Annotated in this window: 54 protein-coding genes (2 of these 54 cut by a window edge); 27 read left to right on the top strand and 27 right to left on the bottom strand. The window is 62.9% G+C overall.

Annotation, left to right across the window (positions count from 1 at the left end):
- The 3 genes in view from FEZ59_RS06515 to FEZ59_RS06505 are tightly spaced (at most 11 nt apart) and all read right to left on the bottom strand, a layout consistent with a single transcriptional unit that may run on beyond the window.
- Positions 1-732, bottom strand: partial view of a DUF5926 family protein gene (locus tag FEZ59_RS06515; protein ID WP_021342421.1) — the 5' portion only. The gene continues 183 nt to the left of window position 1, outside the view; only the first 732 of its 915 coding nucleotides appear in the window; it begins with the start codon at positions 730-732; its stop codon lies beyond the left edge, outside the window.
- Positions 733-743: 11 nt separating this feature from the next.
- Positions 744-1,508, bottom strand: a complete 765-nt coding sequence (locus FEZ59_RS06510) for a glycerophosphodiester phosphodiesterase (protein ID WP_019746370.1) — start codon at positions 1,506-1,508, stop codon at positions 744-746.
- Positions 1,505-2,464 (bottom strand): DUF4328 domain-containing protein, encoded by a 960-nt coding sequence (locus tag FEZ59_RS06505; protein WP_172932440.1) that lies wholly within the window; start codon positions 2,462-2,464, stop codon positions 1,505-1,507. The genes FEZ59_RS06510 and FEZ59_RS06505 overlap by 4 nt, the downstream gene beginning before the upstream one ends.
- A gap of 415 nt (positions 2,465-2,879) precedes the next feature.
- On the opposite strand from FEZ59_RS06505, the gene FEZ59_RS06500 reads away from it, so the two are divergent.
- Positions 2,880-4,661 carry a hypothetical protein gene (locus FEZ59_RS06500; protein ID WP_097388058.1) on the top strand — a complete coding sequence of 594 codons (1,782 nt, stop codon included), beginning with the start codon at positions 2,880-2,882 and terminating at the stop codon, positions 4,659-4,661.
- A gap of 16 nt (positions 4,662-4,677) precedes the next feature.
- Positions 4,678-5,607 carry an LLM class F420-dependent oxidoreductase gene (locus FEZ59_RS06495; protein ID WP_020905735.1) on the top strand — a complete coding sequence of 310 codons (930 nt, stop codon included), beginning with the start codon at positions 4,678-4,680 and terminating at the stop codon, positions 5,605-5,607.
- Positions 5,608-5,622: 15 nt separating this feature from the next.
- Here FEZ59_RS06495 and FEZ59_RS06490 read toward each other — a convergent pair whose 3' ends face one another.
- From FEZ59_RS06490 to FEZ59_RS06480, 3 genes are all read right to left on the bottom strand, one after another.
- Complete coding sequence (locus FEZ59_RS06490) at positions 5,623-6,120, bottom strand: hypothetical protein (RefSeq protein ID WP_225989429.1); 498 nt, start codon at positions 6,118-6,120, stop codon at positions 5,623-5,625.
- Between the two features lie 210 nt (positions 6,121-6,330).
- The gene (gene msrA / locus FEZ59_RS06485; RefSeq protein WP_020905733.1) at positions 6,331-7,044 is read right to left on the bottom strand and encodes a peptide-methionine (S)-S-oxide reductase MsrA; all 714 of its coding nucleotides are present in this window, start codon (positions 7,042-7,044) and stop codon (positions 6,331-6,333) included.
- Positions 6,983-8,161, bottom strand: coding sequence for an acyltransferase (locus tag FEZ59_RS06480; protein WP_021332697.1), 1,179 nt, complete (start codon positions 8,159-8,161; stop codon positions 6,983-6,985). Before FEZ59_RS06480 ends, msrA begins: the two co-directional genes overlap by 62 nt.
- Before the next feature lie 260 nt (positions 8,162-8,421).
- On the opposite strand from FEZ59_RS06480, the gene FEZ59_RS06475 reads away from it, so the two are divergent.
- Positions 8,422-9,045: a superoxide dismutase gene (locus FEZ59_RS06475; protein WP_003944189.1), complete on the top strand. Its 624-nt coding sequence runs from the start codon at positions 8,422-8,424 to the stop codon at positions 9,043-9,045.
- On the opposite strand, the gene FEZ59_RS06470 is transcribed toward FEZ59_RS06475, so the two are convergent.
- The 4 genes from FEZ59_RS06470 to FEZ59_RS06455 form a co-directional block, all read right to left on the bottom strand.
- Entirely contained in the window at positions 9,046-10,392 is a 1,347-nt protein-coding gene (locus FEZ59_RS06470) for a hypothetical protein (RefSeq protein ID WP_172932439.1), read from the bottom strand.
- 44 nt (positions 10,393-10,436) lie between these two features.
- Positions 10,437-11,585 carry an AI-2E family transporter gene (locus FEZ59_RS06465; RefSeq protein ID WP_020905730.1) on the bottom strand — a complete coding sequence of 383 codons (1,149 nt, stop codon included), beginning with the start codon at positions 11,583-11,585 and terminating at the stop codon, positions 10,437-10,439.
- Positions 11,575-12,147 (bottom strand): HdeD family acid-resistance protein, encoded by a 573-nt coding sequence (locus tag FEZ59_RS06460; protein ID WP_019746361.1) that lies wholly within the window; start codon positions 12,145-12,147, stop codon positions 11,575-11,577. The genes FEZ59_RS06465 and FEZ59_RS06460 overlap by 11 nt, the downstream gene beginning before the upstream one ends.
- Before the next feature lie 156 nt (positions 12,148-12,303).
- The gene (locus FEZ59_RS06455; protein WP_021332695.1) at positions 12,304-13,653 is read right to left on the bottom strand and encodes a DUF1254 domain-containing protein; all 1,350 of its coding nucleotides are present in this window, start codon (positions 13,651-13,653) and stop codon (positions 12,304-12,306) included.
- A gap of 165 nt (positions 13,654-13,818) precedes the next feature.
- Here FEZ59_RS06455 and FEZ59_RS06450 point away from each other — a divergent pair, with 165 nt between their 5' ends.
- Both FEZ59_RS06450 and FEZ59_RS06445 read left to right on the top strand, forming a co-directional pair.
- Positions 13,819-14,346, top strand: coding sequence for a hypothetical protein (locus tag FEZ59_RS06450; RefSeq protein WP_019746359.1), 528 nt, complete (start codon positions 13,819-13,821; stop codon positions 14,344-14,346).
- 292 nt (positions 14,347-14,638) lie between these two features.
- Positions 14,639-15,352, top strand: coding sequence for a TMEM165/GDT1 family protein (locus tag FEZ59_RS06445; protein ID WP_019746358.1), 714 nt, complete (start codon positions 14,639-14,641; stop codon positions 15,350-15,352).
- Positions 15,353-15,355: 3 nt separating this feature from the next.
- Here the strand turns inward: FEZ59_RS06445 and FEZ59_RS06440 are convergent, their stop codons facing one another.
- The gene (locus FEZ59_RS06440; protein WP_172932438.1) at positions 15,356-16,375 is read right to left on the bottom strand and encodes an Lrp/AsnC family transcriptional regulator; all 1,020 of its coding nucleotides are present in this window, start codon (positions 16,373-16,375) and stop codon (positions 15,356-15,358) included.
- 99 nt (positions 16,376-16,474) lie between these two features.
- On the opposite strand from FEZ59_RS06440, the gene FEZ59_RS06435 reads away from it, so the two are divergent.
- Genes FEZ59_RS06435 through FEZ59_RS06425 form a run of 3 tightly spaced genes read left to right on the top strand, consistent with a single transcriptional unit; the run spans position 16,475 to position 20,458 of the window.
- Positions 16,475-17,683, top strand: coding sequence for an MFS transporter (locus tag FEZ59_RS06435; protein ID WP_020968083.1), 1,209 nt, complete (start codon positions 16,475-16,477; stop codon positions 17,681-17,683).
- Positions 17,684-17,710: 27 nt separating this feature from the next.
- Complete coding sequence (locus FEZ59_RS06430) at positions 17,711-18,973, top strand: amidohydrolase (protein WP_172932437.1); 1,263 nt, start codon at positions 17,711-17,713, stop codon at positions 18,971-18,973.
- Between the two features lie 33 nt (positions 18,974-19,006).
- On the top strand, positions 19,007-20,458 hold the full coding sequence (locus tag FEZ59_RS06425) for an amidase (RefSeq protein ID WP_133728270.1): 1,452 nt from the start codon (positions 19,007-19,009) through the stop codon (positions 20,456-20,458).
- Between the two features lie 12 nt (positions 20,459-20,470).
- On the opposite strand, the gene FEZ59_RS06420 is transcribed toward FEZ59_RS06425, so the two are convergent.
- Positions 20,471-21,484, bottom strand: a complete 1,014-nt coding sequence (locus FEZ59_RS06420; protein ID WP_019746353.1) for an ABC transporter substrate-binding protein — start codon at positions 21,482-21,484, stop codon at positions 20,471-20,473.
- 152 nt (positions 21,485-21,636) lie between these two features.
- Here FEZ59_RS06420 and FEZ59_RS06415 point away from each other — a divergent pair, with 152 nt between their 5' ends.
- From FEZ59_RS06415 to FEZ59_RS06390, 6 genes are all read left to right on the top strand, one after another.
- A complete protein-coding gene (locus FEZ59_RS06415) occupies positions 21,637-22,527 on the top strand; it encodes an AraC family transcriptional regulator (protein WP_346343221.1) in 891 nt (296 codons plus the stop codon).
- A gap of 53 nt (positions 22,528-22,580) precedes the next feature.
- The gene (locus tag FEZ59_RS06410; protein WP_172932435.1) at positions 22,581-23,552 is read left to right on the top strand and encodes an ABC transporter substrate-binding protein; all 972 of its coding nucleotides are present in this window, start codon (positions 22,581-22,583) and stop codon (positions 23,550-23,552) included.
- A 54-nt stretch (positions 23,553-23,606) separates the two neighbouring features.
- On the top strand, positions 23,607-24,329 hold the full coding sequence (locus tag FEZ59_RS06405; RefSeq protein WP_019746349.1) for a GntR family transcriptional regulator: 723 nt from the start codon (positions 23,607-23,609) through the stop codon (positions 24,327-24,329).
- Entirely contained in the window at positions 24,326-24,976 is a 651-nt protein-coding gene (locus FEZ59_RS06400) for a sterol desaturase family protein (RefSeq protein ID WP_172932434.1), read from the top strand. The genes FEZ59_RS06405 and FEZ59_RS06400 overlap by 4 nt, the downstream gene beginning before the upstream one ends.
- A gap of 144 nt (positions 24,977-25,120) precedes the next feature.
- Positions 25,121-25,279: a hypothetical protein gene (locus tag FEZ59_RS06395; protein WP_020905720.1), complete on the top strand. Its 159-nt coding sequence runs from the start codon at positions 25,121-25,123 to the stop codon at positions 25,277-25,279.
- Positions 25,280-25,369: 90 nt separating this feature from the next.
- Positions 25,370-26,782 carry an amidase gene (locus FEZ59_RS06390; protein WP_172932433.1) on the top strand — a complete coding sequence of 471 codons (1,413 nt, stop codon included), beginning with the start codon at positions 25,370-25,372 and terminating at the stop codon, positions 26,780-26,782.
- A 19-nt stretch (positions 26,783-26,801) separates the two neighbouring features.
- On the opposite strand, the gene FEZ59_RS06385 is transcribed toward FEZ59_RS06390, so the two are convergent.
- Genes FEZ59_RS06385 through FEZ59_RS06365 form a run of 5 tightly spaced genes read right to left on the bottom strand, consistent with a single transcriptional unit; the run spans position 26,802 to position 32,460 of the window.
- The gene (locus tag FEZ59_RS06385; protein WP_069146693.1) at positions 26,802-29,000 is read right to left on the bottom strand and encodes an acyl-CoA dehydrogenase; all 2,199 of its coding nucleotides are present in this window, start codon (positions 28,998-29,000) and stop codon (positions 26,802-26,804) included.
- A 4-nt stretch (positions 29,001-29,004) separates the two neighbouring features.
- Entirely contained in the window at positions 29,005-29,871 is an 867-nt protein-coding gene (locus FEZ59_RS06380; protein ID WP_007735961.1) for an SDR family oxidoreductase, read from the bottom strand.
- A 41-nt stretch (positions 29,872-29,912) separates the two neighbouring features.
- A complete protein-coding gene (locus tag FEZ59_RS06375) occupies positions 29,913-30,788 on the bottom strand; it encodes a MaoC/PaaZ C-terminal domain-containing protein (RefSeq protein WP_021342394.1) in 876 nt (291 codons plus the stop codon).
- Positions 30,789-30,795: 7 nt separating this feature from the next.
- Entirely contained in the window at positions 30,796-31,227 is a 432-nt protein-coding gene (locus FEZ59_RS06370) for an SRPBCC family protein (protein ID WP_003944139.1), read from the bottom strand.
- A gap of 42 nt (positions 31,228-31,269) precedes the next feature.
- The gene (locus tag FEZ59_RS06365) at positions 31,270-32,460 is read right to left on the bottom strand and encodes a lipid-transfer protein (RefSeq protein ID WP_007735955.1); all 1,191 of its coding nucleotides are present in this window, start codon (positions 32,458-32,460) and stop codon (positions 31,270-31,272) included.
- A gap of 102 nt (positions 32,461-32,562) precedes the next feature.
- Here FEZ59_RS06365 and FEZ59_RS06360 point away from each other — a divergent pair, with 102 nt between their 5' ends.
- The gene (locus tag FEZ59_RS06360) at positions 32,563-33,246 is read left to right on the top strand and encodes a TetR/AcrR family transcriptional regulator (RefSeq protein ID WP_172932432.1); all 684 of its coding nucleotides are present in this window, start codon (positions 32,563-32,565) and stop codon (positions 33,244-33,246) included.
- The gene (locus tag FEZ59_RS06355; protein WP_021342391.1) at positions 33,243-33,794 is read left to right on the top strand and encodes a GNAT family N-acetyltransferase; all 552 of its coding nucleotides are present in this window, start codon (positions 33,243-33,245) and stop codon (positions 33,792-33,794) included. The genes FEZ59_RS06360 and FEZ59_RS06355 overlap by 4 nt, the downstream gene beginning before the upstream one ends.
- Here the strand turns inward: FEZ59_RS06355 and FEZ59_RS06350 are convergent.
- Genes FEZ59_RS06350 through FEZ59_RS06340 form a run of 3 tightly spaced genes read right to left on the bottom strand, consistent with a single transcriptional unit; the run spans position 33,772 to position 36,498 of the window.
- Entirely contained in the window at positions 33,772-35,229 is a 1,458-nt protein-coding gene (locus tag FEZ59_RS06350) for an HNH endonuclease signature motif containing protein (protein ID WP_172932431.1), read from the bottom strand. The two genes, FEZ59_RS06355 and FEZ59_RS06350, sit on opposite strands and share 23 nt — an antisense overlap.
- Before the next feature lie 35 nt (positions 35,230-35,264).
- Positions 35,265-35,915 carry a DUF6308 family protein gene (locus FEZ59_RS06345; RefSeq protein WP_020968069.1) on the bottom strand — a complete coding sequence of 217 codons (651 nt, stop codon included), beginning with the start codon at positions 35,913-35,915 and terminating at the stop codon, positions 35,265-35,267.
- Positions 35,908-36,498: a hypothetical protein gene (locus FEZ59_RS06340; protein WP_020968068.1), complete on the bottom strand. Its 591-nt coding sequence runs from the start codon at positions 36,496-36,498 to the stop codon at positions 35,908-35,910. The genes FEZ59_RS06345 and FEZ59_RS06340 overlap by 8 nt, the downstream gene beginning before the upstream one ends.
- 158 nt (positions 36,499-36,656) lie before the next feature.
- Here FEZ59_RS06340 and FEZ59_RS06335 point away from each other — a divergent pair, with 158 nt between their 5' ends.
- Positions 36,657-37,424: an SDR family NAD(P)-dependent oxidoreductase gene (locus FEZ59_RS06335; RefSeq protein ID WP_020905712.1), complete on the top strand. Its 768-nt coding sequence runs from the start codon at positions 36,657-36,659 to the stop codon at positions 37,422-37,424.
- 56 nt (positions 37,425-37,480) lie between these two features.
- On the opposite strand, the gene FEZ59_RS06330 is transcribed toward FEZ59_RS06335, so the two are convergent.
- Positions 37,481-39,808, bottom strand: coding sequence for an EAL domain-containing protein (locus FEZ59_RS06330; protein WP_172932430.1), 2,328 nt, complete (start codon positions 39,806-39,808; stop codon positions 37,481-37,483).
- 138 nt (positions 39,809-39,946) lie between these two features.
- Complete coding sequence (locus tag FEZ59_RS06325; protein ID WP_172932538.1) at positions 39,947-41,503, bottom strand: TM0106 family RecB-like putative nuclease; 1,557 nt, start codon at positions 41,501-41,503, stop codon at positions 39,947-39,949.
- A 124-nt stretch (positions 41,504-41,627) separates the two neighbouring features.
- On the opposite strand from FEZ59_RS06325, the gene FEZ59_RS06320 reads away from it, so the two are divergent.
- The 8 genes from FEZ59_RS06320 to cysC all read left to right on the top strand — a co-directional run bounded on the left by FEZ59_RS06320 (position 41,628) and on the right by cysC (position 48,719).
- Positions 41,628-42,281 carry a DUF6474 family protein gene (locus FEZ59_RS06320; RefSeq protein WP_003944178.1) on the top strand — a complete coding sequence of 218 codons (654 nt, stop codon included), beginning with the start codon at positions 41,628-41,630 and terminating at the stop codon, positions 42,279-42,281.
- Between the two features lie 14 nt (positions 42,282-42,295).
- On the top strand, positions 42,296-42,811 hold the full coding sequence (locus tag FEZ59_RS06315) for a hypothetical protein (RefSeq protein ID WP_003944165.1): 516 nt from the start codon (positions 42,296-42,298) through the stop codon (positions 42,809-42,811).
- A 52-nt stretch (positions 42,812-42,863) separates the two neighbouring features.
- Positions 42,864-43,532, top strand: a complete 669-nt coding sequence (locus tag FEZ59_RS06310; RefSeq protein ID WP_153213353.1) for a YcnI family protein — start codon at positions 42,864-42,866, stop codon at positions 43,530-43,532.
- Positions 43,532-44,050: a copper resistance CopC family protein gene (locus tag FEZ59_RS06305; protein WP_020905707.1), complete on the top strand. Its 519-nt coding sequence runs from the start codon at positions 43,532-43,534 to the stop codon at positions 44,048-44,050. Before FEZ59_RS06310 ends, FEZ59_RS06305 begins: the two co-directional genes overlap by 1 nt.
- Before the next feature lie 4 nt (positions 44,051-44,054).
- Positions 44,055-44,996, top strand: a complete 942-nt coding sequence (locus FEZ59_RS06300) for a CopD family protein (RefSeq protein ID WP_069146704.1) — start codon at positions 44,055-44,057, stop codon at positions 44,994-44,996.
- 122 nt (positions 44,997-45,118) lie between these two features.
- Complete coding sequence (locus tag FEZ59_RS06295) at positions 45,119-45,928, top strand: Stf0 family sulfotransferase (protein WP_172932429.1); 810 nt, start codon at positions 45,119-45,121, stop codon at positions 45,926-45,928.
- On the top strand, positions 45,925-46,839 hold the full coding sequence (gene cysD / locus FEZ59_RS06290; protein ID WP_019746328.1) for a sulfate adenylyltransferase subunit CysD: 915 nt from the start codon (positions 45,925-45,927) through the stop codon (positions 46,837-46,839). The genes FEZ59_RS06295 and cysD overlap by 4 nt, the downstream gene beginning before the upstream one ends.
- A complete protein-coding gene (gene cysC, locus FEZ59_RS06285) occupies positions 46,839-48,719 on the top strand; it encodes an adenylyl-sulfate kinase (RefSeq protein WP_020968064.1) in 1,881 nt (626 codons plus the stop codon). The genes cysD and cysC overlap by 1 nt, the downstream gene beginning before the upstream one ends.
- On the opposite strand, the gene FEZ59_RS06280 is transcribed toward cysC, so the two are convergent.
- The 4 genes from FEZ59_RS06280 to FEZ59_RS06265 are packed head-to-tail and all read right to left on the bottom strand — an operon-like array spanning position 48,716 to position 55,695.
- Positions 48,716-50,086 carry a sulfatase gene (locus FEZ59_RS06280; RefSeq protein WP_020905704.1) on the bottom strand — a complete coding sequence of 457 codons (1,371 nt, stop codon included), beginning with the start codon at positions 50,084-50,086 and terminating at the stop codon, positions 48,716-48,718. The genes cysC and FEZ59_RS06280 overlap by 4 nt on opposite strands.
- Positions 50,087-50,142: 56 nt before the next feature.
- Entirely contained in the window at positions 50,143-53,340 is a 3,198-nt protein-coding gene (locus FEZ59_RS06275) for a carboxyl transferase domain-containing protein (RefSeq protein WP_172932428.1), read from the bottom strand.
- The gene (locus FEZ59_RS06270) at positions 53,337-55,034 is read right to left on the bottom strand and encodes an AMP-binding protein (RefSeq protein WP_020905702.1); all 1,698 of its coding nucleotides are present in this window, start codon (positions 55,032-55,034) and stop codon (positions 53,337-53,339) included. Before FEZ59_RS06270 ends, FEZ59_RS06275 begins: the two co-directional genes overlap by 4 nt.
- A 25-nt stretch (positions 55,035-55,059) precedes the next feature.
- On the bottom strand, positions 55,060-55,695 hold the full coding sequence (locus tag FEZ59_RS06265) for a TetR/AcrR family transcriptional regulator (RefSeq protein ID WP_019746323.1): 636 nt from the start codon (positions 55,693-55,695) through the stop codon (positions 55,060-55,062).
- A 1-nt stretch (position 55,696) separates the two neighbouring features.
- Here FEZ59_RS06265 and FEZ59_RS06260 point away from each other — a divergent pair, with 1 nt between their 5' ends.
- Entirely contained in the window at positions 55,697-55,876 is a 180-nt protein-coding gene (locus FEZ59_RS06260; protein WP_060938715.1) for a hypothetical protein, read from the top strand.
- A gap of 1 nt (position 55,877) precedes the next feature.
- Here the strand turns inward: FEZ59_RS06260 and FEZ59_RS06255 are convergent, their stop codons facing one another.
- Positions 55,878-56,465, bottom strand: a complete 588-nt coding sequence (locus FEZ59_RS06255; RefSeq protein WP_019746321.1) for a DinB family protein — start codon at positions 56,463-56,465, stop codon at positions 55,878-55,880.
- Between the two features lie 18 nt (positions 56,466-56,483).
- On the opposite strand from FEZ59_RS06255, the gene FEZ59_RS06250 reads away from it, so the two are divergent.
- Positions 56,484-57,281: the 5' portion of a hypothetical protein gene (locus FEZ59_RS06250; RefSeq protein ID WP_046377698.1), read on the top strand. The gene runs 450 nt beyond the window's last position; 798 of the gene's 1,248 nt are visible here — the first part of the coding sequence; the start codon lies at positions 56,484-56,486; the stop codon falls past the right edge of the window.

Below are 57,281 nucleotides of genomic sequence, written 5' to 3'. Positions count from 1 at the left end.
GCGGAACGAGCCTGCGTAGCGCGAGCCCTCACCCAGGTGCAGTCCACCGGTCGCGTGCACGCGCGCCAACGCGAGCATCAGGTCGTCTTCGCTCTCGGGGCGGACCCAACGCAGGTGCGCCTTCTCGCCGGCGTCGACCCACCACGCGGCAACGAGGCCGTCTCCTTCGAGGCGCGCAGAGGGCATGATCGCCGAGTTGGCGTGCTGCACGGTGGCGGCAACCTCAGGATCGGTTTCGACGCCTTCCGGAATCCACCAGTTGAAGTTCTGGTGCACGGTGATGTCGAGCAGAGCCGAGGGATCGACAACCTCGGTGACGGCGGGTGTCTCGGAATCGGGGTTCGCGGCAGAAAGCGCGTCGCCGGGGGCCGCGTCCTTGATCCAGTTCACCGAAGCGGCGAGGTCTGCGCCGAGGTCGGCAGAGTGCGCTTGAACCTGGACACCGACAAATCCGGTGGCCGTCTCGCCCTCGTCGCGGACGAGGGCGGCAACAGCGCCGGGGAGGACCGTCGCCAACGTGACGGGTCGGTCGGAGCCGATGACCGGCAACGGAGCCGTGGCGGACGGAACGAATTCGCGCAGCGCGACCAGATCGCACTCGGCGGCAAGGCCCTCGAACGGGCGGTTCACTGCGCCGGCAGCGGCTTCACGCTCTGCTTGGCGCGCCGCCAGCTTCTCTGCGCGTGCGCTGCCCTGCTTCGGTCCACTGTTTCTTTTGCTCTTCTTGGCCACGAGGGCAAAATCTACACGCTGCCCAGCCATTGCTTCGTGCGCCCGGGATGGTTGGTGGCCACCCAACTGACCCCGAGCTCACGACACAGGTCCACATCCGCCTTGTCGTCGACGGTCCAGCAGTACGTCGCGCGACCCGCAGCGGCAGCCCGATCGACCAGATCCGGATGTTCGCGCAGCGCCTTGATCGACGGCCCGATGGCCGTGGCGCCGACAGCCGTCGACGCACCACCGCCGAGGTATCGCGACGCGTCACCGAGCAGGACCGTCGGCAGCAGCGGTGCCGAACGGCGCACTCGCCAGACCGCAGTAGCCGAGAAAGACATGACCACAGCGCGAGAGTGATCGGCCGACGGCGGTGACGCGATCCCGAAGCGGTGCAGTTCCGCGAGAAGTTTTGCTTCGACCAGGCCGCCGAACCGCACTGGGTGTTTGGTTTCGATGAACAGCTTCACCGGGCGCGCGAAATCCAGGGCGAGGGTGATGAGGTCGGAGAGAGTCAGCAGTTCGGCCGGTTCGCTCGTCGACCCGTAGTCCAGAGCGTTCAGCGAATCGAGCGTCATCTCGCTGACGATCCCCGTGCCGCTGGAGGTGCGGTCGACCTTGCGGTCGTGAACGCAGACCAGGTGCCCGTCGCGGGTGAGGCGGACGTCGCATTCGAGCCCGTCGGCACCCTCCTCGAGGGCCAGTTCGTAGGCGGCGAGGGTGTGCTCCGGCCGCGCAGCCGACGCACCTCGGTGCGCAACGACGAGTGGACCTCGACGATCTGGGCTCACAGGGCAGCGGTCTCCTTCTCGTCCAACACCGTCTTCTCTTCCAACACCGAGCGCGGCACTGGCACCCATCGAGTTTCCGATTCGGGTTCGCCGCGCCAACCCCTGCGCTCGATCCGTCGGATCACGACGAGCGTCAACGCCGCGGTGACGGCTGCGACCAATGCGATGAAGGCGTTCAGCAGAACCCCGTCGGCCATTGCCTGAATCCCCGGGCGTGATCGCCAGTACGCGTTGACCACCAGCAGCAGAGCGCTGAATCCCCAGAAGCCCCACCAGATCTTCACCAGCAGAGTTCCGCGCGGATCGCGGCGGACCAACTCGAAGAGATAAACCGCCGGCATCACGAGGTTGAGGATCGGCACAGCGCAGCCGACGACAACTTCCGACGCTGTGCGCGGATCGGATTCCCCGGCACCTGCGAAGTGTTCATGACGCCGACGAAGCAGCCAGCACACACCGGCGACAGCCGCGAAGACCGAGATCAGCAGTCCACCCAACTGAGTGAAGTACACGGCGGCGTCGGAGACCGTGAGAAGCCACTGCGGGATCAGCGTGGTGCGGTTACGCACCAGGATCGCGTATCTGCCCAGTTCGGCGAACACAGCGAGTCCGTAGAGGATTGTCGCGAGTGTCAGCAACGGCCCGACTCGGTCGGCCATCCGGTCCGCTCGCGAGGGCGGCACCGGTGAGGTGTCGACGACGTCCTGCAGTCCCCACTGCGGGACGGCGTCGTAGCGCGGGGTGGTGAGGCTACGACGCACTGGTGCGTCCCCCACGCCGCGTGGGTCGGACGGTGAGCGCGCGATCCAGCGGAAGCCTCGACGGTTGGGTGGTTGGTAGATCTCGGTGCGGGTGGGGATCAGCAGGACGCCGCTGCAGCGCGGGCACCACTGCGTTGGGCCGCCGACGACAGGCCAGCGTGCGGCGCACCGGGCGCAGACCTGAACGACACTCACAACTTCGATTCTGTCACGCCGTATCGGTAACGGCAGCAAATGGATTCACTCCCGATTTGTGATCGAACCTCCACCCCGTTCACCTGCATTGTTCGAATAATGTGACCTCCGCCACTTAAAAACTCGAGTTATCCACAGTTTCCACAGGTTCATCCACAGTTCTGGATGAATGAATCGGGCTTTATCCACAGGTCACGGGCAAGACCCTGAGAATTTGCTGACAGGTGTTAGCGAACGATGCACAGGCTCGAGGATGAATTTGACACCGCAGGTCAGTGAACTTTTGGGCGTCGGCGTCATTTATCCCGGCAAAGTTCACAATCCATTCAGAAATTGCTCCCGAAAAGACAGAAAAGACCGTTATCCCTTTTTTGCGGGAAGTCGGTTTTTGACACACCTGGAAGCATGACCGTCGATGACTTCTCCACAGCCCGAGCCAACTCTGACGTTCACCCCGAAACGGGTCGCGCAGCTCGCGTTCGTGTTGATCGGATGTCAGCTCGTCATTCGCGCCTGGGTTGCCGCGAGCAATTACTTCTACTGGGACGACCTCATCCTGATGGGCCGCGGAGGACGCTTCCCTCTCTTCTCGAGCGAACTCCTGCTCTACGACCACGACGGTCACTTCATGCCCGCGGCCTTCTTCTTCACCGGGTTGATCACCCGCATCGCGCCGTACAACTGGGCGCTGTCGGCAACGCTGCTCGTCATCGGCCAGGCCGCAGCGTCGTTGGCGCTTCTGCGCACTCTTCGGTTGGCCCTTGGTTGGCGACCGGCGCTGTTGATTCCGCTGATCCTGTATCTCTTCGTCCCGCTGACCCTTCCGTCGTTCTCGTGGTGGGCGGCCGCACTCAACGCCTTGCCGCTTCAGATCGCGCTTGCCTGGGCGTGTGGGGACGCGATCAAGCTGTACCGCACCGGGCATGTGCGCTACGTGTTCTCGGGCACCGCGGTTTTTGTCGTCTCTCTGCTGTTCTTCGAGAAGGCAGTGCTCGTTCCGTTCGTGGCACTCGCTTTTCTGGTGCTGTACTTGCGCACACAAGGTGAAGGAACGCCGATACGAAGTGCGGTCACGAAGTGCCGACGCCTGTGGACGGCCTGCGCCGCCGTGCTCGCGATCTGGATTCCGGTGTATCTGACAACTGTCGAATCTCCGATCACCGGCAACGGCCGTTCCATGTCCACCGAACTGCTGCATCACGGCACGTCTTTGGGGATGCTTCCCACCCTTCTCGGCGGCCCCTGGCGCTGGGAGCGGTGGATCCCCAGCCCCGCCTGGGCCGATCCGCCGACGGTCTTGGTGGCCGCGGCCTGGGCCGCGCTGCTGACGACGGTCGTGATGACCGTGCGTGCCCGACGCGGCGCTGCCTGGATCTGGGTCGCCGCGGCGCTGTACTTCCTGGCCTCTGTCGTGGCGATGACCGCTACCCGATCCGACGCCGACACCACGTACGAGTTGGCGCAGACCTTGCGTTACTTCACGGATTCGGCGACGGTGTTCGCCCTCGCCGCCGCTCTGATTCTCGCTGCACCTCGGCGGCGTCCGGCCCGGATACCCGTCGCAGTCGCCGCCGGCCTGTCGGCGCTCTTCGTGGTCAGTTCGCTCGTCTCGACCGTCACGTTCGTCGACATCTGGCGCGAGAACCCGACTCGCGACTACCTCGCCAACGCGCGAATGTCGTTGTCACAGAATGAGGATGCTCCACTGCTCGAGCAACCCGTCGCGATCGAAGTGCTCCTTCCCGTCGCCTTTCCGAACAATTTGGCAAGCAATGTTCTCGCGCCACTGCCTGATCGCCCCGAATTTTCTTCCAGCACTCCGATTCTGCGCACCATCGACGACAGCGGACGGATTGTCGATGCCGAAGTGACCTGGACGAGAAGGATTCCCGAAGGAGCGGCACCGAACTGCGGCACCCGTGCCGAAGGCCCGACCGAACTCCCCCTCGACGGCCCCCTGGCCGGCTGGGAATGGACGGTGCAGCTCAATTACCTCGCGAGCACCGACGGAACGATCGATGTCGCGTTGGAGTCCGGCGACGCAGTATCGGTACCCGTGACGCAGGGTTTGCACTCGGCATTCGTGCGCCTGGTCGGCCACGGAAACAGTGTGAAGATCACGCCGACAACGCCGGGACTGACGCTGTGTTTCGGCGCCGGACAAGTCGGTGCCGTCGTCCCGACCTCCGCAAAATAGTGGCAGAGTAGAAGTCATGGAGCTGCGTATATTCACCGAACCCCAGCAGGGCGCTACCTACGAACAACTACTGACTGTTGCCCAGACCGCCGAAAAACTCGGCTACGGCGCATTTTTCCGCTCGGACCACTATCTCGCCATGAATTCCGACGGCCTTCCCGGACCCACCGACGCGTGGATCACGCTCGCCGGAATCGCCCGCGAAACATCCACCATCCGCCTCGGCACTCTGGTGACGTCGGCTACGTTCCGTCACGCCGGACCGCTGGCCATCTCGGTCGCACAGGTCGATCAGATGAGTGGTGGCCGCGTAGACCTCGGCATCGGTGCCGGCTGGTACGAGGAAGAGCACCAGGCGTACGGCATCCCGTTCCCGGCGCTCAAGGATCGCTTCGAACTGCTCGAGGAAACTCTCGACGTAGTGACCGGCCTGTGGCGTACGCCGGTCGGCGACACGTTCGACTACGACGGTAAGCACGTGCAGATCAAGAACTCTCCCGCGCTTCCCAAACCGCACCAGGTCGACGGTCCGCCGATCCTGATCGGTGGCACGGGCAAGAAGAAGACTCCGGCGCTCGCCGCTCGGTTCGCGAACGAGTTCAACATCCCGTTCAAGTCCCTCGCGGAAACGAAGGACATCTTTGCGCGGGTTCGTCAGGCTTGCATCGACATCGAGCGCGATCCGAACGAATTGGTGTACTCCAACGCTCTCGTCCTGTGCTGCGGCCGCGACGAGGCGGAGATCAAGAAGCGCGCCGAAGCGATCGGACGCGACGTGGACGAGCTACGTGAGAACGGTCTGGCCGGAACACCTTCGGAGCTGGTCGACAAGATCGGCACTTTCGCCGAGGCCGGTTCACAGCGCGTGTACCTGCAGACTCTCGATCTGGCCGATCTGGATCATCTCGAACTCGTCGCAAGCGAGGTCATGCCCCAACTGCAGTGAGGAAAGGTCCGGGATCTACAGCGCGTTCGCGTCGAGGAACGCGCGTAGGTCTCGGTCCCACTGGGCCGAGCGGGAACGATCGAGAAAGACCCGCACCAGCATGAACGCGATGACCAATAGGGACATCACGCTGAACCAGGTGAAAACCCCGGTCACCACGGCTGCGACGTCGGCAGCACTCTGTGTGATCGGAGCTACGGTCTTGTCGCCGTGATCGTTGACGTAGATGGGGACCTCGGTGCCGACGGGCGTCGCCGAGTCGACAGTGACATCACCCGTGTGAACCTCACCGTTCCAGTTCCATTGCGCGCTGGCCATTTCGGTGGTCGGTGCAATGTAATCGGCTGTCGAGGGGGTGGTCTGCGTCGAGTCTGCAGTCGTCGTCGCCGAAATGCTGTGTAGTTCGGCGGATTGTTTGGCGATCAGTGCGTTCTGGCTCGAAGCCGTCGCAGCCCCTGCCCATACCGCGAGAGGCAGCAGAAGAATCGCGAAAATGATCAGACCGAAGGACATGAATCCTTCGATCCGATCACTGCGGCGAACCATCGGATCGTGGCCTACATGAATGGTGCGTCGGAGCAGCGACGCAGTTCCTCGCGTACTACCTGACATTATTAGCTCAGTTCTCTCGACGACACACTCTTACATCGAGATTCCCTTTGTTTCGATCTAGTTGCAAGTGTTAACGAGCTGAATCACATGTGTCCTCCAACACCTGTCCAGTTATTCGCTCGGCGGAAGGATGTCCGTCTGCGCCGGAACCTGATCCTGACGGAGCAATCCGACCGGGCAACTGACGCCGGTGGCATGCACCGGGCAGTAGCCGCCGGGGTTCTTCGCCAAATACTGCTGGTGGTAATCCTCCGCGTAGAAGAAGTCGCGCAGCGGACCGATTTCGGTGGTGATCGCGCCGTATCCGGCTTCGGCAAGTCGTTCACCGAAAGCGACGGCCGACGCATGAGCGATTTCTTCCTGCTCGGCGGACGTCGTGAAGATCGCCGAACGGTACTGCGAGCCCTGGTCGTTACCTTGACGCATCCCCTGCGTCGGATCGTGGTTCTCCCAGAAGTGCGCCAGGATCTGCTCGTAGGAGATCACTGCGGGATCGAAGACCACCAGCACCACTTCGGTGTGACCCGTACGTCCGGAGCACGTCTCTTCGTACGTCGGGTTGGGAGTGAAGCCTCCCGCATAACCCGCAGCGGTTGTGTACACACCCGGAAGCTGCCAGAACTCCTTCTCGGCGCCCCAGAAACAACCCATCCCGACGACGACGGTCTGCAGTTCGGCCGGAAACGGCGGCGTCAACGGATGCCCGTTGACGTAGTGCGCGGTAGGTACCGGCATTTTCTGCTCTCGCCCGGGCAGGGCGTCCTCAGGCGCGATCAGCGTGGATTTTGCGGACGCTCGTCCCAGAATGTCGTCGTACCAGCTCATGCTTCGATGCTACGCGCGAGCGGCTGTTTCGCCACGCCGTGACCGCGCGGGCGCCGGGCAGCTCCACCCACCGGTAGCCGATTTCTGCTACCGCGGCCGTTGCCAGAAGGAACAGCGCGAACGCCAGCGTCGGTCCGACGTACAAAACGGTGTTCTCGACAACGCGGTACAGGATCAGGGTGTGCACGAGATAGATGATGTAACTGCGCGTCGAGAGCCATTTCACGACCGACCAGCGCGTCGGGACACCGTCGTAGCGGCCGATGAGAACTACCGCTGCGGCGACTACCGAAATGGTCCACAGGTAGTGCTCGCCGGCCCAGTAGACGCGGAACTGGGTCGCCACGATGATGACGTGCATCTGAACGAGGACGGCAACGATCAGCCAGCGGCCGGGAGCGAGCTTCGCCCACGCGAGGTACATGATCTGACCGAGGAAGACAGCCGGCAGCGTCGCGGCGATCTTGGACAGCATCGGCACGGTGTACGGCAACGGCGCGTAGACGTTGTAGAGCAGCACCAGTGAGCACAGTGCTCCGCCGGCGAGCGGCATGACGATTGGACGCAGACGCAGTATCGGTCGAGCCGCGACGCAGGCGAGATAGAAGAGGAATTGGACGGTGAGCGTCCAGGTCACTCCGAGAACCGCTACCTCGGGCTTGAGAAAGAATCCGCCGAGAAAAAAGCTCATCAACGCTTCGGTATCGGAAAGACCTTCCTGACCGCTGAACATTCCGTTGATTCCGAGGCGGACCAGAAGAATGGCAATCGCGGTTGCCACCCAGAATGCGGGCAGCAGGCGGCTGAATCGGTTGGTCAAGAACTTTCCGGGGCCGTCACGAATCGCGGACCGCGTCACCAGAGCGCCGGTCAGCATCATGAATACCGCGACCCCGACAAAAGAGAGGTGCTGGTTGAGTTCGGCAGGCTCGATCAGAACGCCGTAAACGACGTCGATCACCCACCAACCCGAGCCGAGATCGTCGATGACGTAAAAAGAGATGTGGGAGTAGATCACGGCGGCAACCGCCAGTGCTCGCAGCAGGTCAGCGCCCGGAAGATTCACCCGAGGCGCGGCCGCCTCTGGTGATTCCGGGAGGAAAACTGGTGCGGGCATCGCGCAAGTTTAAGGTTCCGTTCACCTTTACGACGAATTTGCGCATATTAGCTTACCCTTAGATCCGACTAAGTTCGGTTAACCAAACTTTATTCTTTGGTGATTACTACCTGAGCCGGACTGTTGCGGACGGTGTACGAATGTTATTGGGTGGAAACCCGAAGAATGATTTGCACATACGCGAGTGACGTCACGCCGTGACCGGTGATCGACGCACTCTAAAGCACCAGGGCTCACCAGCCCGCAAAGAAGGGACCCTCGTGTCTGTTTACACGCTGCCGGAACTCCCCTACGACTACGCAGCCCTCGAGCCGCACATCTCGGGCAAGATCATGGAGCTGCATCACGACAAGCACCACGCGGCTTACGTTGCCGGCGCCAACGCTGCACTCGAGAAGCTGGCCGAGGCTCGTGAGAACGACACCATCGCAGCGCAGGCCAACCTGCTCGAGAAGAACCTGGCGTTCCACCTCGGTGGCCACACCAACCACACCGTTTTCTGGAACAACCTCAGCGCTGACGGTGGCGACAAGCCCGAAGGCGAGCTCGCCGCAGCGATCGACGACAACTTCGGTTCGTTCGATCTCTTCCGCGCTCACTTCTCCGCGAACGCCAACGCCATCCAGGGCTCCGGCTGGTCCATCCTCGCGTGGGACTCGATCGGACAGCGTCTGATCATCGTCCAGCTCTACGATCAGCAGGGCAACATCTCCATCGGCCTCACGCCGCTGCTGCTCCTCGACATGTGGGAGCACGCTTTCTACCTCGACTACCAGAACGTCAAGGGCGACTACGTCAAGGCATTCTGGAACATCGTCAACTGGAACGACGTTTCGGCCCGCTTCGACCGTGCACGTACCCAGACCGCAGGTCTGATCGTCTAGTCACAGCTCTTCTTGCGAACGGCGGCGCCTCACCAGGGGCGCCGCCGTTCGCGTCAGCAGAGCGCCACCGAGCAGGACCGTCGTGGCTCCGAAGACCAATGCCAGTGTGCGAGTTCCGGAGTCACCGCTGCTCGCGCTGGTCTGATTCACGGCCACCGGATCCGACAGCACCGAGGTCAACTGAACCTGCTGCGGAGTGGTCATCGCCGGAATACCGGATTTTGCGCCGTCGAGGCCCGTGACCAATGACTTGGCGATCCCTTGCAGCGTCGCGAATCCCTGGGTGATCTGATCGGTCACGTCGCCGAGCATCTGCGGTGCCTGATCGGCGATGGGGATGAGTCCGTCGTTCAATTGTCCGGCAGCACTGCTGAGTTGATCGCTCGCGCCTTGCAGCTGCCCGACCGCGGTGCGGACTAGATCACCGAGCTCCGTATCGGGTCCGACCGAGCCGCCCAACAGCGCCGGAACGGTGCCCAATTGCGCATTCAGCGCACCGAGATCCGAACTCACACCGGCCAGTTGCGCTGTCACGTCGGGCGGGATCGGAAGGCCGTTCAACGCAGTTTGCAACGTGTCGATCCGTGTCTTCAATTCCGCGGTCGACGACGACGCCTCCCCCAGCGTCAGGCCCAGTGAGTCAGCGCGCGTGGCCAGCTCTTCCGCCGACCCCGACGCCTGATCGACCACGCCGGATACCTGGTCCGCCACGCTCATCAACTCCAACGCTCCCGAGCGTGCGGTCTCGAGATACGGCAGCAGAGTGCCTGCGCCTGCCTTCACCTGATCGATGGACTTTCCGGCCTCGTTGGTGCCGGCGACCAGAATCTGTGCGGTGGTGAGGTTTTGATCGATCGAGCGCCGCGCGGCCGAAGTCTGAGCCAGCAAACCCTTGATTCCGTCCGCGCCGACCTGCGCCGATACGGCCCGGGTCAACTCGGCGGACTTCTCCGAGTCCGAGCCATTCACCGCCAGTTCGACACTGGCTTGGCGGGGATCAGTGCCGAACATCGACGCGACGGTTTCGCTGAAGTCTTCCGGCACCGTCAACGTCGCGAAGTAGTTCCCGCCGGGATTGTCGACCACCTGGAAGTCGAAGTCTTCGTTCTTGCCCAACGTGTCCACCAGGGTGTCGCCGGCCCGAAGTTCCTTGCCGTCGAGCGTGGTTCCCGCGTCGGCGTTCACGATCGCGACGGTGTTCGAGGAATCGGCACCGCCCGCGAAGATCACGAACCCGATCCCCGCCACCGCAGCCGCGACAATCGCGGCCACACCACCCACTGCCAGCCGTCGACCGAGGCGTGACGGCTGGCGGTGGGAGTTCTCGGTGGTGTTCTCGGCGCTCATGGGCGAGACGATAAAGCAACAACTTGTAGAAACACTGAGAAGTTCTAGGTGGGCGCCGGGGTCGGTTTCGCTTCTTCTTTCGGGTCTTCATCCGGTTCGGTTCGAGGACCACTGATCAGGATGTCCGCCCAGCGTGTGGCCGGGTCGATGTCAAGCAGGACGGCCTTCACCAGCAACGAGAGCGGAATCGCCAGCAATGCTCCGAGTGCTCCGAGAACCCACGCCCAGAAGACAAGCGAGAGGAAGGTCATCGTCACCGACAGCCCGACGGCGTCGCCGACGAACTTGGGTTGGATGATGGACTGGATCACGAAGTTGATGACGGAGTAGACGACGATCACCCACAGCATCAGCCACGGCCCGCCCTGAAGGAGTCCCAGGAGCGCCGGTGGGATGACGCCGATGACAAACCCGATGTTGGGGATGTAGTTGGTGATGAAGGACAGCAGCGCCCACAGGACGGGCAGCTGAATGCCCATCAGCCACAGCGCACCACCGTCGAGTACCGCCACGATGAGGCCGAAGACCGTCGAGACGACCAGATATTTGCGAGTTCCGGCGGCAAAGGTGGAGAGCGCGTAGGAGATTTCGGGACGTTGCTCGGACAGCACATTCAACCGTGAGCGGATACTCATGCCGTCGAAAGCCATGAACAGCAACAGCGCGAGGATGAACACCAGATCCGACAGAATGCCGAGCAGACCTTCCAGCCCGCTTTCGAGTACGCCCACGACCTTCGTGAGATCGATACTGCTGAGTGTGCTTTGGATCTGTTCGGTGCTGACTCCGAAGTCGGCCAACTTGTCGCGGCCCTCGTTGAGGAGGTTGGTCATCTCCTCGGAGTATTGAGGCAGGATTGTCGCCAACTGGGCCGTCGACACGATCAACGACGCCGCCAACCCGAGCAGAATCAGGTACACGGTGACCAGTGAGCCGAGCATCCCGACCCACTTGGGCCACCCTCGGCGCTGTGACCAATCCTGAATGGGCTGAACGGCAATCGTCAGCACGAGGGCCAGGAATACCGGTCCGAGGATGCCGCCGAACACCTTCATTCCGCCGACGGCAACCACGGTGGCCGCGAGACCGAGCAGGACGATCAGACCGCGCGGGATCGACCAGTTCGCACTACCGGAAAGCGTGGGGATCGGAGCGGGAGCCGCGGCGGCCGGCTTGCCCTTCTTAGAGAACACCGGCTTCCTTTGCCCGGCTTCTGATCTGGAATGCGCCCACGATCATGAAGAGGCCGAACAAGATTGCGTACCAACCCAACAACCAGATGAGGCTGATGATGCCTTCGCCTGGTGCGATCAGAAGGATGATGCCGAAGATGACCGCGAGCACCGACGCGGCGAGCAGCCATCCCCAACTGGATCCGGGCAGCGCTTTCATCTTGAAGGCGCCGACAATTCCGAAGATTCCGAACATGATGGCGTAGAAGGCAATTATGTACAGAAGTACCAGCGCCGTGATGCCTGGCCAGACCAGCGCGACGATACCGGCTCCCACCGAAACGACGCCGGTGAACACCCACCATCCCCACGAACTCAGGTGTTCGCGGTCCCGGATGGCTCGAACGAGCGTGATCAAGCCGTCGACAATGGAGTAGATACCGAACAGGAAAACCAAGGCCACCACGGTAATTCCCGGCCACACGAGCGCAATGATTCCGAAGATCACGCCGAAGATTCCGCGGATCAGGATCATCCACCAGATCTCTTTGCCGTACTGCACGAACGGGTTCTGCGTGACCATCAGTAGCCTCCGAAGCAAGCGGGTGTCTCTGACCGATTCAACAGCTCTTCAAACAGGGCAATACCGACAGATCGTATGGCTATCGTGACCTTTCCGCCCATCGAAACGCGCGGCTGATACCGAGTTGTGCTCTTCGGGTACGAAGCGAGGGGACTTTCAGCCTGCTTCCCGAATGCTTGCTTCCCGAATACCGGGCGCGGTCCACGATCCCGACAGCACTGCAGCCTTCGGCCAGTACAGGCGCAGAAAGACGTTGAAGTCACCGGACGGAGCCGGCAACCAGTTCCGCTCCTTCTCGCCACCAGGCGACTCGTGCTGGAGATAGATGTCCAACGAGCCGTCGTCGGCGAACACCAGATCACTTCGATCGCCGATGGCATATCGATCGATCGGGTTGTCCACGAAGTACTGCCGCTCGTTCATCATCGTGAGCGACCAGAATCCCTCGACCGGCGGGAGCTCGTCCTTCTCGAAATGAAGTACGTACTTCTTCTCACCGGTCAGAGGCTTACCGTCGACGTCCGTCGTAGCGTGCGGGTACACGGCATCTGCGTCGAGGTTGGCCCCGAAACCGAGCCAGACGATCAGAGCCCGCTGAGCGTAATGAGTCCCGTAATGCCCCAAGCCGCGGTGCATCGTCCAGCCGTTCTTCGGATTGCCTTCCGCCTCCTTGGCGATCTCGCTCAGCACGTCCATTCCGGTCCGCGCAGCTCGGTCGAGGGCATCACGCACCTCTTGCGGGCGCGACTTCCAGGGCAGCGACGAGCCGATTCCGATGTCGGACAGCTGTTTCATCATCTCGGTATCCTCCGGACGCGGAGGATTGTCGTCGAGAAGTGCGTCGAGCGTGGTGAAGAAGGTCTCGCCGTCCATTGCGGCCACCTGGTCCACCGGCGGTGTGCGCGTGTCGACAGCAGAGTTCACCGGAACTTCTCCGGGCGTGTAGTCCTGCGGATCACCTGTCCACTCCGACAGTGGTGTGAGTCGCGTCCGGTCCTGCAGGCTGTGCACTTCGGCCAGGTCTGTTCCCCCTGACGTCGCGTAGCGGGCGACTATCCAATTCATCGCCGTCGGCGACCGCAGCAGCGTCAAACCCTTGGGCACGTTGCCTTTCCAATTCGGTCCGGCCACCAGGTACGGTCCCCCGGTGCGTCCTACCGTCCGAGATCCCGGCACCGTGAAGACGTCGCTCCACGCGTCGAGGATGGGGACCAGCCAGTACCGGGTGCCGAAGTCCGGCAGCGAGAGCACCTGCGGTTCCGTCGAGACGTCCAGCCACCCCGACGAGTAAAGAGTGTCCGCGTTCGGCGAGACGACATCGGTGAAGCTCGCGTCGGGCGTCGTACGCGCATAAGCGAACTGGTTGAGCGGGGCTTTCATCGCCACCGGGGTCGGCGTCGCCGTCATGACGTCACGCGATACCGCCGCAATCAACAGGGGATACCCGAAGATCCACGCCTGCGTTGCCAGGTCTTCGAGCCGAGAACGGTTCTTCGACAGAGTCATGCCTGCGCATACCACCGCTCTCACCAGCGCAAACCTGGCTGGCACTCTCCCTGTCTTGTGTGCCAGTACCGAATAGGTGCATATTTCGATTACCCAACGAGGTGTGCCGGACCGACGCATGCGCGTCAGACCGAGATTTGCCCCAGCACCGAGGGAGGAACAGAAATGAACAGAAACGAAGCAATAGGCATTTCTCCGTTCCAAGCCGCTGGGTCTTTGCAGGGTTTCGTCATTTCCGGCCGTTGGCCGGACACCACCCAGGAGTGGGCGCAGCTTCTCGCCCTGGCTGTCCGAGTGGCCTCGATGCCGGGATTGTTGCCGACGACGACGGTCTTCGGAGTGCGTGAGGACGTTCCCGAGGATCCGCAACCCGGCACCGTCGGTCTGGTGGTTGCCGAAGGTCCGGTGCTCGGCGATTTTGCACTGACACCCGGCCGTTTCTCCGACCATCAGCCGCCGGCACTGATCATGCTGCACCCGCCGTCGGAAACTACCCCCAGCCTGCCGGAATGCGAGGGAAGCGCGTCGGGGTGCGTACTACTGCCAGGACTTCCCTACCTGGGCTTGGAGCATCGTGCGGCCTGGGTGGAGGCAGAGCCGGACGGCACGGTCGTCTCCATGATCAGCCGCGTCGGCATCGATTTGATCAGCGATCCCGACACCGCTGTTTTGGCCATGCTCCTCGCTTCGTGACGGCCGCGGTAAGCGATAAGTTCGGACTCCCAAACTTGCTGTGCGCTTTGCCAATTCGAGCCGACCGCGCTAACGTGGGTAGCAACGAAGGGGAGTAGCCCCCAATCGCCTGTGTCGACATACTGGTTCGACGCGCTCCGCCTGGTGTGGATCGCGAAGCACCCGGCCTGGCGAACCGAAGGTCCTGTGGCCTCGGTGGGCGAGACCTTCGGCCGGACAAGCGCACTATGCGCCTGCCCAGGCCGGAGGCTCGCATTTTTCCTCCGACCTACACCGACCGGAGGAGTAAACCTTGCTTGCCGCAATACTTTTGAGTTTCGGCGTCATTTTCGTCGCGGAACTCGGCGACAAGTCGCAACTGATGGCAATGACGTTTGCCTTGCGATATCGCTGGTGGGTCGTTCTCGGCGGAATCACCGTCGCCACCACCCTTGTTCACCTTGTCTCGGTCGCCGTCGGCCACTACCTGGGCGTCGCACTCCCCACCGCGGCAATTTCCATCGTCGGCGGGATCGCGTTCCTGATCTTCGGCCTCTGGACCCTGCGCGGTGACGATCTCACCGACGACGAGCAGAACAAAGCCGGTCGCGTCACGCGATCCGCCTTCATCGCCGTCGCGTCGGCCTTCTTCCTGGCAGAACTCGGCGACAAGACCATGCTCGCCACCATCACCCTTGCGACAGACAACGACTGGATCGGCGTCTGGATCGGGTCGACGGTAGGCATGGTGGCGGCCGACGCTCTCGCCATCATCGTCGGCTCGGTACTGGGCAAGCACCTCCCGGACGGATTCATCAAGATCGGCGCCGCGGTGCTGTTCTTCGTCTTCGGTGTCTGGCTGCTGCTCGAGGGCATCTTCCCCGACTCGTCGGCCGGCATCATCGGCGGTGGCGTTGTCCTGGCAGTGTCCGTACTGGGTGCGCTGGCGCGGATGATCTGGAAGCGCTCCCGTGCGACCGACTCCGATACACACCTCGTCGACGACAATCGGACGCCGATCGACTGACGCTCAACGAATAACGTCGTCGGCGCCCCAAATTGCGACCGGGACATGACCTTCCGCCACTCCGCTCGGTCCGAGTAGCTGCCCGAACCGCTTCATCGGGTACAGCGAGACACGTCGATCGAGGATCCGCACACTACCGATTCGGCGGAGTCGATCCTCGACGACAAGACTCTGCGCGAGGCTGCTCAGCCACACGCTGATCAACATGTTCGCTGTTCCGGTGGTCGCCACCAACAATCTGATCTCCGGCCAACTCGACACAAGATTGCCGAGTTCGTCGGTGGAACCGTCCACAGCGACATCGAAGATCACTTCGAACGGTGAACCGACAGCCTGTTGCGAGACATCGCAGCGGAAAATCAACTGTTGCGAGGCAGTCAGCTGGGCCAAGCGCCGTCGAATCGCAGTCTCGTTCGTTCCACAAATCGCGGCGAGACGCGCATAGCTGGCACGTCCGTCACGGCCGAGCGCCTCCAACAGGGCACCGTCGGACTCACGGAACACTGTCGGATCTGCCGGCGCCGCAGCGGTTGCCAGCTGAGCGCGACCTGCTTGCCCCAGAGCGCCCGGCTCCCAACTGAAGCCGTCTCGGTACACCTTCACCCCGACCCGGCTTCTGATCGACAAGATTCCAGGATCGGCAGCAAGGTGCTCACACACCAAGGCGTCCAAACTCTTCTGGTCGGCGGCCACAACTCCGACGAAGTACTCGTACTCACCTTCCGTCCTGGCCAACAGATAAGCGCAGGCCAGCTCACGTAACCGCTCCCCCACGTCGGCAACCGCATCCTGAGTGGTCCTGATCAGGAGATAGCCGAATATGTGGGTTCGACCGATTGCGACCGCGTTGACCCACGAATGACCGTTCGAGACGAGTCGACGCCACCGGCGGGCGATCGTCGTCGAATCCATGTCGAGTACCGACGACAACTGCGTCCACGACGCGCGGGGGTTGAGTTGGAGTGCATTGATGATCTCCAGATCAGATTCCGCGATCACAAATGCGTCGGATTCCGGCTTCATCTGCCAAGTATTGCTGGATTACTGCATTCTGGCCGGTGATCCCTGCCGGTTTGCCAAAGATATGTGAATCACTTCACAGGTTCACCACTTGGAGGCCCAGTGCTTCGCTCCACCAAAGTCACGGTCGCGCTGCTGTTCGTCGCCTACGCGATCGACTACATAGATCGGCTGGCGATCAACCTCGCCCTCCCTTTGCTCGGTGAGGAGTTCGATCTCGACTACTCCCAGCGTGGATTGATCATCTCCACGTTCTTCATTGCATACACACTGGCCCAACTGCCTGGTGGACTGCTCGCCGATCGATACGGCGCAGTCCGGATGGCTCTGATCGGGTTGGTGGCGTGGAGTGTCTTCACCGGCCTCACTGCCCTTGCGTGGTCGTTCGGGACGCTTCTGGTTGTTCGCTTTCTCTTCGGTCTCGCACAGGGCGTGTTTCCGGCAGCCGCAGTAAAGCTGGTTGCCGAACGCAGCATCCCGGAGCAACGTGCCACCGCAACCGGATGGATGAACAGTTCCAACGCCGTCGGTACGCTTCTTGCCATTGTCGTTGCGGCAGCGCTTCTCCCGTTGATCGGCTGGCGTGGGATGTTTCTGGCCGTCGCGGCGCTCGGCGTACTCTCGCTCGTCAGCATCAAGTTGTGGCTCCCGCCCGCACTTCCGGCGGAGATCGACCACGGTCCGGATTCCTCCTGGGACAACATGCGCACCGTACTTCGCTCCCGCGCGATGTGGCTCTTCGCCTTGATGTTCTTCGGCTACGACTTCGTGATCTGGGGGATGTCGTCCTGGGTTCCGTCCTACCTCCATGACGAACGTGGAATCGCCCTCTCGAGTGCGAGCCTCCTTCTCATCCCGGCAACCGTGGTGGCCGCCGTGACCACCGTCATCGGCGGCCGAATCTCGGATCGACTGGCAGGCAACAGCCGCATCGTCGTAGTGCCGTCCATGCTCGCGTGCATCGTGATGCTCGTTTCAGTTCCTTTCGCCTCCAACACGGCCTTGTTCGTCGTTCTCGTCACCCTCGGATCTGCCGCTGCCTCTTTCGCTTTCATGCCGTGTTTTGCACTCCCACTTCGTAGCCTGCCTTCTTCGGTGGTCGGAGCCGCCTCGTCGATGATCATTTTCGGCGGCATGGTCGCCGGGATTGTCGCGCCGCTGGTGTTCGGATTCATCGTGGACCATCTCTCCTGGTCAGCGGCGTTCGTATCGCTCGCGCTCGGGCCCGTCGTGGCGATCATCGCGGTAATGGCAGCGCCGCAGACCCGAGAAAAGATGCTGAACCTGGTGCAACTGAAAACCGCCAACTGATCATCACCAACCGAAAGAAGATCGACCATGAATCAACTGCTTTCGAATCTTGAATTCGGAGACCCGTCGCGGTTGCGAACCGTCGAGCCGCACTGGTTCGATCTGTACCGGGACCTGCACGCACACCCCGAGTTGTCCGGCAACGAAACTCGCACTGCCGCAATTGTTGCCGAAGAGCTTCGGCGGATCGGCGGCTGGGACGTCACGATCGGAGTCGGCGGCACGGGTGTCGTCGGTGTTCTCCAAGGGAGCAGCGGGCCGGTGATCCTGCTACGCGCCGACATGGACGCGTTGCCGGTCGCAGAAGACACCGGGTTGTCATACGCCTCCAAGACGGATGGCGTCATGCATGCGTGTGGCCACGACGTCCACGTAACCGCGCTACTTGCCACGTGCGCAGCACTTTCCGCGGATCCGACGTCGATCACCGGCACTGTTGTCGCGGTCTTCCAGCCTGCCGAGGAGACCGGGTCCGGCGCTCGTGCGATGGTCGACGACGGAATCTTCGACCGTTTCCCGCGACCGGACCTCTGCCTGGGACAACACGTGGGTCCGACTCCGGCTGGGATGCTGGTCATCAAACCCGACATCTTGATGGCAGCATCCGACACGATTCGAGTGGTTTTTCACGGCCATGGTGGACATGCGTCCTCGCCGTACGCGTGCATCGACCCCTTGTTGATGGCAGCATCTTTCGCGCTGCGCATTCAAAGTCTGGTCGCTCATGAAGCGGCAACCCCGACAGCACCGGTGCTCACGGTGGGAGCATTGCACGCCGGCACAGCTGCGAACATCATTGCCGACGACGCCGAACTACTACTCAGTCTGCGAACTTTCAGCGCATCGTCGCGAGAACACATGCTCGAATCTGTAGGCCGGATCGCTCGCGCAGAAGCGGACGGAGCAGGCGCCACCGAAGCGCCGGACGTTCATGCGTACAACGGCTTTCCGGCCACGGTCAACACTCCGGACGCAACGTCCACGGTGATGACCGACCTACGCCGGGCCGGATTGGGAATGCACACCCTGCCGCAACCACTTTCAGGCAGCGAGGACTTCGGAGTCTTCGGCACTGCTGCCCAATGCCCCTCCGTATTCTGGCATTTCGGCGGGACGGCGCTTCGGAGTTTCGACGAAAGAGCTCTCGCCGCACTCGCCGAGGGACGGATTCCTCCCGGCACACCCTCGAATCACTCACCGCGCTTCGCGCCGGATCCGGCCGCGGCACTACCCGAAGGTGTCACGGCTATGACTGCGGCCGCACTGGGCGCCCTTGCGCGAAGCGCGTGATTCCTACACATACTTCTCCAGGGAGATAACGCCATGTCAGACGACCTGCATTACCTCAGCGCCACCGAAGCTATTGCACACTTTCGCACGCGAGAATTGTCTCCGGTCGAGCTGCTACAAGCAGTCGTCGACCGAACCCAGAAGTTCGAACCTCACATCAATGCCTTCACCGAAGAGATGTTCGAGGAGGCACTGACCGGCGCTCGGGAAGCTGAGAGCCGATATCTCGGCCACGGACCCGATCCGCGGCCGCTCGAGGGAATTCCGGTAGCTGCCAAGGAAAAACACGCTATTGCCGGAAAGTCTCTGACCGAAGGTTCGCTGGCGGCGCGCGGAAACATCGCCCGCGAGAACGCACCGGTGATCGATCGAGTTCTGGCAGCAGGCGGCTTGATTCACGCACGCACCACGACGCCGGAGTTCTGTGTTGCGGCGTTCACGCACTCTCCACTATGGGGCGTGACTCGCAATCCCTGGAATCTCGATTACAGCCCCGGCGGGTCATCCGGAGGTGCGGGCGCTGCACTCGCTGCCGGAACTACCACTCTGGCAACAGCATCCGATATCGGTGGGTCGACGCGGGGCCCGGCAGGCTTCACCGGCACCGTCGGACTCAAAGCGTCGTACGGCCGCATTCCCGGGGTCGCCCCGCTGTCCATGGATTCCTACCGTGGCGACGGTCCGATGGCCCGAACTGTCGACGACGCAATTCTTTTGGCCAACGTTCTGATCGGGCCGGATCCGCGTGACCATTCTTCCCTGAGGCCGGCGATCACGCTGCCACACGAGTACCCGACGGTCGAGGGAATGCGCATTGCCCTGTGCCTGCGGCTCGGTGACTTCCCCATCGAGCCTGACATCGAGGCGAACACCCGGGCTCTCGCACAGTCGTTGGTCGATGCCGGCGCGATCGTCGAGGAGATCGAGTTGCCGTGGACTCGTGATTCGATGGCAGCAGCGGTGAAAGTCCATTTCGGAACGATCATGGGTGCATCCGTCGCGGAAGTTGCTCGCGTCCACGGTGATCTTCTTGCCGACTACACGCTCGACAACGTCGCGCTCACGTCGAAGGGCGCTGCGGAAATGTCATTTCTGGACGGCCTTCGCAAAGAAACCCAGATGCAACGAGAGCTCGCCGAGGCGATGGCTCCATTCGATGCGCTGATCTGCCCGACTTCGGGCACCATCGCCTTCCCGGCAGGCGAGTCTTTGCTCGACGGCCTCACGGTTGCGGGCCAGCACGTGAACACCACCGCCGAAGCACTTCTCACGTTGCCGTTCAACGTCGCCAATCGGTGCCCCGTACTAGCGGTGCCCAGTGGACACGCACACAACGGCGTTCCCACGGGCGTCCAGATCGTCGGCCATACGTACGACGAACCGACCGTGTTCCGGATCGGCAAAGCACTGGAGAAGATCCGCCCGTGGGCATACACCGACCAGCATCAACCGAGGCTGGATGTGGTGACGCCGGCTTCCTCTTGATCGCTGAGGAGATCAGAGCTTGGCTCTGATCTCCTCAGCAATCGGCTGGAACTGCTCGAGGAACGTCAGGGCCCAACCGAACGACGCGACGCCCTCGTAGTCGAACGAGTACACCTGATCGTTCTTGACGGCGCGCAGACGCTGGAAGATGGTGTCGTTCGCCAACTTCTCGTTGATGGGGCCCTTGCCACTGTTGGTGATGATGACGTCGGCTTCGTCGAGTAGCTCCAACTGCTCCTTCGGGAACCACTCGTTGCTGCCGGCAGGAATTGCGAGTGAGCGGTCGTTGAACTGGAACCCGGCCTCGCTGATGACCGTCGTCTGATACTTGGTCGGCGAGTACAGCGAGAAACCACTCTCCTCGAAGTACGTGGTGTAGACGACCTTCACCTTGCTCAACACGTCAGCGTTGTCGCTGCGGAACTTCGCGATCCGCGCCTCGTATCGGTCTGCCAACTCTTGAACCTTCGCACTCTGGTTGAGTGCGTCCGCGACCCCGAGGGCGCGCTCCTTCCACGCGTACTGGCCGTCTTCGGCAAAAACTGCGGTCGGTGCAATCGACCGGATCTGCTCGTAAAGATCCGGGTTGTTCTCCGAAAGGAGGTTGGTCATCACGATCAAGTCGGGAGACAAAGCCGCTATCGCCTCGGCGTTGGGCTCGTACCAGCGTCCCACCTTCGGAAGAGACCGCAGGGCAGACGCATACGGTTCCGGGACACCGTCGGCGTTCTCGTAGTCCACCGGCAATCCGACGGGCGTGAATCCGGCGTCGAACATCGCGGGGCCCGTGTAGTAATCGGCGCTGACCACTCGCTGCGGGTTGGTGGGAACCTCCACCTGCCCCAGGGCCGTGTTGATGGTGCGCATCGAGCCCTCGGCCGATTCACTGGAGCTGGTTCCACAGGCCGTGAGCAATCCGATCCCCGCCAAGGCACCCGCCCCGAGGAAACCGCGTCGGGTAAGTGCTGCGGTGATGCGAGCGAACTCGGCATCGGTATCAGCGGTAGGCAAGAGAAGTGATGTCATGGGTTTCCTGACGGTATCCGAATTAGGGCTACCTAAAATTACTCTCACCTGCACTGTTACGGTGAAGCGTCATGGCCAACCACTGTTTCGATCGAGCCATCGATACGCGCACCCCCTCGGTCGACGGCCGGAAGCCGGTACGTTCTTGGTTCGTGACGCCTTCGCGACAGGACTTCCCCGGCATCATGTTGTGGGGAGCGCCGACCCTGGAACCGTCGACGTGGAACGAGCCGGTGTCCACCCCGAACCGGATCGTCGCGGAGCCGTGGTCCGTCAGCACCATCCGGTTCAAGAGCACGGCAACTGGCGTCTGGGATTTCCATACCCACCGCGAACATGAACTGCTGTGGTCGGCAGGTGGGACCGTCACCCTCGAAGCGTCCGAACACCTCTGGATGGTTCCGCCGATGCTCGGCATCTGGATTCCTGCCGGCACTGCGCACCGCGTCCGCTCCGACGACGGCGCCGTCATCTTCGCGACGTACCTGACGCCGGATCGAATCGACACCGATTGGGACTCGATAGTCGGCATACCCATGACCGGTGCACTTCGGGAGGTGTTGTTACACAACGAGAACAACGCCATGCCCGACCTGAAGCGACTACGGCTACAGCAGGTGGCAATCGACCTCATCCATCCCGTTCAGGCCGCGAGTCTCGACATTCCGTTGCCGAGAACGCCTGACCTTCTTTCGATTGCCCAGCAGATCATCGCCGATCCGGCGGACGACCGCACCACTTCCGAATGGGCTCGCACCATCGGCGTGAGTGGTCGGACCTTGATGCGCCGCTTCCAGGCCGACACCGGCACGACGCTCACTCAATGGCGAATTCTGGTGCGCGTCCGCGTTGCATTGATCGAGATTGCCGCAGGCAAACCTGTCGTCGCCGTGGCCCGCGGCCTCGGGTATGCCAACCCTGGAACGTTCATCGACCTGTTCAGGCAGGTCATCGGCCACACCCCCGCCGCGTACTTCCGCTCGTTCTCACCTGTCATGAAACCGCATCAGAATGGCACCAAACCCGCACGGGTGACACGTTAGCGTTGTTAGGCAAGGCAAACCATGTTGCCCGAACACGTTGGAGAACACCACAGATGCACCACCGCCGCCGTTTTGCCAGGTCTATCGCGCTCGCGGTCGGCGCGATCCTGATCGGCACGCTCGCCTCGTGCAACTCGTCCGACGACCAGCCCTCGCCTTCGGCCGAGACCATCGACTACAGCTTCGCGGGGTACTCCGCCCAGATACCTGCCGACCCGCAGCGAGTGGTTGTCATCGACTCCCGGACGTCCCTCGAGTTCGCACTTCTCGCCGATTACCCGATCGTCGCCCTCGATTACGACGAGTCGAGCCATCTCGCATCCAAGGTCCCTGCCGATGCGGGGCATTTGGGCGGCAATCTCAGTAAGGAGGACGTGCTGAGCTACAACCCGGACCTGATCCTCATCTCCGTCGGCTGGTACGAGAGCTACAAGTCACAGAACCTCACTTTCGAGGACATCGCACCGGTTCTGGTGATCCAGGACGGCAGCTCGCCCGACAAGGAGACCGAATCACTCGGCGGGCCTCTGGGATTCATGGGCGAGCAACTGGCACTACTGGGCAAGACCGCCGCCGCCTCGGCAGCACAGGCGCGGTACGAAGCCGCTCTCGCCACTGCCCGCGACGACGTCGGTTCCGTCGCGCAGACCAAGACGATCGCCTTCGTATCGCTGATCGAGGACAAGTTCTTCGTGTTCAACACCCCGAACAACCTGACCGTCGACGTAGCGTCGTCACTCGGTTACACGATCTTGTCCAACGACGCGATCACCGCCGCTCAGTCGGCCGCGATCGGCGGCTACAGCGCCGAATTCGGTTGGGAGAATGCGGATGTGCTCGCCGACGCCGATGTCGTCGTCGCCCAGAATCTCGACTCCTGGCCGGGCAACCCGGCGTGGGATCGTGTTCCAGCCGTGGCCGCCGGCAATGTTGCACCGCTCGACTACGACGACAAGGTGGGATTCGCACTCACCTACACGGACTTCCTGAACAAGTTGGCGGACACCACTCGCAACCTGCAGTGACGCTAACTGGTCATACCACTTGACCTCTCACCAGTTAGAGTTTACGGTCGGTACATGTTCCAACCCGTTGCACGTACCTCCGCTTCCGGCGCAGTGTTCGACCAGATTTCAGTGAAAGTACTGGCCGGAGAGTTGGCCGCGGGTGAGGCGCTACCCAGCGAGCGCAAGCTCGCCGAGGCATTCGGTGTCTCGCGGCCCGCAGTCCGCGAGGCAATTCAGAAGCTCGCCCAGGCCGGGCTCGTCGAGGTCCGCCAGGGCGAGTCCACGTCCGTGCGAGATTTTCGACGCCAGGCCGGACCCGAACTTCTCCCCCAGTTGTTGGTTCGAGACGGCGTCCCCGACCTGACCGTGGTGCGCAGCGTCCTGGAAACTCGCGAGTTGATGGGACCGCAGATCGCGGTGCTGGCCGCCCGTCGCATCTCCGCGGAATCTGCCCGAGAACTCGACACGGCCGTGGATCAACTAGGCGCCACCGAAGATCCGGTAGAGCTGCAAGACCGCGCTCTGGCGTTCTGGGACGTCGTCGTCGACAGCGCGGATTCCATTGCCTTCCGTTTGATCTTCAACAGCCTGCGCGCTGCATACGAACCGGCCATGACTGCACTTGCCTCCGTCATGGTCGCCGAAGTCGGCCAGACCGACCTGTATCGAAAACTGGCCTCCGCCATCACTTCACACGACGAGTCAACTGCCGAGGCGTCAGCCGCACAGCTCCTTCACACCGGTACGACGGCAATCGGCGATGCTCTCACCTTCCTGGAAGGACTGAAACCATGAGCAAGCCTCTCACTCTGGCCGACGCAGCACGGACGTTCCGCAAGTCACCGACGCCGTGGATGATCGGCACCATGTTGGTGGTCGCCGCGGCAGCGCGCTTCACGCTGGGCAACTGGCAGATCACCGACGCCCTTGTTCCGCTCGTGATGCTTGCCGCATTTCCCTTCGTGGAGTGGATTATTCACGTCTTCGTTCTCCACTGGAAGCCGCGGACCATTGCCGGCGTCACCCTCGATTCACGCCTGGCGCGCAGCCATCGGGAGCACCATTTCGCCCCGCGAACCGTCTCACTCATCTTCATTCCGTGGCAGACGCTCCTGATCGTGATTCCCGTCCTGACTGCCGTCGCACTCCTGGCGTTTCCCCGCGTCGAACTCGGTCTGACCTTCCTGACCTGCATTTCCGTACTCGGCCTCGGCTACGAGTGGACTCATTTCCTCATCCACAGTGACTACAAGCCGAAAACTGCTCTCTACCGGTCGGTTTGGCGCAACCATCGCAACCATCACTTCAAGAACGAGCACTACTGGTTCACCGTCACCACCGCGGGAACGGCCGATCGCGTACTGGGCACGTACCCCGATCCAAAATCCGTCGAGACGTCCCCGACAGCCAAGAATCTGCACGGCACCGCGTCGAAGCTGTGAAGAAACGCCGATTCCTGGCCCCTAGCTGGCAATGAACTTGAACTTGACTGTGTATCAGTGATTTTCGTTGAAACCCACCCGAACCGTGCTTAGTGTCGATGGAGTCAGAAGTTCGAAAAACGCTGTAACCGAAGGACACAACACATGTTCAACGATGTATTCAACAACGTCATCCACCCGATGGTCACGAACTTCCAGCAGTTGGGTCCCCAGCAGTTCATTCCTCAGCAGTTCATCCCTCAGGGCCTGTTCCAGCAGGCACCGCAGGCAGCAGAGCAGGCTGTGACGATCTTCGGTAGCTGATACCGCAATCCACAGATAGCGCCACTCAGGGGTCGTCCGTCCAATATGCTGGACGGACGACCTGAGTGCCTCCGCCTGACAAGGATCCCCATGAGCCCCAACACCCCCGTCCACGCATTCACCGATGACGCCCTGGGCGATCTCGACGCCACCGGCGTCGCCGCCCGGATCGAATCAGGCGAGGTGACCGCACGGGAAGTCATGGAGGCGTCGATCGCGCGCGCCGAGGCAGTGCAGGGGCAATTGAACGGTTTGGCCTGCACAGACTTCGATCGCGCCCTTGCCAGGAGCAACCGGCCGGCCGCGGGCATCTTCGCCGGCGTCCCCACCGCGATCAAGGACAACACCGACAGCGCCGGCCTTCCCACCCAGCAGGGCAGCACCGCCTTCACAGCAGTCCCCGCCAAGGCTGACAGCGATTTCGCGAATCAGTTCCTCTCCACCGGGGCCATTTCGATCGGCAAGACCCGACTGCCCGAGTTCGGATTCAGTGCGTCCACCGAGTACATGACGGAAGAACCCGTGCACAACCCGTGGAACCCGGCCTACTCGTCGGGCGCTTCCTCGGGTGGCGCTGCTGCACTGGTTGCTGCCGGAGTCCTCCCGATCGCGCACGCCAACGACGGTGGTGGATCGATTCGCATTCCCGCCGCTGCCTGCGGACTGGTCGGACTCAAACCCACTCGCGGCCGTACCATCGCCGATCCGGCCGACAAGTCGATGCCGATCCGGCTGATCTCTCAGGGCGCCGTCACCCGCACGGTTCGCGACACCGCACGATGGATGTCAGCGGCCGAAAGTTACTACCGCAATCCACGACTCGCACCGGTTCGCCTGATCGAAGGACCCAGCTCAACCCGCCTGCGCGTCGGCGTGATCACCGATTCCGTGACGGTCACCAAGACCGACGACGAGACACGCAAGTCCGTCGAAGCTACGGCTGAACTCCTTGCCGGCCTTGGCCATCACGTCGAGGACGCGGCATTGCCCGTCGGACCGGAATTCATCGACGACTTCAGCATCTACTGGGGCTTTTTGTCGTTTGCCATCTCCACCGGTGGCAAACAGATGCTCGGGCCCGACTTCGACAAGTCCGGCACCGACAATCTCACGAAGGGCCTCTACACGCTGTACCGGAAGAACCTGGTGAAGACGCCGCGCGTGCTCTACCGCCTGCGACGGCTCCAGCAGCAGTACAGCGCCATGTTCTTGAAGTACGACGTCGTGCTCTCGCCGGCCCTGGGGCACACCACCCCCGAACTCGGATACCTCTCTCCCGCTCAGCCTTTCGAGGAACTCTTCGACAAGTTGATCGCGTACACATCGTTCACGCCGCTGAACAACATCTCCGGTGGTCCCGCGATTTCGCTACCGATGCACCAGACCAGCAACGGTTTGCCGTTGGCTTCGCATTTCTCCGCCGATCTCGGCGACGAGCGCACGCTCCTCGAATTGGCCTTCGAACTGGAAGAGGCTCAGCCCTGGAGAAGAATCCAGGACTGAGCCTCACCGGTCAATACCCTCAGTCTCGCGGCAATCCGAGCATGCGCTCACCGATCACGTTGAGTTGCACCTCGGTTGTGCCGCCGTAAATGGTGGTGGCACGGCCCGAAATGAGCTGCTCCATCGCCTTGTCGCTTGGCTGACCTGGGATGCTGACCGCTCCGGCAGCACCCAGTTCGGCGACGACGAACTCGGCGATCGACTGGCTGATCTTCATCGCCAACAGCTTGCCGACGCTCGACGTCGTACTCACGTCGATTCCCGAAAGTTGCTTGAGCACAACGCGGGAGCCGATGAGGTCGATCGCCTGACTCTCGGCCACCAGCTCGCCGACGCGGTAGCGCCCGATCGGGCTCAGGTCTGCCGACTTCGCGAACTTCAGCAGATCGGAGTCCGAGGCGTACGCCTCCATCTTCTGGCTCAGGGCGACGCGCTCGCCGGCCAGCGTCGTACGTGCGACGTTCCAGCCGTCGTTGACCTCGCCGACCACGTTCTCGTCGGGGATGAACACGTCGTCGAGGAACACCTCGTTGAACAACGCCGAACCCGTCATCTCACGCAGCGGGCGGACGGTGATGCCCGGTGTCGACATATCGAGCACGAAGTAGGTGATGCCCTGATGCTTCGGCTTGGTGGCGTCCGTACGGGCGATCAGCATTGCCCAGTCGGAGAACTGCGCAACCGTGGTCCAGATCTTCTGACCGGTGATCTTCCAACCGCCGTCGACCTTTTCGGCCTTCGTGGACAATGACGCGAGGTCGGAACCAGCACCGGGCTCACTGAAGAGCTGGCACCACACCAGCTCACCCTGCAGGGTCGGTATTGCCAATTCCTGCTTCTGCTTGTCCGAACCATGCGCTACGACGGCCTGCACGGCCCAGGTGCCCATCAGGAGCTGCGGCATCGAGATACCCGCAGCCTTGATCTCCTGGGAGATGACGATCTGCTCTAGCGGAGCGGCGCTGCGCCCGTACGGCTTCGGCAGGTGAGGCTGAACCCAGCCGCCGTCGCCGAGTGCGATCAGCTGGTCGTCCTCGTCGAGATCGACCAACTGGGCAAGCTCAGCCGCAATGTCTCCGCGGATCTCCTCTGCCTCGGGCGGCAGTTCGAGAACCGAAGCCCGGCTGACACCGTCAAGTGCCTGCTGCGCAACACGATTGGCGCGATCCTCGCGAGTACCGAGAATGCCGCGGATCGAGAGCGCGCGACGGTAGTACAGGTGGGCGTCGTGCTCCCACGTGAATCCGATGCCGCCGTGGACCTGCACACAATCCTGCGCTACCTGCACTGCGGCGTCCGGCACGATGACTGCGGCGATATCGGCGGCAAAATCTGCCGTGTCGTCGCCCTTGTCCAATGCGCTTGCCGCATCCCACACAACGGCGCGTGCCTGCTCGAGCGCAATGCCCATCTGCGCACACTTGTGCTTGACACCCTGGAACTGGCCGATGGGTCGCCCGAACTGCACGCGTGTCTTGGCGTACTCCGACGCAGTGGAAACACACCAGGACATGACGCCGACGTCTTCGGCGCCGAGAACGACTGCGGCAATGGACCGTACCCGCGCCTCGGTGAGACCGTCGAGTATCCGTTCGGCGCTGATCTGAACATTGTCAGCTTCGATCCGCGCACTGCCGCGCAGCACGTCGATGCTGTCCTGCACGGTGATCGCGACTGCGCTGCTCTCGAGCACCGCGTAGCGGACACCCTCGGGCAACTGGATCGGGACCAGCAGCACGTCGGCATGTTCACCACCGAGCACACCGTCGAGTGCGCCCGTGATCTTGTATCCGCCGTCCGACGACTCGGCCGTCAACGGTGCACCCAAGGCGACTGCTGCTGTACGACTTCCGTCGATCAGGCCCGGCAGGAACTCGGGTCCCGCCTTGGAATCAGCGGCGCCGAGAACGGCGCTTGCCAATACCGTCGGAACAAACGGGCCGGGAGAGACAGTGCGGCCCAATGCTTCCAGTGCCACCGCCAAGGTCAGCAGACCGGCGCCGTGACCACCTTGTTCTTCCGGAACCGCGAGCCCGAGAAGGTCTTGCCCGACCAGTGCCGTCCAGAACTCGGGGAACTTGTCCTCGGTCCTCGACTCCACCGCCGCGCGCACCTGCTCGGTGGTGATGGTGCGCTCGGCGAATGACCGCACCGAATCTGCGAGTGCGGTGTGCTCCTCACTCAGCCCGAGGCCGAGTTCGTATGCGTTGCGTGCCATGCGCTTACAGACGTTCTGCGAGGTCGGCGGTGGTCCAGGGACCCTCGCTCTCGATGGTGTTCACACCGTGCCAGCCGGCGAGTTCCGTGATGGCCCCACCCTGAACGGCATACACCTTGCCGGTCAGCTTGCAATCCGCTGCCGCTAGATAGGCCACCAGCGGGGAGATGTTGGACGGCGCAAACGCGTCGAACTCACCCTCGGGGACCTCGGCGGCGAACAACGCGCCCATACCGGGTGTCGCCAGCGTCAGTCGAGTACGCGCGATCGGCGCAATTGCGTTGACGCGCACACCGTATCGATCGAGCTCGTCTGCGGCCACCAGAGTCAGGGCTGCGATGCCCGCCTTGGCGGCGCCGTAGTTGCCCTGGCCCGCGTTGGGCATGAAGGTACCCGAAGCCGAAGCGGTGTTGATGACCGAAGCGTTGACGGTCTCGCCTGCCTTGCTCTGGTCCTTCCAGTACGCGGCAGCGTGGTGCAGCGTCGCTGCGTGACCCTTGAGGTGCACGGCAATGACTGCATCCCACTGGCTCTCGTCCATGCCGGCAATGAAGGCGTCACGGAGAATGCCCGCGTTGTTGACCAGTACGTCGAGTCGGCCGAACTCGCTGACGGCCTGCTTGACGAGGCCCTCGGCGCCGTCCCAGGTGGCGATGTTGTCGGTGTTGGCAACGGCCTTACCGCCTGCAGCGACGATCTCGTCGACTACCTGCTGCGCCGGGCCGGCATCTGCGCCCGATCCGTCGTTTGCGCCGCCGAGATCGTTGACCACGACGCTCGCACCCTCACGAGCGAAGAGCAGCGCATGCTCACGGCCGATGCCGCGTCCTGCTCCGGTGATGATCGCTACGCGACCGTCGAGACTTCCCATCAGTTCAGATTCCCATCAGTTCAGTTGTCGGACATGAAGACTCATTTGTCGGCGATGACCGCGAGGCCGTCCTTGATGACGAGGTCACCGACCGCGCTGGTTTCGTACGAGTACGACGTGGCTCCGTCTGCCGAACCCGACTTGTGGAACACCGTCTCGATGTCCTGTGTCGGGAGTACGGGTTTCGCGAATCGCACTGCGAGACGGCGCAACCGCTCGGTCTCGCCGCCTGCCAGTTCGGTCAGGGCTCCCCACGACGTGAACGCCATCGTGCACAGTCCGTGGTTGATGATTCCGGGGAGACCGGACATCCGAGCGATCTCCTCGTCGAGGTGAATCGGCATCGGATCGCCGGAAGCCGGTGAGTACCGGAATGTCTGGTCCTCGTCGATGTGCTGGTTCACCACCGCTGCGGGACTACCAGCGCGAAGAGCGTCGTCGAATCGGTGTTCGGGAGCCTTCTCGCCAAGTCCGGGGCCCGCGTCGACCTTGCGGAAGAAGGCCGTCATCCACTGCTCGTTGACCAATTCACCCTTGTCGGTTTTGGTTTCGACGTAGATGACGACGGTGGATCCGTTGTCTCGGCCCTCGAATCCGATGGGCTTGGCACGAGCGACAAGGTGGTCACCGGGGTAGATCGGACGGTGGAACAGGAAGTCCTGCTCACCGTGAACGAGCTTCATCAGCAGTTCGACCGGCGCCACCGACAGCGCAGCGGGTGCCATCGACATGAAGACGGGTACCACCGCGAAGACCGGTGGAGCGATCTCGCCCTTCAGGTGTCGCTCGATGGGATCGTTGGTGGCAGCGGCGTATTCAGCGATGCGCTCGGCTGTCACCTCGAAGTGCTCCGGGTCGGTCCATACGTCCAGCCCGGACGTATCGAATTCGACCGCGTTGGTCTTCGGTGTCGTCATTGAGCCGTTACCCGACCAGCTCGGCGAACTTGGCCAGCGAGGCCTCGAGATCAGCCTTGGCGTTCTTGGCTACTGCCTTGCCGATCGGCCCGACGATCATGGTGCCCTTGAAGCTGGCGTCGACGGTTGCCTTCGAACCGGCACCGTCGGCCTCGACCGAGAGAACGAATTCGACGGTGACGCCGGCCATTCCGGTACCGGCAATCTTGACCATCTTCGGAACCTCGACCTCTTCGACGGTCCACTCGATCTTGTTGGCCATACCCATCACGGAGACGACCTCGGTGAACTTGGCGCCCAACGCAACCTCGGTGGGGAGTTCACTCTTCCAGCCCTGGTGAATGGTGAGCCACTCTTCCCAGCGAGACAGGTCGGAGAGCGCATCCCAGGTCTTCTCGGGGGATGCGGGCAGTACAGCGGAGACGGAAACGGAAGCCATGATGAAACTCCTAGTGGGTAGCTGGCGGGTTGTGGGTGTGATTCAGCGTGCGTAGGGCTTGTATGCGGTCACGACAACTGCGCCGCCGAGTCCGATGTTGTGCTGGAGAGCGACCTTCGCGCCGTCGACCTGACGCTTGTCGGCGGTTCCGCGGAGCTGCCAGGTGAGTTCGGCGCACTGGGCGAGGCCGGTTGCGCCGAGGGGGTGCCCCTTGGAGATGAGGCCCCCGGACGGGTTGACCACCCAGCGTCCGCCGTAGGTGGTGTCGTCGGCGTCGACGAGCTTGCCGCCGTCACCTTCTGCGCACAGTCCGAGCGCCTCGTAGGTCAGCAACTCGTTGGTGGAGAAGCAGTCGTGGAGTTCGATGACGTCGACGTCGTCGGCGGTGATCCCGGCCTGCGCGTACACCTTCTCAGCGGCCTTACGGGTCATGTCCGCGCCGACGAGGCTGATGGCGCTCTTGTCCTCGAAGGTGCTGTTCATGTCGGTGACCATGGCCTGCCCGACGATCTCGATCGCCTGAGCAGCGAGCCCGTGCTTCTCGACGAATGCTTCGCTGGCGATGATTGCCGCGCCGGATCCGTCGGACGTGGGCGAGCACTGAAGCTTGGTGAGCGGGCCGTGGATCTGGCGTGCTTCGAGGATCTGTTCGAGGGTGTACTCGTCCTGGAACTGGGCGTACGGGTTGTTCAGTGAGTGCTTGTGGTTCTTGACCGCGATCTTCGCGAACTGCTCTGCAGTGGTTCCGAAGCGTTCCATGTGCTCGACGCCGGCCGCGCCGAACATGTACGGAGCGGGCGGCATCGCGAACTCCTGCAGCTCGGCGAGAGCGAGGAGGTGCCGCATGAGTGGCTGTTCACGGTCGTCGTAGGTGGATCCGAGGGACCCGGACTGCATCTTCTCGAAGCCCAGCGCCAGTGCGCAGTCGGCCTGACCACTCTTGACAGCCTGCGTGGCGAGGTACAGCGCGGTCGATCCCGTCGAACAGTTGTTGTTGACGTTGACGATGGGGATGCCCGTCAGACCGAGCTCGTAGACAGCGCGCTGACCTGCGGTGGACTCGCCGTAGACGTAACCGACGTATGCCTGCTCGACCTCGGTGTAGTCGATACCCGCGTCTTCGAGCGCCTTGGTACCCGACTCGCGTGCCATGTCGGGGTAGTCCCACTCGCGGGCTCCCGGCTTCTCGAACTTCGTCATGCCGACGCCGACGACAAAAACCCTGTTACTCATTGCCACTCCTGAAGAGAACGGTATCTGTGTGTGACACGCTGTCCCACCAAAGTATGTGAGACATCTTGTCCAGTCAATGGCCGGGTGAGTATCGTTCGATTTATGACAAAAACAGCCGAGTCGGCGCAGCCCGACGGGCGCAGCACTCGCTGGAACGATCACAAGGAGCAGCGCAAAGCGCGGATCCTCGACGCAGCCCTCGATGCAGTCAACGAAGGTGGCGCCGACGTCGGCGTCCAGCAGATCGCCGAGCGCGCCGACGTCCCCCGTTCCGTTGTCTACCGGATCTTCAAGGATCGAGCCGACCTCGACGAGCAGCTACGAGTTCGCATCCTCGAGATGATGATGACCGACCTGGCACCCACCCTCACGCCGCAGGGTACGGTCGGCGAGGCTATCTCGCGGGCAGTCGAGACTTACCTCCAATGGATTGTGAAATACCCACGGCTACACCACTTTTTAGGCAAGGGCTCGCCGAGCACGCGGGCCACCGGTTCGAAAGTGGTGACCGGAACCAAGACGGCCATCGCCGTGCAATTGGGGAACCTGTTGGGTGCGATCCTCGCCAGCCGCGGCAAATCGTCGAAGATGGCGGAGCCCTTGGCTTTCGGCGTCATCGGATTGGTCGACGTCAGCGTCAACCGTTGGCTCAGCCAGCCGGGTTCCGATGTGACCAGTGCGGAATTGGCCGAGTTCCTCGGGCGCTCCATCTGGCAGGTTCTGGACGGCAATCTTCGGAGCATCGGCGTCGACATAACTCTGTCGACTCCGATCGCCGACCTGTGACAGTTACCGAACTACCCTGGGCACTCGACGGACGTGGACTTCAACTGATCCGGGTTCCACCGCTCGCCCTACACGCGCTGGGTGAAGACAACGCCACTCTCGCAATGGAACTCGAACCCAACCTCCTGACCCCGTATCTCCTCGGCGAAGAATGCCAGGGCTTGTGGCGCTACCGGAGCACGCAGATAACCGGGAACCCACTCGACAGCGCGTGGATCACCCGCATCGCCGTCGATGCCCGCACCTCGACGCCGGTGGGGTTGGCCGGATTCCACGGTCGCCCCGATGCGCGCGGGATGGTGGAGATCGGATATCGCATCGATCCGGCATTCCGGCGACTGGGCTACGCACGAACTGCCCTCGAGATACTTCTCGACGTCGCGAGTCGCCAATCCGAAGTGCACATCGTTCGAGCGACCATCAGCCCGGACAACATCGCATCGCGAAATCTGATCAGCCAGTACGGTTTCAACGAAGTCGGTGAGCAGTGGGACGAAGAAGACGGTCTGGAGACCATCTTCGAAGTCAGCGCTTCTCCGGAACCGTGACAGCCGTCAACCCGCTGGTTTGATCGGTCCAGTGAATGGCACGATCCTCCAGCATTACCGGCGTCCACAACCTGTAGGTCTTCACCTGATGGTGATGACGACACAGGCATTGGAGGTTGCTCGCAATGGTCCACCCACCGCGTCTCGGATCGGAAGGATCGAACTCGGTGATGTGGTCGAGTTGGCACCTGCTCGCGGGCACCGAACAGCCAGGAAATCGGCAGTGACCGTCGACGGCCCGCACCAATGCGGCCAGAGCCGCTCCCGGAGCATAGGTCAGCGCGCCGGGAGGTGGATCGGGCTGGGCGCCATGCCCATCCGATCTTCGAACTATGTCCGGGGCTCGCGCGACCAACCGTTGCATCGCCCGAATCCGATCTCCGCAGCCTTTCGGTTCGCGACTCAAGCGATCACGTCGGGTGACAAGCGGCAGGACAGTCGGAGCATGTTGCCGACGCGGTCGATTCCCGGCGGCCTGAGAGCGAAAGTCGACAAACAGTGCCTGCCAAGTGGAATCGGCGGCAAGCTCGCGAGCAAAGTCGGGATCGATTGGCCCGTACCCGTCGATACTCGCGGGATCTGACGTCAACCCGAGGAGCGTCGCCAGATCGCACACGATGTGCAGCAACGGCTTCCGACGTGAGGGCGCAGTTGATCGACCTGATGGGGATGCTGCCTCGCACGTTTCGCTGCCACACTGGCAAGTCAGCCCGTTCTCACCGTGCAGGAGAGCAACCAGCGCGTCGGCCCGGCGCGTCGAGGCATTTCGTGGATCGTGGTTGCAGACGCTTCCGGCGGCCTCGTTGATCAGGCCAAGCGCTTCGACAGCCTCGTTCGCGCTGAGTGTTGCCTGCAACTGGGCGAGTCCGTGACGGTCTGCACGCGTGCGAACATCGCGGTGTTCCAGCATTTTCCGGCGACGTTCGGCGGCAGCGTCCGGATCGTAGGCAATGAGCTGACGTTCAATGTCGCGCTCCAGTTGCCCGGGCGGAAGACGGTGCGCCGAGGCAAGTACCCGGCGCTCGAGTGCTGCGATCGCCTCGGGGTCGACCCCGGTGAGTCCGTCGACAATCTTGCGCACGCGCGCATAGTCCAGCTCGCCGGCAGAAAATGCGGCCTTGGTGAGCGGAAGGAACTCGCGCAAGGCGTCACCGATCTCGATGTGAACTTCGGCTGTGCGCCGCGAACACGTGAGCATGACCGCGATCTCGTTGCACGCGATCCGCCACGCCTTGTCGACATCACCGGACACGTCGAGTTCCGCATTGAATCTCGACTCCGACAACATGGACGCACCGAGCACCTTCTGTGCGGCCAGCATGTTCTCGCTCTGCGCCGTTGCAAAGAGCATGTCCGGCAGCACGAGTGGATCGACGACAGGACGGTCGTCATCTACGACTGCCCCCACACCGCCCGTCGATCCATTATCGAACATACATTCGACACTAGACCTGCCCACCGACAAGAAAGCTAGAGTGCCGGTTTGTATCCCTTACCCTGCATCCAGGCGAGCACATCCAGCACCCGGATCGCCGGAATGGCATCGTCCAGTCCGGCCCGAACTCGCAAGTCGAGCAATCGCACGTGTAATTCTCCGTCGTGCAAGGCCTCTCGTACCGGTTCCAGATGGGCAGCCTTCGTTCCCAACTCCCGCCCGATGACGTCGTCGTAGATCGGGTAGAGCCGCGGACGCTTGCGTGCGATCAGTTTGGACGCCATGGTTCGCCCGACGCCGTGAATCTCTCGAAGCGCCGTCTCCAACCGCCACACCGGAGATTCCGGAGTGAAGGGATCGGGTTCGTTCGACAGATCGCGATCGGGGCCCACGTCGGCCAGGAGTCGGTTCAGTTCGGCATTGTTCTCCCCGAGCAGGAAGAAGGCCCCTTGCGCCGGAACCTGAACCGACAGAAGCGTCACCGCAACAAGATCTTCCGCGGTAAAGATGTTCGCATCACGATCGCGGTTGCCACTGGGATCCCAGGAATCCCACAGCGCACCGGTACGGAGATAGCCCGTCTTTCGGAGCGGCCTCGTGAAGTATTCCTGCAGCACGTCGACCGCGCCGGCATCGTCCCCGTCTCGCAGCACACGCGGGAGGCGGATGGGCAACTGATCAACCATGGTCGAGCGACCTTTCCAGTACATATTTGGCGAACCCGGAGTTGTGATATTGCCGAAATGGGCCCTTGCCCTTGGCAACAAGATGCTCCGCGAGTGGACGTACCGTCGTCACGTCGACAGGCAGTAGGGCGAACTGTTCCAACGCATCCGAGTCCTCGAGACTGCAGTCGATCACGGTCCCGTCGCCGTCGGCGGACGCCAACTCGGTGCGTCTGATGGCGACCAGATCGTGCTTGGCATCGAGTTCTTCGATGCTGCAACCGGTTCGCGATTCCAGTGCCGAACTGGATACGTACACGGACATGACGTGCTCGATCGGCTTACCGCCGACCAGATGGCACTCGACGCTCAGAATCTCCATCGGACCGATGTTGAGTGTGAACAAGCGATGGCGCTCCGCCGATCGATTTGTCGACGGCAGGCAACTGATCGTCCACTGTTCGATCTCGACGGCGGCCGGCGCATCGAACGCGTAGGAGAGAACCTCGGCAATCAGCTCGGCAAGATCTTCGAAGAGCGGGTCGCGCTGCAACCGCTCGAAATTCTCGACAGAAGCGGCGGGACGCACAGGCGCCTTGCTCACGCAGGTCCCCTCTCGTCCGGTGCTTTGCTCTCAGACCTCGCGTCCAAGGTACCCAGCCCTACGCGGGTCTCGCGCGTTCGCCCTCACATACACCCTCGCGTTATGGTTCTCGACACGCACCACCGCCTTACCGATCGCTAACTCGAGGAGCACACGAAGTGGAAATCAAGGGAACCGCAGCACTGGTCACCGGAGCGGCATCAGGCCTCGGCGCCGCAACAGCCAAGCGCCTCGCCGACGCCGGCGCTACCGTCTTCGGCCTGGATCTGCCCGCGTCGATCGAGCGCGCAGGCGACAACGTCCCCGCCGGCGTCACCCTCATCCCCACCGACGTGACCAGCGGCGAAGACGTCGAAGCAGCGATCAACCAGATCGTCGAGTCGGGCTCGCCGCTGCGTATCGTCGTCAACTGTGCCGGTGTCGGCTGGGCCGGACGCATCCTGTCCAAGAAGGGTCCGCACGACCTCGAGCTGTTCCGCACGGTCATCACCGTCAACCTGCTCGGCACCTTCAACGTCATGCGCCTCGCGGCCGACGCCATCTCCAAGACCGAGGCCGTCGACGAGTCCGGCCAGCGTGGCGTCGTCATCAACACCGCTTCCGTTGCTGCCTTCGAAGGACAGATCGGCCAGATCGCGTACTCCGCTTCCAAGGGCGGAGTGCACGGCATGACTGTTCCGGCTGCCCGTGACCTCGCGCAGTTCGGCATCCGCGTCAACACGATCGCCCCCGGCATCATCGACACCCCGATGCTCGCAGGCGTCACCGACGAGTACCGCAAGGGCCTCGAGGCCGGCGTTCCGTTCCCGTCCCGCCTGGGCCAGCCGTCCGAGTACGCGCAGCTCGCGCAGATGATCGTCGAGCACGACTACCTCAACGGCGAGACCATCCGCATGGACGGCGCTCTCCGCATGGCGCCGCGCTAACTTCCCTGCTGTGCGCCTTTATTAACCGCCCGCGGTTAATAAAGGCGCACGGTTTGTCAGAACGAATGAAAATACCCACCGCTGGATTGGGCAGTTGCGCTGAGGTACTCGGCCACTTCCGTCGCCGGCATCGGTCGGCTGACGTAGTAACCCTGAACCAATTCGCAACCTGCGGTGAGCAAGAGCCTCAGCTGGTCGGCCGTCTCCACGCCTTCCGCCAATGACTGCATACCGAGCGCCTTCGCCACCTCGACCACCGAAGTGACAACTGCCGAATCACCCTCGCTCAGTTCGGTGATGAACGACCGGTCGATCTTGAGAATGTCCAACGGCAGTTTCTTCAAACTCTCGAAAGACGAATAGCCAGTTCCGAAGTCGTCCAGGGCAATCGCAATTCCGGTGGCACGCAGGCGATCCAGCTCGGCGACGGCAAGCTCCTCTACCGCTCCCGTCTCTGTGATTTCCAGCTGAAGCCGTTTGCTGGACAGACCGGATGCCTCCAGCGCATCGTTGACTGCTGATCCGAAGCCGGACGACATCAGTTGCACCGGAGAGACGTTTACCGTCACGTAGGTATCATCGGGCCAGGTCGTCGCTTCGGCGCAGGCCATGTGTAAAACCTGAAGCCCCAGCGGGACAATCAAACCCGTCTCTTCCGCGACATCGATGAAGATGCGCGGCGCAAGCACTCCCCGCACCGGGTGGTTCCAGCGAAGCAGTGCCTCGAATCCCTCGACGCGGCCGGTGTCCGCACGAACCTGCGGTTGGTAGTACAGCTCGAACTGCCGAGACTCGATCGCAAGCCCAAGCTCTTGCAGGGCCGATGCTCGTTCCCTGGCCCGCGCCCGCAGCGCCGGTGAGTATTTTCCGACCCGGTTCTTGCCGGCAGATTTTGCGGCATACAGCGCCAGGTCCGCGGACATGACAAGCGTGTCCGCGTCTTCGGAATCTGCCGGCGAGCTGGCATAACCGATCGATGCACGAACCTCGATGCGATTCCCCCGCACGAAGAACGGCTCACGCAGTGCACCCAGATAGCGAGCAAACACCTCGCCGCCGTCCCCTGTTCCCCGCAAGACGACGCCGAATTCGTCGCCACCGATTCGGGCGCACATGGCACCGTCGACCACCCGATTGAGCCGTGCAGCAACGGAAATCAACAGTTTGTCACCGACGGGGTGTCCTAACGTGTCGTTCACCGACTTGAAATTGTCCAGGTCGAGGATGCCGACAAGAACCTGCTCGCCGGTCCGGACAGCGCCGAGCGCGTCGGACAGCTCCGTGCCGAACGTCCGGCGATTCGGGAGCCCGGTCAGTCCGTCGGTTGCAGCGAGCCACAGAATTCGCCGCTCGTAGTTGTACTTCTCGGTGATGTCCGAGCCCACGCCTCGCCAACCCACGAACTCCATGGCCTCGGAAAGCCTGGGATGACCCGACAGAGACCACCATCGGTCGACGCCGCCGACACGAACGGGAATGACGACCTCTCGAAACGGCATGAGGCGGTCGAGGTGATCTCCGATGACGTGGACCGCGGCTCGTCCACTCTTCGTCGAACCGACGTCGAGCCAATCCAACAATCCGCGCAGCGACAGGGTTCGCAGGTCGGAGACAGAGACTCCCGAGATCTGCGACAGCCGAGCGGAGGTGTGCGACAACGTCCCGGTGGTGTCGACTTCCCACAGCCAATCGCGTGACCCGCCCTCGAAATCGTCGAGAAGCAAACTGACCGTCTGGCGCTCGGCAGCAGCCTCGAACTCGGCAAGACAACGACTTCGGAACGACGCCCACAGATAGACAACGCCGACGCACAGAATACTGATGTAGACAACGAGTTGAAACGAAAGGACGAAGTACTCGGCCGTCGCCCCGGCAAGCATGACGAATAACAATCCCAGGCCGTGCACCAGAATCCAGGCCAAACCCAGCGACCGAACAGTCGACAGCGCAACTGCACCGGCACCCACCACACCGGCGATGGTCGCGATCAGAACCAGCTTTCGTGAACCGTCTATCACCGGAAGCATCTCGGCCGCGAGGATCGTGTACAAAACACCCAGCAGTACCACTTCGAGCATGAGTGCCCAGTAGTCGTACCGGGTCGTGTGCTTGGGCGAATACCTCTCTCCCTGAATGGCCCTCGGCAGCCACACACGCACCGAATTGAGGATGACTGCGAGCGCTGCCGCTCCCCAGATCAGGCGGAACTCTTCGTGTGCCGGCGGCACGACATAGGCCAACAAAGCGCACGCACTGAAGAAATTCGCGACGTTGGCCAGCGGAGCTACCGTTGTCACTTGACGGACCTGGCGAGAGAAGAGGTCGCGCCGCTCGACGTCAGACAGTTCGGCGTCGCTCGCACTCGAAGTCAGCCTGCTCAGCATGCAACACCCTCCATCGTGGAGCCGACCAGATGAAGGTAGCGCGGATGCGGGCTCGGGGCACACGATGACGAGAAACTACGAATTGAAACACACTGTTAAATAGGATGTTTCAGACAATAGCGACAGAACGGATCGGCGCTACAACTCGGAAGCCAGCGGAATTTCCATCTCCGCGCGGTCCGTCATCCACTCACGTAGGACCTTGGTGGCGATGACGTCGTCCTCGTTGTACTGCAGGATGCGTGTCCGTTGCGTCTCGTCCGGCTCACCGTCGTAGCCGACCGCCTCGCGGTACCACGCCATCGACGCTTCACCACCGGCTTCGGCGTCACGCCAGTTGAACCCGGCGACGGGGGCAATCTTCTTGAGTCCCTTGCCGTTCGGGCAGATGAACTGATCACTCACCGCTTGATAGATGTCGACCCACTGCGGACTGTCGATGAACTCACGAATCTCGTCCTTGCTCGGAATCCCGGGCTCGCCGGCAAACCTGCGCGCCGAGTCCAACAACCACTTGTCCTCGGCCGAACGCGAATAGCAGTATGCGGCAAAGGTTTTACCCGAAGCAGCGGCTGCGGCACGCTCCGCCATCAGCCAGCCCCAGAACTCTGCGAACGACCGCGCCTCGTCACGCGTCGGCAGCGGATCCCACGTCGCAAATCCTCGATACATCGAGAAGCCACCGACATTGAGCAGCGTTCCCCACAGGTAGGCGCCGTGCTCCTGATAGCTCTCCATGTCGACGTCGATCTCGATGTCCGCCCGAGTCACCGAGATCTTCTCGAACCGCCGCACCAACGGAGCATCTGCCAACCACGCCTTGGCGATCACGACTGCGTCGTCGAAATTTCCGTGCGGCCAATCCTCGAGCGGCTCACCGTCCCAGGCGGCCAGCTGATCTATCGTGTTGCAGCCGACGTCGCGCAGAAGCTCAGCTCGCGATCCGACAGCCACCAGGCTGACATCGCGGTTGCGAACCAACTCCTGCTTGCATTCGGTCCACCACGGGCACGACTTGCACTCGCTCACCTGTGACGGAGACGTCAGCACCTCACCGCGGGCAACAGCGATACGGTCGGCGAAACGCTCGTCGTAATCGTCGAGAATCGCACTGAGGTCGTGGACGAGGACGCAGTCTCCGTTGTATCCGATCGCGCCTGCCGTGAGCGACGGGCTCGCCAGCCCACGACGCTCGAGCATCCGATAGACCTGCGCGACGCGCATCTGATCGCGGACCTGGCTGCGGACCTTGCGCTTGGGATCGACCGCGGGCTCCCATTCGAGGAGCCCCGAGGTGATCGCGCCCTGGCCGGGATCGGTCACCTTGTGATTGACGACAATGACGGGGATGTACCCGCCGCCCTCGTCGTCACGGATGAGCATTTCGCAGCGGCCCTTGCGTCCGGTGTCGCGCTCGACGGGCAAGACCGCGCCCCAGATCCGGTCCGCGCCGGCCTCACAGGCAGCAAGAGTGTCACGAGCCTGAGCCGACGCCGATTGATCGGGGTTGATCTTCACCCAACGCTCGGGAGCAGCACCGATCACCAGTTCGGCGATCTCCGCGCGCTTCGCGATCGCGGCATCCTGGCGCTGCTTGACGCCGGTGTCGACGGGTTCCGAAGCCGATTTCCCGGGAAACAACCCGTCCAGACGCACCCGATGACGGCATCGGGTCAACGCCCCCGAATCGATGATCGGGAGCTGGGGCGCGGGGTTGTTAACGGAACACACGATGACGAAGATTATGTGCTCCCCTAGGCTGAAGCCGAAGCGCAGGTACCTGGCAACACACAAACACCTGGAAACGGGGTCCTTTTCGATGGGGTTGTTCAAGAAGCGAAAGTCTCGTGCCACCCGCAAGGCGGAGGCAAAGGCTCTCAAGCACAAGGCTGAGGTCGAGGCGAAGCTCAACGCCAAGAGCCAGCGTAAGCGCGACAAGGTCGAGACCAAGTCGCTCAAGAAGCTGGAGAAAGCCGAGATCGAGTCACAGCACAAGATCGAAAAGGCGCAGATCGCGACCCTGAAGGCGCAGGAGAAAGCCGCTGCGAATCAGGGCCTGACTGTCGCCAAGGTGCGTAAGTACCTGGGTGTGGCACGTCTGCTTGCCCCCGTTCTCCTGCCGATCGCCTACCGCGCTGCAACGGCTGTGCGCGCCCAGCTCGACACCACGCGCGCGCAGAAGATGGGCATCGCCGTCGACCAGCTCGGTGACTACACCGGTCACGGCGCAAAGTTGAGCGCTCGTATCGCCGGTGCCGAGAGCTCGGTCACCGAGATCCTCAGCCGCAAGCCCGACGACGCGGAGACGCAGCGTTTCGCTGCCGCCATCCGTGAGCGCCTCGGCGATCTCAGCACAGCAGTTCGCGCTGCCGAGCAGATGCCGCAGGCTCGCCGAAAGGCAGCTCATCAGGCAATTTCTTCCGAACTCGACGGCGTCGAAGCAGATCTGCTCGCACGCCTCGGCGTGCGCTAGACCTGAGAAAGACAGTGAGAGCAGCCGAGCAGACCGCGACCCTCCGGGGGACAGCTGTCGGTTCCGCTTCGGCTGCTCTCGCTGTCGCTGCGCACGGAATCGGTGGAGGTGAGCTGCCACAGTCGTCTTCGCTGACCCTGCTGCTCGCAGTCTGCGCAACCGTCGGCGCCGTGACGGCCACCCTTCCCGCCCTCTCCCGGGGGCCCGCTGCCCTGATCGTGGCTCTTGGCCTGGGTCAGCTTGCCGCCCACACCACCATGACGCTCTCCGAGCACGCTCATTCGCCCGCTCCGGGATTGGTGATGCTCGGTGCTCACGCCGGTGCCACCGTCGCCTGTGCGGTGGCGGTCCTGGCCGCCGAGCGCCTCTACCGCGTTGTCACCCACGCTCTTCACGTCGTCCTGGCGTCCCTGGCTCCCGCCGCCGTCACTTCCCGCGGCCACACCGTCTCGACCGGAATCCATCACGGACCCGTCGACGCCCTTCTTCGCGCCAGCATCTCGCGGCGCGGTCCTCCTGCCCTGGTCTGAAGATTCGTAGAACTCCCCACCCCTTCACCAGACCAAGAGGACACTTCCCGACATGAAGAACACCCTGATTTCGCGTGCGGTTGTCACGACCGTCGCTACCGGCAGCGCTGTGCTGCTGGCCGCCGGAATTGCTTCAGCACACGTCAGCGTCGTCGCACCAGGAGCTACGCAGGGCGGATACTCCGTTCTCACGTTCCGCGTGCCCACCGAATCCGACACCGCTTCGACCACCAAGCTGACGGTGGCCCTCCCCGACCTCAAGTCGGCACGCACCGAACCGATGCCCGGTTGGACCGCCGTCGTCGAGAAGGACCCCACCTCGCTGGTCGCGAAGTCCGTGACCTGGACGGCCGACCCCGGCGTCGGAATCGCCCCCGGCCAGTTCCAGCAGTTCGTCCTTTCCGCCGGCCCGCTGCCGGAGCAGGAAGAGGTCGAGTTCAAGGCCGTGCAGACGTACAGCGACGGCAACGTCGTCAACTGGGATCAGGAAGAACTTGCCGACGGCAGCGAGCCGGACAAGCCCGCGCCGACGCTGACTCTCGCCGCATCCACCGGCGATGCTCACGGAGCGCCTGCTGCCGATAACACTGCCGAGACGTCCGATGCTTCCGAATCTTCTTCGTCAGACAACACCGCGCGCTGGCTCGGCGGCGTCGGCCTGGTGCTCGGCGCCTTGGGCGCTGCACTCGGCCTCGGCGCACTGGTCAGGAGCAAGCGCTGATGAGTACCCGGATCAAGGTCATCGCCGTCGGCATGCTCGCGATGCTGGCCACGATGCTCGGAATGGGCACGGCCAGTGCGCACTCCGCGGTTGTCGGCTCCAACCCGGAAAACGGCGCTTCCATTCAGGTTGCGCCTGACAAGGTTTCGGTCACGTTCAACGAGGCTCTGCAGGCGCAGTTCGCGGCGCTGACGGTCACCGGCCCGGACGGCAACCTCTGGACCAAGAGCGATCCGTCCGTCGAAGGACCCACTGTCAGTGCAGACCTCGGCGATCTCGGGCCGACCGGCGTCTACACCATCGCGTACCGAGTCACTTCCGCCGACGGCCACCCCGTCAACGGAACTCTGACCTTCACCCTCACCGAGGCGGGGTCGGGCACTCCCGGCGCTGCCGCCGCGTCGAGTACGGGTGAGTCGGAGTCCGGCAGCATGCCGGTGTGGATCTTCATCGTCGCCGGCGTCGTCGTGTTCGGCGGCGCGCTGTTCTTCGTGCTGCGTAAGCCGAAGTCGAGCTGATCGCGTGACGGGTACGGCAAACAGGTGGTGGTTGCTGTTTGCCGTACCCACAGCTCTGCTGGGAGTCCTCATCGCCTGGGGCCTCGCGAGCCCGTCGGGACCCGAATCGTCGAGCACTGTCCGCGTTCTCGCGATCGGATGCGGCTCGTTGACGCTCGGCATCGCGACGCTTGCCTGGATGGGCCGCAGTGAACGCCGCCCGGCAACAACCCCCGCCGTCATGTGGACTCAGCTCACCGCGGCGGCAGCGGTTTGGCTCGTCGCCGAGATCACGCTCCTCGTGCTCAATGCCGCAGCCGCAGACGGCGCCCCGGTCACCTCGCTGACCATCGGGCACTTCGGCGCATTCGTCTCCGAGGTCAACGTCGGCCGCGTCGGTGTCGCGATCATCGCGTGCGCGTTTGCCGTGGTCTGTTACGGCATCTACGGGTTCACCAATCCCGAGACGGTGCCCGTCGCACCGGCATTGGTCGTCTCCGCGTTGGCGCTCGCTGCCCGCCCGATCACCGGGCACATGGCGCAGCAGAGCTTCGGATCGATCCTCGACGCCGTTCACGTCCTCGCTGCGGCCTTGTGGTTCGGCGTGCTCGCCGCACTCGCGCTTGCCGTACCGTCGCGCGGTGCCTGGGCGATCTGGTTGCCCAGGTACTCCGCCCTCGCCTGGCGATGTGTCCTCGCGTTGGTCGTCACCGGTATCGTCAACGCCGTGGTGCGACTCGACTCGCTCTCCGCCTTCTACGACACCGCTTACGGCCGGGTGATCCTCGCCAAGATCGTGGCGATCGCAATGCTCGTCGCACTGGGATGGTGGTGGCGCCGGACATGGGTGGTCGCAAGTGCTGCACACCGCATGAGTTCGGACGGATCCCTGCGCCGCGCCATCGGTGAAGTTGTCTTCATGGCCATCGCATTCGGGCTCGCCGCGGCCCTTGCGACAACTGCGTAAGACGTGCCTCAGCACAAGATTTCGTGACCCGCACATTTAACGTTTCACGTCGAGATTTAACCTCTACGTGAGTTTATTTTCCCAGCTTGCGGCGGTTTCCGGCCACCCTTAGCGTTGCTCGCATGACGGAGGCCCAACGCTCGTTTCTCGTCTGCGCTTCGCAGCGCAGTGGCAGTACTTTGCTGGTCGAATCCCTGCGAGCAACAGGGGTCGCGGGTGAGCCGGAAGAGTTCTTCCAGTACCTCCCCGAGACCTCGCGTTCGCCGCAACCGAGGCAGTGGTTCGAAGACGTCACGGACGAGTCCGTCCTGGGGCTGCTCGCCCCGTTCCACCCGGGTACGCCGGACACCCGCACCTCCGAGCAGTGGCGCACACAACTTCTCGAACTCGGCCGAACACCCAACGGAGTCTGGGGCGGCAAGCTGATGTGGAATCAGACACCGCTCCTGCTCGATCGCGCAGCCGGATTGCCGTGGCGCAGTGGGACAGATCTACGTTCCGCACTCCACGACACTCTCGATCACGACCTGCAGTTCATCCACGTCTATCGAGAAGATGTTGTCGCTCAGGCTGTATCGATGTGGCGAGCCGTGCAGACGCAGGTCTGGCGCGACGACGCGACCCCACCGAATCTCTCGGACGGTGCGCAGTACCACGCGCTCGGAATCGCACACCTGGTGACGATTCTCGGTGAGCAGGAACGACAGTGGAAGCGCTGGTTCGAGGAAGAGGACATCTCCCCCATCGAGATCGGGTTCCGCGATCTCACCGAAGACCCGCAGTCCGTGGTCGCAAAAACCCTCATTTCCCTCGGTCTCGACGGACAACTGGCCCCACCACCGCCGCTGCGTCGTCAGAGCGACGGACGCTCCCGCGAATGGGTGCAGCGTTATCGCATCGACGCCGAACAGAACGGATACCCCGTCACATGAGCACCGTCACCGATGTCGTCGACGAACTCCGAGTTCTCGAATCCGAAGCGGTTCACATCATTCGAGAGGTGGTGGCAGAACTCGAAAGACCGGTACTGCTCTTCTCGGCCGGCAAGGACTCGATAGTCCTGCTTCGACTCGCCGAGAAGGCGTTTCGACCCTCCCCACTCCCTTTCCCGGTCCTACACGTCGACACCGGTCACAATTTCGAGGAAGTCATCGAATTTCGCGACCGCCGAATCAAGGAGGGCGGGCACACACTTCTGGTTGCTTCCGTTCAGGATTCGATCGACCAGGGTCGAGTGCAGGAGTCGACCGAGACCAGCGGATCGCGAAACCGCCTGCAGACCAGAACTCTGCTCGACGCTCTCGAAGGCGGGCGATTCGACGCCGCATTCGGCGGCGCCCGCCGGGACGAGGAACGCGCGCGAGCCAAGGAACGAGTCCTGAGCTTCCGTGACGAGTTCGGCCAGTGGGACCCTCGGGCGCAACGGGCCGAACCGTGGTCGCTCTACAACGGTCGGATCAGACGCGGAGAGTCCGTTCGTGTCTTCCCGCTGAGCAACTGGACAGAACTCGACATCTGGCGCTACATAGCCCAGGAGGAACTGGAGTTGCCGCCCATCTATTTCGCGCACGAACGGCGGGTATTCGAGCGCGACGGAATGCTCCTCGCTGCTTCGGAATTCAGCACCGACGCCGAGAACGCCGCGGCAACGACCGAGTGGGTGCGATATCGAACCGTCGGCGATCTGACCATCACCGGCGCCGTTCGATCGCACGCCACCACCATCGACGACGTCGTCACCGAGATCTCGGCCGCGACGGTTTCCGAACGAGGCGAGACTCGCGCAGACGACCGAACCTCGGTCGCCGCGATGGAAGACCGAAAGCGTGAGGGCTACTTCTGATGACCACCACCATCACTCGCCAACTCCTTCGGCTGGCCACGGCGGGTAGCGTCGACGACGGCAAGAGCACGCTGATCGGCCGACTGTTGCACGACACCGACAGCCTGCCAACCGATCACCTCGATTCCGTGACCGACGAGCACGGTGTCGCCGACCTGGCTGCACTCTCCGACGGATTGCGCGCCGAGCGTGAACAGGGCATCACGATCGACGTCGCGTACCGATTCTTCTCCACTCCGACCAGAAGTTACGTACTCGCCGACACCCCGGGACACGAGCGCTACACGCGCAACATGTTCACCGGAGCATCCAACGCCCACGTAGCGGTCCTGCTGGTCGACGCGAGGACCGGCGTGCTGCGTCAGACGCGTCGACACGCCAGAATCGCAGCGCTACTGGGTGTTCCGAACCTTGTGGCCGTGGTGAACAAGATCGATCTGGTGGGCTTCGACGAAGCGAGATTCGCGCAGGTACAGGAAGAATTGCGGGTATTGGCACGCCAGCTCGGGCGAGGCGACGTACTTGCCATACCCGTCTCCGCGAAAGCCGGCGACAATGTCGTGACCCGCTCGGAGAACACCGAGTGGTACAACGGGCCGACACTTCTCGAATACCTCGAAGGCGTCGAACTCCATGCGCCCGCAACGCACATCGAGGAACTTCGGCTTCCCGTGCAGTGGGTTTCGCGCCCCGATCCGCAGAATCGGCGCCGGTACACCGGCCGAATTTCGGCGGGCACACTGAGCGTCGGGGACGAGGTAGTGGTACTGCCGTCCGGATCGAAGAGCACCGTGATCAGCCTGGATACCCTCGACGACAACCGCAGTACTGCTGTTGCACCACTGTCGGTTTCGGTGGAACTGGCCGACGACATCGACGTCGGACGTGGCGACGTTCTGGTCAGCGGCGGTGCGCAGGCCCATTTGCCGGTTCTGGCCCGAGAACTCGAAGCCACGATCTGCTGGTTGTCGAACACTCCATTGCGAGCCGGCGATCGGATAGCGCTCAAACATACGTCCCGGACCGTGCGCGCGACGGTTCAAGAACTGCACACCCGACTCGACCCCGAGACGCTCGATGAGCAGGACAGCCCAGTCGAACTGGGACTCAACGACATCGGAACGGTCACGCTCCGAACCAGTTCCGTGGTGGTCGCCGACACCTACGACCACAATCGGGACTCCGGCGCTTTCATTCTGATCGACGAGCAGAGCAACGACACCGTCGGCGCCGGCACCATTCTCGAGCCACGCGTCGTCGTTCCCGGTGAGCAGACCCGCAACGACATCAAGTGGCATCCGTCTTCACTCGAACGTCAGCGGCGGTGGGCGTCGACGACCCAGAAGGGCGCGACGATCTGGTTGACCGGCCTACCTGCTTCCGGAAAATCCACCGTCGCTGTGGCTGTCGAACGTGCGCTGGTCGACGCGGGACGAACCGCGTATCTCCTGGACGGTGACAACGTCCGCCACGGTATCTCCGACGATCTCGGGTTCTCGCCGGGAGACCGGGCCGAGAACATCCGGCGCGTCGGGCATCTCACTCGACTGTTCGCCGATGCCGGCGTCGTGGCCATCGCGTCGATGGTCTCACCGCTGCGTTCGGATCGAGCAATTGCGCGTGCTCTCAACGAAGCTGCCGGGCTCACCTTCCTCGAAGTTGCCGTCACCACTCCCGTCGAAGAATGCGAACGCCGAGATCCCAAGGGCCTGTACGCGCGTGCGCGGGCCGGTGAACTGAAGGGGCTCACCGGAATCGACGCACCGTACGAGACTCCGGAGGACCCGGACCTGGCTTTCGACACGACAGGCGCTGACATCAACGAACTGGTCGGGCGGGTCATCGCATTGTTGGAGGAGCGCGAAACCGCTAGGCCCTAGGGGTTTTCGGTGTCCGACTCGAGGTAACCGCGGTCCGCACTGTAGGCGGACCGCACGTTGGGTCGGACACCGATCTTCTCGAGGTACGCCGCCATGCGATGCACCGCCATCGCGCTTCCCAATGCCTCGTCCGGGAGACGATCATCCGTTTCGGCGCGCCACGTGTGAAGCTGCGAGGACAATTCCGCCTGTATTGCCGAGACTTCCGGTCGATCGATCAGATTGATCTTCTCGTCGGGGTCGGCACGAAGGTCGTACAGCTCCCGGGGTGCGCGTACCGCAAGATGCTCGGTGCCGAGCGCCTTTCCGGAAAGACTGTCCTCGATGTCGAGCGGTAGATCCAGAGCGGGGCGGACGGCGTAGTTCTCGATGTAGCTGTAGTCCTTGGTGCGCACCGCACGAATGGGATCGAAGCTGTCGTGAAAGGTCTTCTCCGTGAACAAGGAGGTACGAACGGGCTCGGACGGTTCGGTTCCGCGGTCGACGAGGGCATCGGCGTGCGAGCGCCCTTCCACCTCGGTGGGGACATCGATACCGAGGAGATCGAGAATGGTCGGAACAAGATCCACACCGCTGAACAGTGTCTCGTATTCCTTTCCGCCACTGCGATACCGAGCCGGAGGCCGAGCGATCAACGCAATGCCGGTGCCGGGGGCGTAGAGCGTCGACTTGGCACGTGGGAACGCGGCGCCGTGATCGGTGAGGAAGAAGACCCACGTGTTCTCGTCGAGCCCCTCTTCCTCGAGCGTCCCGAGCAGATCACCCACCGCGGCGTCCGCTACCTCTACGCTGCCGTGGAATTCGGCCAGATCCTCGCGTACCTGCGGCACGTCGGGAAGGTATCCGGGAACCTCCAGCGCTGCGGTGTCCGCCGGGGTATAGCGATCGGCCGGGTACGGCCGATGCGTTTCGAAGAAACCCGTGGTGAGAAGGAAAGGCTCGGGCGGGAAGCGTCGTAGCCAGTTCTGGGCACGCGGAACCACGTAGTCGCAGAACGAGTTCGTGACGTCGTACTCGTGATAGCCAAGTCGCTTCGGGTACGCAGTCTCGTGCTGCATGCCGAAGAGCGAGGTGTACCAACCGTTGTCGGAGAGGATCTGCGGAAGCGTCTGCACCTCAGCGTGGTACTCCCAGCCGTGGTGCGCCAACCCGATCAGACCGTTGTTGTGCGGATACCTGCCCGAGAAGAGAGAACCGCGCGAAGGTGAGCACAGCGGCGCCGTCGCGTGTGCGTCGGTGAACCGGATGCCCTCTGCCGCCAGCCGGTCCAGGTTGGGGCTGTTGACCCCGGCGACACCGTAACTCGCGAGGTGTCGGCCCAGGTCGTGCCAATGAATGATCAGGACGTTATCTCGCGCAGCCGACACGTGGGCAAGGCTAGTTGCCCTGCCCACGTGCGGCAACAGCTCGAATCAGCAGGATCTCAACTGTTTCTGCCGAGCTGCCTGATCCAGGCGCGGGTGTCGGCGGGATCGATGACATCGTCCAGTTCGAACGTGGTAGCCGCCATCAGCGCCTTGCCCTGTGCGTAGGCCAGTTCCACGAACTGACCGAACAGAGTTTCCCGAGCCTCCGGGTCTTCGACGGATTCGAGTTCCTTACGGAAACCGAGGCGCACGGCACCTTCCAGACCCATCGGCCCGATCTCGCCGGTCGGCCACGCCACCGTGAACTCGGGTGCGTGGAAGGAACCACCGGCCATCGCCATGGCGCCCAACCCGTACCCCTTGCGCAGGATGATCGTTCCGAACGGCACCGTCAGGCGAGCACCGGCAACGAAGAATCTGCCGAACCTTCGGACCGTCGCCTCCTCCTCCGAGTCCGGACCCACCATGAATCCCGGTGTGTCACAAAGGGTCACCAGAGGGATGCGGTGCGCTTCGAGCAGTTCCAGGAAATCCGAAGCCTTGTCGGAGGCTTCCGCGTCGATTGCTCCGCCGAGATGCTCGCTGCTGTTCGCCAGCACACCGTACGGAACTCCTTCGACACGAACGAGTGCCGTCACTACACCGCGACCGTAATCGCGACGCAGTTCCAGGACACTGTCGACGTCCGCGATCGCCTCGATCGCTCCACGAACGTCGTACGAGCGCAGGCGATTCTCCGGCACCACATGCCGGGAGAGCCGCGGATCCGGAGCCGTCCACGCCTGGCTCGCACCCTGGAAGTAGCCGAGGTACTGCTTGGCCAGCGCCACCGCATGAGCGTCGTCGTCAGCCACCAGGTGTACGACGCCGTTACGGCGCTGCACGTCGATGGGGCCGATGTCCTCGGGGCGGAAGTTTCCGAGCCCGCCGCCCTCGACCATGGCAGGGCCGCCCATGCCGATGTTGGCGTCGGGCGTCGCGATCAGTACATCGCAGGCACCGGCCAGGGCCGCGTTGCCCGCGAAGCAGCGGCCGGACACGACAGCGACCATGGGTACGCGGCCGCTCAGCGCCGCCATGGCACGGAAGGTTCCCAGTTCCAGGCCCGCTCCCGCCCCTGCATCGGTGTCACCGGGGCGACCACCGCCGCCTTCCGCGAACAGCACTACCGGAACTCGCTTGCGATCGGCGATCTCGAGCAGGCGGTCGGTCTTGGCGTGATTGCGCATGCCCTGGGTACCGGCGAGCACCGAGTAGTCGTACGAGATCACGACGCTCTCGCCGCCGCTGATGGTCGCCACTCCGCCGATCAACCCGTCGGCAGGAGTGTTGGCGATCAAGTCTTCCTCGCTTCGCCGACTGCGCTGCGCAGCCAGTGCGAGAGCGCCGTACTCGACCAGGCTGTCGTCGTCGACCAGGTCGTAGACGTTCTCGCGAGCAGTCCGCCGCCCCAGCTTGTGGCGCTTCGCCACTGCCGCGGGCCGCGCCGCGTCCAGGGTCACCTCGTGGCGAGCGATGATCTCCGCCAGATCGGGACGTAGGTCGTCGAGGTCCACCTCGTCGACCTCGGCGAGCTTCGATCCCGAGCTTGCGCTACGGACGACGAGCAACGGTTCGCCCGCACTCACCGATCTCCCCGGTGACGACAGGATCCGGACCACTTCGAGGTCACCGGGCGCCGAGAGAACATGCTGCATTTTCATCGCTTCGAGGACGGCGACCTGGCCACCCGCATGGACGCCGTCACCGACTGCGGCAAGTTCGACGACGATTCCCGCCATCTGTGCACGGACCACGTCCTCGTCCGGCGCCACGTCCACACTCGCGGAGGGTGTTTGTGGGCCCGCTTCGGGAACGAGGTCCGCCAATCGAGAACCCAACCAGTCGACGTCGACCAGGCCGTCGCGGAAGTCCTTGTCCGACAGTATTGCCTGCAGGAATTCGAGGTTGGTCGCCACGCCGTCGATGGTGAACTCACTCAGAGCAGCAATCGACTTGCGCACAGCGGCAGGAAAATCCGATCGACGCGTGTGGGTGACGACCTTCGCCAACAGCGAATCGTAACGCGCACTCGGCGAGAGTCCGACCGTACCGAAGGTGTCCACTCGCACGCCGGGTCCGCCAGGAGGAGTGAAGTTGTCGAGCGTGCCGGAGGACGGTAGCGCATTGCCGTCCGGCGTCATGGTTTCCATGTTGACGCGGGCCTGTATCGCGATCCCCGACGCCGACGCCACGGATCCGACTGTCTCCGATACCTTCTCGACGGCGGTAATTCCGGTTGGCAGGTCCAGGTCCTCGAACTGAACCCCGTCCGCGACAGCGAGTTGCACGGCGACGAGGTCGATTCCGGTGACCTCCTCGGTCACCGTGTGCTCCACCTGAATTCGGGGATTGACTTCGAGGAAGACGAATCCGCGTTCCTCGACCAGGAACTCGACCGTCGCGATGCCTCGGTAGCCGACCTCGGCGCACAGCCGCGCGGCCGCAGCGTGAAGCCGCTCGCGCAGGGCCCCCGACAGCCCCTGCGCGGGCGCAACCTCGATCAACTTCTGATGCCGACGTTGGACGCTGCAATCACGGTCACCCAGAGCGAGCGCGTGGGTTCCGCCTTGCCCCGGCGCCGCCACGATCTGCACTTCGATGTGCCGAGCGTGCTCACTGAGTACCTCGGCGAACAGTGCCGAACTGCCGAATCCCGACTGGGCTTCGGCCGCACACACACGGTACGCGTCGTCGAGCGCTTTCGGGTCGCGCACCGCACGCATGCCGCGGCCACCGCCGCCGCTGAGCGCCTTGATCATGATGCCGCGGGAGTTGCGCTCGAAGAATTCACGCACCTCGTCGAGGTCGGCGTTCGCCGATGTCGACGGCAGGACCGGTACGCCGGAGTCGACCGCCGCAGTGCGGGCGCTGGCCTTGTCGCCGAAAGTCCGGAGAACCTGGGCGTCCGGGCCGACGAAGACGATGCCCGCCTCGGTACACGCCTGCGCGAATTCGGCATTCTCACTGAGGAATCCGTAGCCCGGGTGCACGTGCGTGGCGCCCGTTTCGGCCGCGATCTTCAGCAGTGCGCTCTGATCGAGATACGCGGATGCGCCCGAAGCTCCGAGCGGCACCGACTCCGTGGCCGCCGCGACGTGCGGACTGGACGCGTCGTCCTCGGCGTAAACCGACACCGTTTCGATCCCGAGTTCACGGGCAGTTCGAATGATCCGCAGCGCGATTTCGCCGCGGTTCGCAATCAGCAGTCTCACTTTTCCCCCTGAGTGCGCTCGAACAGATCGCCCTTGCGCACCTTTCCTGTTGCAGTCATCGGAAGCGCCTCGAGCACTTCCACTTCGGGCACCTTGTACGTAGCCATGTTCTCCTTGGCCCACGAGACGATCTCATCGGCCGCGGTGTCGGAACCCTCGACCAGCTGGACAAACGCAAAAGCCACCTGCCCCTTGTCCGGGTCCGGTTTCGGTACCACCGCAGCCTTTTCGATCGCGGGATGCAGCATCAGCAGCGCTTCCACCTCGGAGGGGAAAACACTCATGCCGTTGGTCTTGATCATTTCCTTGTTTCGCGCCAGGTAGTGCAAACCACCACGCTCACTGAACTTTCCGACATCGCCGGTCTGCAACCAGCCGTCACGGATGGCGTCGGCGGTGGCAGCCTCGTTGCGGTAGTACGCGGAAAGGATCGACGGACTGCGCACGATGATCTGTCCGTGCTCACCGACGGGAACCGGCCTGCCGTCGTGATCGACGATCAGAACGTCGGTACCAGGCACCGGAATTCCGCAGAACACCGGCTCGCTTTTCAGGTCGTAGTCGCCGTCCTGGAAACCGAGGGTGATCGTGTCCGCGGTGTGGGTTTCGGTCATGCCGTAGCTCGCTTCGCGCAGAACACCGCCGGTAGCCTCGCGCCACCGCTGGCGCGTGGCCGGATCGAGTTTGAGAACAAACGAGACTGCCATGGCGTTCTGGAGTGTCGAGAGATTTCGCTCCGAGAACCCTGATGTGTCCATCAGTTCGACGTAATTGTCGACGGTTCCGACCAGCGAGGTCACACCGTAGGTCTCGACCGCGTCGAGCGTGGTCTCCGCATCCCAACGATTCAGCAGGACAACGGTTCCGCCGTTGACGAGCGGAACCAGAATGCCGAAGTCCTCACCCGCGATCCAGAAGATCGGCAGAAACACCAGAGATACCGGCGGATTGGCACCCACCTGGTCACCACCGGCAAGCGTCGCGGTGGCCGCGGTGTAAACCATGTGACGCTGAGTGTGCTCACAACCCTTGGGCATTCCCGTCGTTCCGCCCGTGTAGTTCAGGGCGGCGAGGGAATCGAGTTCGGTGGCAACGGGAGTCGCCCGCTCACTGGTGATGATCGACTGCCAGTCGCTCAGGCGCGGATCGTCGACCTCGAAGGGCAGTTCGACGGTGGGGATCGCAGTCAGCATGTCCGATACTGCGGTCTTCGCGACGTGTTCGAGTGGAGTCTGCGAACGAACCTTCTTCACCAGCTTCGAGAAAGTGTTCTGTGTGAGAAGGACCGTCACGCCCGCATCGTTGAGTTCGTGAATCAATTCGTGTTCACGGAAGAGCGGATTGATGGGCACGTGAACCGCACCGACCTTGAGAATGCCGAGCATCGCGATATGGAACTGCGGGCAATTGACCAGGTGAACGCCGACGCGATCGCCGCGTTTGACGCCCAGCGAAAGCAGCCATCCGGCAAAACGATCCGAAAGCTCGTCGTACTCGGCGTACGTGATGACGCGGCCGTAGAAGACGATTGCGGGAGTATCCGGCCGCTCGAGCGCCCAATGCCGCAAGTAGTCGACAAGTCCCCCGCCTTCGAGCGGATACTCGACGGCGCGGGGAATCCCGGCGGGCCAATGCGCTTGTTGCAGCGCAGAGATTTCCGCCAGAGCCGCTTCGAGCACGTCTTGTTCTGCCACCGATCACTCCATTCGTAAAAGAAATCTATTTCGACTCTTCGAACCCGATCAACCGTTCGGACATCGTCGTCATATCTGCAATGAACTGGTTCTGCTCTTCGACACTCGCCTTACTCAGTCGTGCTCCACCGGCCATCTGTGCGTCCGAGATCATCTGAACGAGCACCGGGGGCGAAACACAGGGATCTACGTCGTGAACCTGTCGAATCCGTTCGACAAAGCGGACGTAGCGGCTCACGAGCTTTTCGCGAACCGCCGACCAACTGCGCTCGACCTCGGAATCCACCCGCGCCCGATGCTCGATCACCGCGAGCAGGTCACCGTAGGTGTACACGGCCGTGATGAACGCCGACGTGGTCGTTCGGAGAACTTCGCGTAGATCCTCGGCCGCCGGGCCCTCCATGTGCTGAGCGTCGAGGAAGCGTCGGCACATCATTTCGGCGACGGCGCGGAAGACCTCGTCCTTCGACGAGAAGTACGCGTAGAAGGTCGCCCGGGACACATCAGCCCTGGTCGTGATCGTCTCGACCGTCACGGCGTCGTATCCGAGTTCGCCGAAGCAGAGGGCAGCGGTGTCGAGCAGTCCGGCACGGCGTGGACCGTCGCCGAGTTTGCGGGCTGTCCGCGCTCGCTCCTGCGTTTCGCTGGTGGTCACCGTCACAGTGTGTGTTGACGTTGACGTCAATGTCAAGAATTGCGGCATCCTCGCCGCCGTTCTCGTCGGCTCAGTCGCGAAGATGGGCGAGAAGAAAATCGTCTCCCGGATCACCCGTGGGGCCGGCGACATGGTCGGCCCGGCGATCGTCGTCGTGGTGATCGGTGCGGCAGCGGTATTCGAGTAGTTCAGGCGTGGTGGGCCTCGCGTGCCGCCGTCTCCAGACGGTCGTTGTACTCGGCCCACCACGCCTCATCACCGGGAGCCAGATTGTTGTCGCCCGCCTTCATCCCAGCAGCGCCGTCGATCAGCTCCCGCACGATGTCCGCGTGGCCGGCGTGCCGATGGATCTCGGTGACAACGTGAACGAGTATTCGGTGCAATGTGACGTCGCGACGATCCTCCGGCCAGTGCTTCACGAAGCCGGGGGCGTCCAGATCGTGCTGCTCGATCGTGGCGTCGGCGAAAGCCCAGGTGCGGCGATAGGTTTCGACGATGTCGGCACTGGACTCATCGGCGCGGGCCCACATGTCGACGTTGAGTTCCTCCGAACGCAACCACGCCGGTAGATCGGGGACCCGACGGCCGAACGTCGGACCGAAATACCCGAGCTCGACGCCGATCATGTGTTTGACCAGTCCCAACAAGTTGGTCCCTGTCCGGGTCATCGGACGCCGAATGTCATACTCCGACAGCCCATCGAGCTTCCAGACGAGCGCGTCACGTGCTGCCTGCAGGTACCGCTGAAGATCTTCCTTTTCCGAGTTGGTGGTCATGAAACCAACCTAAACCGAGTGGAGCAGACATTGACAGCGGTGGAGGATCTGACCGAGGTTGCCTCCCGGGCCGTCGCCGCCGAGCGTGACGCCCGGTCGGTGCGCTGGCACAACCCGGCAGCCGTCCGCAAGGCCGCCGCGTCCGTGCGTGATTCGCTCGACGACGAACGATCAGCGCTGAGCCGACCGTCGTACAGCGGTTTGTCGCCGTCGCCGCACATGGCTCGCCAACTCGAACTGATCACGACGTTGCAGCCGCCGCTGCCCGCCGACGCCGGCATCAGCACCGCCGCGCAGGCCGAGGCCGACGCCGTCGCCGCGGTGACCACCGCGCGGATAGCCTTGCGCGCCGCCCACCTTGCGGTTCTCGAAGCACGCGTCGCCGCGCTCGATGCCGGAGATTCCGATACCGTCGCCGCCGCGATCCGCGGTTACATCCCGCTGAACTCGGGCAACCCCGTCGTCCGGCACGTGCAGGGTCTCGGCTCCCGGATCCGTGAGGAAGCACGGCACGTCGTGAGTGGCAAGCCTCGGTCGATCGCTTTTCGACTGGGGCTGAGCCTCGGAATGGGCTTGGCGTACCTGGCATTCATTCGCCTCTTCCAGTGGGACGCCAAGGAAGATCGACTGCCTTACCTTGCGCTGTACGCACTCTCGGGTGTGGTCGGAAGCGTCGTGTGCACCAATGCGCTCAGCTTCGACGCCGGCCGCGTCCGTGCTGCTTTGTCCGGCGGAACCAGGCTCTGGCACGTCCTCGTCGCGAAGAATGCGATGATGCTGCTTCTCGTCGGCAGCGCCGGGTTCCTGCTCAGTGCC

The sequence above is a fragment of the Rhodococcus sp. MS13 genome, from assembly GCF_013277835.1.
Lineage (GTDB): Bacteria > Actinomycetota > Actinomycetes > Mycobacteriales > Mycobacteriaceae > Rhodococcus_F > Rhodococcus_F erythropolis.
Note: the sequence above shows the minus strand (reverse complement) of the source record. Positions and strands in the feature narration are given on the sequence as shown.

Excerpts from the sequence above, each read along its gene's own strand:
- FEZ59_RS06295 (WP_172932429.1), top strand. The coding sequence starts at position 45,119 with ATGACGGAGGCCCAACGCTCGTTTCTCGTCTGCGCTTCGCAGCGCAGT.
- FEZ59_RS06450 (WP_019746359.1), top strand. The coding sequence starts at position 13,819 with ATGAACAGAAACGAAGCAATAGGCATTTCTCCGTTCCAAGCCGCTGGG.
- FEZ59_RS06360 (WP_172932432.1), top strand. The coding sequence starts at position 32,563 with ATGACAAAAACAGCCGAGTCGGCGCAGCCCGACGGGCGCAGCACTCGC.
- FEZ59_RS06320 (WP_003944178.1), top strand. The coding sequence starts at position 41,628 with ATGGGGTTGTTCAAGAAGCGAAAGTCTCGTGCCACCCGCAAGGCGGAG.
- FEZ59_RS06430 (WP_172932437.1), top strand. The coding sequence starts at position 17,711 with ATGAATCAACTGCTTTCGAATCTTGAATTCGGAGACCCGTCGCGGTTG.
- FEZ59_RS06305 (WP_020905707.1), top strand. The coding sequence starts at position 43,532 with ATGAGTACCCGGATCAAGGTCATCGCCGTCGGCATGCTCGCGATGCTG.
- FEZ59_RS06490 (WP_225989429.1), bottom strand. The coding sequence starts at position 6,120 with ATGTCCTTCGGTCTGATCATTTTCGCGATTCTTCTGCTGCCTCTCGCG.
- FEZ59_RS06440 (WP_172932438.1), bottom strand. The coding sequence starts at position 16,375 with ATGAAGCCGGAATCCGACGCATTTGTGATCGCGGAATCTGATCTGGAG.
- FEZ59_RS06370 (WP_003944139.1), bottom strand. The coding sequence starts at position 31,227 with ATGGCTTCCGTTTCCGTCTCCGCTGTACTGCCCGCATCCCCCGAGAAG.
- FEZ59_RS06495 (WP_020905735.1), top strand. The coding sequence starts at position 4,678 with ATGGAGCTGCGTATATTCACCGAACCCCAGCAGGGCGCTACCTACGAA.
- FEZ59_RS06255 (WP_019746321.1), bottom strand. The coding sequence starts at position 56,465 with ATGACCACCAACTCGGAAAAGGAAGATCTTCAGCGGTACCTGCAGGCA.
- cysD (WP_019746328.1), top strand. The coding sequence starts at position 45,925 with ATGAGCACCGTCACCGATGTCGTCGACGAACTCCGAGTTCTCGAATCC.
- FEZ59_RS06480 (WP_021332697.1), bottom strand. The coding sequence starts at position 8,161 with ATGCCCGCACCAGTTTTCCTCCCGGAATCACCAGAGGCGGCCGCGCCT.
- FEZ59_RS06365 (WP_007735955.1), bottom strand. The coding sequence starts at position 32,460 with ATGAGTAACAGGGTTTTTGTCGTCGGCGTCGGCATGACGAAGTTCGAG.
- cysC (WP_020968064.1), top strand. The coding sequence starts at position 46,839 with ATGACCACCACCATCACTCGCCAACTCCTTCGGCTGGCCACGGCGGGT.
- FEZ59_RS06385 (WP_069146693.1), bottom strand. The coding sequence starts at position 29,000 with ATGGCACGCAACGCATACGAACTCGGCCTCGGGCTGAGTGAGGAGCAC.
- FEZ59_RS06455 (WP_021332695.1), bottom strand. The coding sequence starts at position 13,653 with ATGACTCTGTCGAAGAACCGTTCTCGGCTCGAAGACCTGGCAACGCAG.
- msrA (WP_020905733.1), bottom strand. The coding sequence starts at position 7,044 with ATGAGCTGGTACGACGACATTCTGGGACGAGCGTCCGCAAAATCCACG.
- FEZ59_RS06425 (WP_133728270.1), top strand. The coding sequence starts at position 19,007 with ATGTCAGACGACCTGCATTACCTCAGCGCCACCGAAGCTATTGCACAC.
- FEZ59_RS06410 (WP_172932435.1), top strand. The coding sequence starts at position 22,581 with ATGCACCACCGCCGCCGTTTTGCCAGGTCTATCGCGCTCGCGGTCGGC.
- FEZ59_RS06380 (WP_007735961.1), bottom strand. The coding sequence starts at position 29,871 with ATGGGAAGTCTCGACGGTCGCGTAGCGATCATCACCGGAGCAGGACGC.
- FEZ59_RS06310 (WP_153213353.1), top strand. The coding sequence starts at position 42,864 with ATGAAGAACACCCTGATTTCGCGTGCGGTTGTCACGACCGTCGCTACC.
- FEZ59_RS06420 (WP_019746353.1), bottom strand. The coding sequence starts at position 21,484 with ATGACATCACTTCTCTTGCCTACCGCTGATACCGATGCCGAGTTCGCT.
- FEZ59_RS06460 (WP_019746361.1), bottom strand. The coding sequence starts at position 12,147 with ATGGTCACGCAGAACCCGTTCGTGCAGTACGGCAAAGAGATCTGGTGG.
- FEZ59_RS06500 (WP_097388058.1), top strand. The coding sequence starts at position 2,880 with ATGACTTCTCCACAGCCCGAGCCAACTCTGACGTTCACCCCGAAACGG.
- FEZ59_RS06395 (WP_020905720.1), top strand. The coding sequence starts at position 25,121 with ATGTTCAACGATGTATTCAACAACGTCATCCACCCGATGGTCACGAAC.
- FEZ59_RS06400 (WP_172932434.1), top strand. The coding sequence starts at position 24,326 with ATGAGCAAGCCTCTCACTCTGGCCGACGCAGCACGGACGTTCCGCAAG.
- FEZ59_RS06390 (WP_172932433.1), top strand. The coding sequence starts at position 25,370 with ATGAGCCCCAACACCCCCGTCCACGCATTCACCGATGACGCCCTGGGC.
- FEZ59_RS06350 (WP_172932431.1), bottom strand. The coding sequence starts at position 35,229 with ATGTTCGATAATGGATCGACGGGCGGTGTGGGGGCAGTCGTAGATGAC.
- FEZ59_RS06405 (WP_019746349.1), top strand. The coding sequence starts at position 23,607 with ATGTTCCAACCCGTTGCACGTACCTCCGCTTCCGGCGCAGTGTTCGAC.
- FEZ59_RS06470 (WP_172932439.1), bottom strand. The coding sequence starts at position 10,392 with ATGAGCGCCGAGAACACCACCGAGAACTCCCACCGCCAGCCGTCACGC.
- FEZ59_RS06375 (WP_021342394.1), bottom strand. The coding sequence starts at position 30,788 with ATGACGACACCGAAGACCAACGCGGTCGAATTCGATACGTCCGGGCTG.
- FEZ59_RS06330 (WP_172932430.1), bottom strand. The coding sequence starts at position 39,808 with ATGCTGAGCAGGCTGACTTCGAGTGCGAGCGACGCCGAACTGTCTGAC.
- FEZ59_RS06345 (WP_020968069.1), bottom strand. The coding sequence starts at position 35,915 with ATGGTTGATCAGTTGCCCATCCGCCTCCCGCGTGTGCTGCGAGACGGG.